Source organism: Mesorhizobium sp. M0410 (assembly GCF_040321435.1).
Taxonomy (GTDB): Bacteria; Pseudomonadota; Alphaproteobacteria; order Rhizobiales; family Rhizobiaceae; genus Mesorhizobium.
The window spans coordinates 1-53,791 of sequence record NZ_JAMYRN010000013.1 but is presented as its reverse complement, the minus strand read 5'-3'; the positions used below and the strand labels follow the sequence as shown (position 1 = coordinate 53,791).

Sequence of the window (53,791 nt, the reverse complement as noted above, 5' to 3'; positions counted from 1 at the left end):
AGCGCACGTCCCGTGGCAAAACGGCATCCGCGACCTCGCCGACTGGCTGCAGCGTCATCGCCTCGACCCGCATCCCGAACCGGCGAGGTACGTGGCATGAGGGTCGCTCTGGTCAATCCGTCCTGGACGTACCAGGACAGCATCTATTTCGGCTGCCGGCAGCCGCATCTGCCGCTCGAACTCGGCTATTCGAAAGCGCTGCTCGAAGCAGCCGGCCACGAGGTGCTGATGCTGGACGGGCAGATCCAGAAGCTCGACAACGCCGCGCTCGCCGATCGCGTCGCCGCCTTCGAGCCTGACATGACCGTCGTCAGCACCGCGCCGACCTACCTGTTCTGGCGCTGTGCACCGCCCGAGTTGCGCGTGCCGGCCGATTTCCTCAACCGGCTTGCCGGGCGCGGCGGTCGCACCGTCGCCGTCGGGCCGCATGGCTCGGCGACGCCGACGCCGACATTGCGCAAGCTTGGCGTCGACATTGTCGTGCGCGGCGAATGCGAGGAAGTGGTCGCGGAACTTTCCCGGCGCGACGACTGGACTGCGGTGCCGTCCACGGCCCATTTCGAGGATGGAGAACTGGTCTCGAACGGCGGCGTGCATGCGAGTTCGTTCATCGATCACCCACCGCTAGAGTGGCCGTCGGACTGGATTGCCGCGCATTCGCACCACCATCACCGCTTCGACGATGATCAGGTCGGTTTCGGTGCGGAGGTCGAAGCGTCGCGCGGCTGCCCGTACAATTGCAGCTTCTGCGCCAAGATCGATTTCCGCGATGCCTATCGCCGCCGGAACCACGAAGCAGTGATCGCCGAGATCGACCGGCTGATCGCACAGGGCGTCGGCTACATCTACTTCATCGACGAGATCTTCCTGCCGCAAAAGGCATTGCTGGAAGCGCTGGTCGATCGCGATGTGAAGTTCGGCGTGCAGACCCGTATCGACCTCTGGAAGCCGGAATTGCTGAAGCTGCTCGGTGCCGCCGGCTGCGTCTCGATCGAGGCGGGCCTCGAAAGCCTGACGGTGGAAGGCCGCGCCATGCTGGCAAAACGCTGCCGGCTGGGCACCGAGGAACTGGCTGCGTTGCTGGTCGACGCCAGGCGCCATGTGCCGTTCGTTCAGGCCAATCTCATCGGCGTGGTCGAAGACGATCCCGCGCTGGTCGACTATTGGCGAAAGCACCTGATCGACAACGGCGTTTGGGCCAACGAACCGGTGCCGCTCTATCCTTATCCGAGTTCGCCGAGCTACCGCGAACTTTGGGGCGAGCCGGACGATCTCGCCTGGGAGCGCGCGCATGAACATTATCTCGCATCCTTCCGAACGTTCAGCGACATCCAGGAGAAGCGGCCGCGTCCGCTGGCCGAATTGGAGGCCACATGTTGCGGACACTGAGCCCGCGGCCGCGGCGTATCTTGATGACTGTCGATGCGGTTGGCGGCGTCTGGCGCTATGCGCTCGATCTGGCCAGGCAACTGGTCGCCGGCGGCGACAGCGTCGTGCTTGCCGGGCTTGGTCCGGAACCGTCCAGGCAGCAGGCCGAGGAGGCCCAGTCGTTTGCGGCGCTGACATGGCTCAACACGCCGCCGGACTGGATGACCCGCAACGAGCACGACCTCGACACACTGCAGCAGGAGTTGCACCCGCTCATACGTGACTACGCCGTCGAAATCGTCCATCTCAACGCGCCGACGCAGGCCGCGGGGCTCGACGTGCCCTGCCCCGTCGTGGCGGTGTCGCATTCCTGCGTGGTGACATGGTTCCACGCCGTCAAAGGACAGGCGGCGGACGGCGAATGGGCCTGGCAGAAGGACCGCAACCGGCGCGGTTTCGACAAAGCAGGCATGGTCGTTGCACCCAGCCGCAGCCATGCCGACATGCTTGAAACCTGCTACGGGCCGATCGCCCGCCTAAGCGTCGTCGGCAACGGTGCACAGCCCGGGCCGAAGAGCGAAAGGCGGGAATCGGTCGTTTTCGCCGCCGCGCGCTGGTGGGACGAAGGAAAGAATGCGGCGATGCTGGACCGGGCCGCCTCCCTGACGCAATGGCCGATCTTCGTCGCCGGCTCGCTGCAAGGCCCGGACGGCCAGCATGTTGGCTTCAGCCACGCCGTTCCCGTCGGGCCGGTACCGCATGAGGAAGTGCGCTTGCTGATGGCGCGGGCCGGCATTTTCGTATCGCCGTCGCTCTACGAACCGTTCGGCCTGGCCACGCTGGAAGCCGCGATGTCGAAGACGCCTTTGGTGCTCGCCGATATTTCGACCTATCGCGAACTGTGGGACGGCGCGGCCATGTTTTACGACGCGCGCGATCCGGGCGATCTCGCCAGATGCATCAGCAGCCTTTGCAGCGACGCGCAGCGCCGGCGAGAACTCGGTGAGGCAGCGGCCCGCCGAAGCCGCAGATTTTCATTGGCAAGACAGGCGACCGCCATGCGCGGCGTCTACGACAAGGCGGCCCTGGCCACCATGGCGGATAGTTGATTATGCGGTTTTTGTTCTACACCCATTCGATCGTTTCCGACTGGAACCACGGCAACGCACATTTCCTGCGCGGCATCATGCGTGAGCTGGTCGTGCGCGGGCACCAGGCTATCGCGCTGGAGCCCGCCGACGGCTGGAGCCGGTCGAACCTGCTGGCCGAGAAAGGATCCTTCGCGATCGAACGATTCCGGAAGGACTTTCCCGAGTTGATGCCGGTCACCTATGACGCCGCCTTCGACCACGAAGCCTGGATCTCCGATGCCGATGTGGTGATCGTGCATGAGTGGACCGAGCCGGATCTTGTCGCGCGGCTGGGCAGGGCGAAAGCGAATGGCGGGCGTTTCACGCTGCTGTTCCACGACACGCACCATCGCGCCATATCGGCCACGCAAGCGATCTCCTCCTTGCGGCTTGAACATTATGACGGCGTGCTCGCCTTCGGCGAGGCGCTGCGGGAAAGCTATCTCCGCGCCGGATGGGGCAAGCGGGTCTTCACCTGGCACGAGGCTGCCGATGACCACCTGTTCCAGCCGCATCCTGAAATCGAGCGTAGTTCCGACCTTATCTGGATCGGCAATTGGGGCGACGACGAGCGCAGCGCTGAAATCAGGGAGTTCCTGGTCGGCCCGGTACGTGAGCTCGGCCTGAGCGGAACCGTCCACGGCGTTCGCTATCCGCGGGAGGCGCTCGCCGACCTTGCGGCCGCCGGCCTGCGCTACGAAGGCTGGATCGCCAATGCCGACGTGCCGAAGGCATTCGCGGCGAGCCGCATCACGGTTCACATCCCGCGGCGTCCATACCGCGAAAGCCTGCCCGGCATCCCGACCATCCGCATGTTCGAGGCGCTCGCCTGCGGCATTCCGCTCGTTTCGGCGCCTTGGTCCGATGTCGAACGCTTGTTCAGGCCCGGCACCGATTTCCTGTTTGCAAATGATGGCTTCGAGATGCGGCGTCATCTTCGCGCCGTGCTGCACGATGCGGATCTCGCCGCTTCTCTGGCGACGTCGGGCCTCGAGACCATCCGCCTGCGGCACACATGCCGGCACCGGGCGGATGAATTGTTCGGCGTGCTCGCCGAATGCGGGCACCGCCGAGCCGCCGACACGATCCTTGCAAAGGAGGCCGCCGAATGAAGATCGCATTCTACGGATCGAGCCTGCTGTCGTCCTATTGGAACGGCGCGGCAACCTATTACCGCGGATTGCTCAAGGCCCTGGCAAGGCTCGGCTATGACATCACCTTCTACGAGCCGGACGTCTACGATCGCCAGAAAAACCGCGACATGGAGGCGCCGGACTGGTGTGCCGTGGTCGTCTACGAGGCCACCCCGCATGCCATGATGCAGGTGGCCGCGCGGGCGGCGGAGGCGGATATCGTCGTCAAGGCGAGTGGCGTCGGTTTCGCCGACGACGCGCTGTTGCGGGCGGTGCTCGATCACGCCCGTGCCGATGCGCTGACCGTATTCTGGGATGTCGATGCGCCGGCGACGCTCGGCCAGTTGCGCGATGAACCCGACCATCCGCTGCATCGCGCGTTGCAGGAAATCGACCTCGTGCTGACCTATGGCGGCGGCGACCCGGTGGTCTGGGCCTATCGGGCCATGGGGGCGGCCGAATGCGTGCCGATCTACAATGCGCTCGATCCGGAAACGCATCATCCGGTCGGCAAGGATATGCGTTTTGCCTGCGATCTCGCCTTCCTCGGCAACCGGCTGCCGGACCGCGAGGCGCGCGTCGAGGCCTTCTTCCTCGACCCGGCCGGCCGCTCGGCCGATCAGCGCTTCCTGCTCGGCGGATCTGGCTGGGGCGACAAGCAGATGCCCGCCAATGTCCGATGGCTCGGCCATGTCGGCACGCGTGACCACAATGCACTGAACGTCACGGCCAAGGCGGTGCTCAACATCAGCCGCGACAGCATGGCGGCCAATGGCTTCTCACCGGCGACGCGCGTGTTCGAGGCAGCCGGCGCCGGCGCATGCCTCATCACCGACGCCTGGCTCGGTGTGGACCTGTTCCTGAAACCCGGCGAGGAAATCCTGGTCGCGCGCGATGGCGAGGATGTCGCCGAGATCATGCAAAGCCTTAGCGCCGAACGGGCCAAGGCGATCGGGGCATCCGCGCTTCGGCGGGTACTTGGCGAACATACCTATACGACACGGGCCGTTTTGGCCGACGCCATTTTCAGGCGCCATTTCGAGCGTCCGACCGTGGAGGCGGCCGAATGACGAAGCCGCTCGACATCGTCTTTCTTGGGCTGTCGCTCTCCTCGTCCTGGGGAAACGGCCACGCCACCACCTTTCGGGGGCTGCTTAAAGGTCTCCACGAACTCGGTCACCGCGTCACCTTTCTCGAACGCGACGTGCCGTGGTACGCAAGTCACCGGGATCTGCGCGACCCCGATTTCTGCGCCTTGCGCTACTATGAAACGACCGATGATCTTCGCCGCAATTTTGCGCGCTGCCTGCGCGATGCCGATATCGTGGTCGTCGGCTCATTCGTCCCCGAAGGTCCTGAAATCATCGACGTCGTGGCATCGCTGTGCACAGGTCAGTTCTGCTTCTACGACATCGACACGCCGGTCACGCTGGCAAAGCTTTCAACCGATGATTGCGAGTATATTGCCAGACGGCAGGTCCCGTATTTCGATGTCTACTTCTCCTTCACCGGCGGGCCGACGCTTGTCCGTCTGACGGCGGAGTTCGGCGCGAGGCGGGCCGAGCCGCTCTACTGTTCGGTCGACCCGGAACGGCATCACGGAACCGGTGACCCAATCCGCTGGGATCTCGGCTATCTCGGCACGTACAGCCCCGACCGCCAGGCGACGCTGGAGGCCCTGCTGTTCGAACCGGCGCGTCGCATGCCTGAGCGTCGCTTCGTCGTTGCCGGCTCGCAATATCCGCGCGAAATCGCCTGGCCGGACAATGTCGATCGCATCGAACACCTGCCGCCGGCAGACCATGCCGCCTTTTACAGCCGCCAACGCTACACGTTGAACGTCACGCGCAGTTCCATGATCGCGGCCGGATGGTCGCCCAGCGTGCGACTCTTCGAGGCAGCCGCCTGCGGCACGGCGATCATCAGCGATTGCTGGGCCGGACTGGACAGCTTGTTTCCAGGGCGGACGATCCACACGGCGCGCAGAACCGAGGACGTAATCGGTATCCTGTCTGGAGAATCCGACGGCGCCCGGCTTGCCATGGCCAAGCAGGCGCGCGTGCTCATCCTGGCAGCTCACACAAGCATCGCAAGAGCCCGCGAATTCGTTGCGCTGCTGGCGCAAGCCAAATCGCCACGTTCTGTTCTCGATCTGGACGTCGAGAGCGCAGCATGACCCGCAGACGGGAGAAGATAGAGATGCAGCTATCAAGAAAGGCGCAACGGACCAAGACCGTGCTTGTCGCCGGCGGCGCCGGCTTCCTCGGTTCGCATCTTTGCGAGACAATGCTCCAGGCCGGCTGGCGCGTGATCTGCGTCGACAATTTCCTTACCGGCCGCATGGAGAACATAGCATCGATCGCCGATCGTCCGGATTTTCGGCTGATCAAGCAAGACATTTGCCGGCCGTTGGAGCTTGGCGAACCGGTGGATCGCATCTTCAACATGGCATGCGCGGCCTCGCCGCCGCGTTACCAGGCCGACCCGGTCCACACGACGCGGACTTGTGTCATCGGGACGCTCAATCTGCTGGAGCTCGCCGCCCGTGATGGCGCCCGCTTCCTGCAGGCGTCCACCAGCGAAATTTATGGCGATCCCGAACAGCATCCGCAGAAGGAAGACTATGTCGGCCACGTGAACTGCATCGGCCCCCGCGCCTGCTATGACGAAGGCAAGCGCACCGCCGAAACCTTATGCTTCGATTATCTGAGAATGGGAAAAGCCGATATCCGTGTCGCGCGCATCTTCAACACCTACGGCCCCAGGATGGACCCTGCGGACGGACGGATCGTTTCCAATCTGATCATGCAGGCACTCGAGAGACGGCCGCTGACCATATTCGGCGACGGGCTGCAGACCAGGTCGTTCTGCTACGTTTCCGATCTGGTCGACGGCTTGATCCGGTTGATGGAGGTCGATCCCAATCCACGCCAGCCGGTCAATCTGGGCAATCCGGGGGAGTTCACCATCCTGCAACTGGCGAGCCTGGTGAGAAGCATGACCGCAACCAAATCGGGCCTGAAATTCCTGCCGCTGCCGCAAGACGATCCTCGTCGTCGGCAACCCGACATTTCCCGCGCAAAGAAGCTTCTCGGTTGGTCGCCAAAAGTGCCGCTCAGGCAAGGTTTGATGCGCACGATCGGCTATTTTGCCGAGCTTGAGACGGCGCAGATGATCGACAGAAGACGTCGAATTGCCGCCACCGTGCGTTCTGCCTCAGGCCGGCTGCAAAACCTGCCCGCCTGAGGCGGGGAGCGTCTGGCCGCTGCACGATCGCGCGGTCGTTTCGGATTTCGTCACTTTTTCTCGTCGCGGGAACAACCCGTCCAGCTTCTGGTTCTGCCAAGGTACCGGCATGGAGACGATTGTGCATCCGAAGCGATCCGCCAAAGACATCGAGCAAATGGCCGCAAAGGAGACGGCTGCCTTCCTGCGGCGCGCCTCCATCACCTATCTGGAATGTTGCGTGAGCCTGATGATGACGCATCTTCAGCGCGAGGAGGTAGTCGCCATCCTCGAAAAGGAAGCGGATATGCTTCGCCGGCTGGACTGATCCTGGTCGAAGGGCCGCAGTTCCCCTTGGTTCTCCAGGAAACGAAGCAACATCGAGGTATAACGTCTTGCCGCGGCCGCCAGCCGGATCTGTTCCCGATCATCGCCAGATCGTGCAGCCATGCTCCACAAGCCAAGCTGGAACGCAAGATAGCAGGGCTCATAGTATTGGACCAGATTGGCATCGACGGGACGTGAGGCTCTCACTTCCACAGCCTTGCAAAGCGCCCCAGTCGCCGGGTCGGAGAGGCTGTACTCGACACGGGCGCCGGCAATGTCCCAGGCGATGTCCTGGCAGCCGATCAGATCGTGCGATCGGCAATGATCGAGGGCGTCCGTCTTGACCAGCGTTCCACTGCGCGAAAGGATGAACTCCCACGGATGAAGCCGCCCGTCGATCTCGACCCGCTGCATGGTCTTGGGTGGAGCCTGTTTCGAGAACCAGGTCTGCAGCTCCGCCGCGCGGCGTTCGCCCAGCGCTTCACTTGTATTCCGCACGGCCATGTCGGCAAGCGCCTCCAGCGAGGCGCCTGGCTCCGAGGCGGGCAGATTGGCTGCGCGCCAGGCGAGATAGCGCGCCAGGTGAGCGACCAATTTTTCTTTCGAAAGCGTTGCCCGGTCCAGCGTTGTGCCGTCGATCCAGCGTTCGACCAGAAAGCCATGGCACAGCCCGGCGACTTCCGGGCCAAAGCCTGCGTCGTGCAGCCTCCTGGCGGTCTCGGCCTTGTGCATTCCGATTTCACCGAGGCCGACGAATTTGACCGACCATTTTTCCCGGCCGGCGGAAGCGAGGAACTTCCGCCGCTCGAGGCCGCGATGAACGGGCGGCCACTGATCCTGCGAGCCATAATGCAAGCGACGCCACTCTCCGGCGGATATTTCCATCAGGCTGACCGCTGTGCGGCCGATCATTCTAGCCACCCAATCCCGCAGCGCCGGCAGAGCGGATCCAGCGGGGAAAGTCCGTTCGAAATCCGCGGTGTGTTTTTGGCACACCGTCCATGCCTCACGGATGTCCGCCGACGTCTCGGGGCCCGGGCCACCCAAATGACTTGGGAACAGATGGATGCGCCTGGCATCGATGCCCAGCGCTTGTAGCCATGCGACGACGGCATGGAACGAGCTGCCGGACAGACCCGGGCCCTCATCGACGATGGCAAAGCGGGCCGACGGCTTCGCCATCCAGCCCCTGATCAGCTCCGGATCGGCGGCAAGCCGCCTGCGAAACGGGTGGCCGGTCGGACGGACGCTGACGGGTGCTGGCGCGCCGATGGCTGCAGCCACCATCGCTGCAAGCCCAAGGCCGATGCTGCGGATGCCGATTACGCATGTGTTCGCATCGAGACCCGACTGCCGCGCGGCGACGAAATAGCTCTCCGGATAAAGCGCGTAGTGAGCGTAGCCCTCAGCCGCGCCGGTCAGAATGTCGCCATCGCATTCGAGTTCGGCCAACATTCGCGGCACTTCGGCATCGACCGGGCCGTCGACGGCGAATCCGGCTCTCCACGATCTGCCCACGTCCCGGGCCAAGCCGACCAGGAGATTTGCGCCAGCGATCCGTTGTGGGGAATTCCTGTCCATGCCCTTGGCCGCGAATTCCGCATCGGCAAGGCCCTGGACCAATTCCGAAACCTTGATGAACAGGCCGACCAGCGCTGCGTGCCGTCCGATCCCGCTTGGCATGTCCGCGATGTGCCCGGCCGCGTCTCGAGCCGAGGCGCGAACATATCGCGCGCTCTCAGGTTGCTTGTGGTCGCCATAGACGATCATTGTCTCGTCCCGGTTGGCCTCACCCCCCGGCTGCACAACTCGGCGGGCGCTACTTTGATCCACCGTCGGTTGCACGATTTTTACAGCCGGCAAGGAACAATCCGGGAGGCAGGCGGTTTGGCACGAAGAACTTACCTTCAACAGCATAGGCAGCGGTTTCGTGGGATCGAAGAAAGTTCGGATCGGAATAGTCGGCGTCGGCAACTGCGCCTCCTCCCTTGTTCAGGGCATCACCTATTACCGCGACGCAAGGAGCAATGAGCCCATACCCGGGCTGATGCATGCCGATCTTGGCGGCTACCATGTCAAGGACATCGAGGTGGTCTGCGCTTTCGACGTCGCCAAGGGCAAGGTCGGACGTGATGTGGCAGACGCGATCTACAGCGCGCCCAACAATACTTTCCGCTTTGCCAATGTTGCGCCTACCGGCGTTCGCGTCGAACGCGGACCGACGCTGGACGGCATCGGCAAATATCTGCGCGACGAGATCGAGGAGGCCGACGAGCCGGTCGCCAATGTCGGCAACATCCTCGCCGAAAGCGGCGCCGAGATCCTGGTGTCCTATCTGCCTGTCGGTTCGGAGGAGGCAACACGCTTTTATGCCGAGTGCGCGCTCGAGGCGGGCTGCGCCTTCGTCAACTGCATACCAGTCTTCATCGCCTCGCGGCCGGAGTGGCGCCGGCGCTTCGAGCAGCACGGGCTGCCGCTGATCGGCGACGACATCAAGAGCCAGGTCGGTGCGACGATCGTCCACCGGCTGCTCGCCAACCTGTTCCGTGAGCGCGGCGTGCGCATCGATCGCACCTACCAGCTCAATTTCGGCGGCAACACCGACTTCCTCAACATGCTGGAACGCGAGCGGCTGGAATCAAAGAAGATCTCAAAGACGCAATCCGTCACCAGCCAGATCGACGTTCCCCTGGAGCCCGGCAACATTCACGTCGGGCCGAGCGACCATGTCCCGTGGCTGACCGACCGCAAGTGGGCCTATATCCGGGTTGAAGGCACGACCTTCGGCGGCGTGCCGCTGAATGCCGAGCTCAAGCTGGAAGTGTGGGATTCACCCAATTCGGCCGGCGTCGTCATCGATGCGGTGCGTTGCGCCAAGCTGGCGCTCGACCGCGGCATCGCGGGCGCGCTGACCGGCCCATGCAGCTATTTCATGAAATCGCCGCCCGAGCAGTTCACCGACGCGGAAGCCCGCCAGCGCACACTCTCTTTCATCGCTGGCAAGGACGAGCCGATGCTCGATGCGGCGGAATGACGACGACGTTTTTTCTGGTGCGCCACGCCGCGCATGACAATGTCGGCTGTTATCTTGCCGGGCGGATGGCCGGCGTTTGCCTCGGCGAGGCCGGCAGGGCACAGGCCTCGCATCTGGCTGACCGTATGGCACGCGAGCCGGTAGCGGCAATCTTCTGCAGCCCGCGCGAACGCACGCAGGAGACTGCGACTCCGATGGCGCTCGCCTGTAATGCCGGTGAAATCGTGATCCGCGAGGAACTCGATGAGATCGACTTCGGCACCTGGTCGGGAAAGACCTTCGAGGAGCTGAACAAGGATGCCGACTGGCGAGCGTGGAACGACCAGCGTCAGCAGGCGAGAACGCCGAGCGGCGAGACCATGCTAGACGTGCAGCAACGCGTCGTCTTGCTGATCGAACAGGTCCGCGGCACCTACCAGAACCAATGCGTTGCACTGGTCAGCCATGCCGACGTCATCAAGGCCGCGGTGTGCAAAGTGCTCGGCCTGTCGCTGGGGAACTGCTTTCGCTTCGATATCGACCCAGCGTCGATCACCACGGTTGTTTGGGGGGACTGGGGGTCGAAGCTGATCAGACTCAACGAAGCTGCCTGACGAGGAATTTGCCGGATGCGCATGGTCATTTTCGGTCTTACCGTGACATCGTCGTGGGGCAACGGCCACGCCACGCTGTGGCGCGGATTGATCCGGGCGATGGCCGGGCTGGGCTGGTCCATCACCTTCTTCGAACGCAACACCCCCTATTATGCCGGTACACGCGATCTCGACCAGTTGGATGGCGGCAACCTTGTCCTTTACCCGGATTGGGAGGACATCCAACGCGTTGCCGAGCAGGCGATGAAAGAGGCCGATGTCGTCATCGTCACCTCCTATTGTCCCGATGCCGTGAGCGCGTCCCGCCTTGCTCACCAGGCCTGTCGCGGGCTGAAGGTCTTCTACGATCTGGACACGCCGGTGACGCTGGCGCGGATCGAACAAGGCGAGCCTCCGGCCTATTTCGGGCCGGAAGGGCTTCGCGATTTCGATCTCGTGCTGAGCTACACGGGAGGAACCGCGATCGACGCATTGAGGTCGACGCTGGGTGCACGCCGCGTCATGCCGCTCTACGGCCATGTCGATCCAGAGCGACACCGGCCCGCCCCGCCCAGGCCGGAGTTTGCCGGTGACCTGTCCTATCTTGGAACCTATGCGGCAGACCGCCAGGCCGGGGTCGAAAGGTTGCTGGTCAGCCCGGCTGCGCGCCTGCCGGATCGCCGTTTCATTATTGGCGGCGCACAATATCCGCAGGAATTCCCGTGGAGCGACAATATTTTCTTCGTCCGGCATCTGCCGCCGGCCGACCACCCCGCCTTCTTTTCATCTTCACGACTGACCCTGAACGTGACCCGCGAGGCGATGGCCGAACGGGGCTGGTGTCCTTCCGGCCGGCTGTTCGAAGCCGCCGCTTGCGGGGCTGCGATGGTGAGCGACACATGGCCCGGACTGGAGGCCTTTTTCCGGCCCGGTGAAGAGATCGTCGTGGCCAACAGCACCGACGACGTGGTCGCGGCGCTCGACCTGTCCGACGCCGAGCTTGACGCGATTCGCCGCCGTGCGCGCGAGCGGGTGCTGGACGAACACACCTCGGCGCGGCGCGCGAAGGAATTCGACCGCATCCTGTCCGACGCACTGCACGGCTCCACGCATGGCGAGCCATTGAAGGAGGCAGTTTGATGTTGGGCATCGTGCCCGCAGCCGGACGGGGAAGCCGCATCCAGCCGCTCGGCTTTTCGAAGGAGCTTCTGCCGGTCGGCAGCCGCATCGACGGCAACACCGAGCGGCCTTGCGCGGTCAGCGAATACCTGGTGCGCCGCATGGTCCGCGCTGGGGCCGACAAGATCTGCTTCGTCATCGGCTCGGGTAAGTCGGATATCCTGGAATATTATTCTGCCGGCTATGCCGACGCGGCCGCTCTGTTTGTGGTGCAGCCCTCTCCGGTCGGCCTTTGCGACGCCATCTTCCGCGCCGCACCGCTCGTCGCAGCCGACGAGACCGTTCTGGTCGGGTTGCCCGACACGATCTGGTTTCCCGAAGACGGCTTCCTGGCCCTCCCGGACGACGGCCTGTCCTTCCTGCTGTTTCCGGTGGACCAGCCGGAGTTCTTCGATGCCGTCGTTGTCGACCCGGACGGCCGGGTGAAGCAAATCCAGGTCAAGCAACAGAATGCCGCATCGAACTGGATCTGGGGTGCGTTCAAGATGCCCGGCCGCACCCTTCATCAGCTCGCCACGCTGTGGCGGGAACGGGACCGGTGCGACGAATACATCGGCACACTGGTCAACGCCTATCTCGCCGCCGGGGGCGAAGCCTATGGCATCAAGGCTGGCACCGCCTATGTCGACGTCGGCACCTTCAACGGCTACCGCACCGCATTGCGGCTGCTTGAAAGCGCCGCCGGTACCAAGGACGACCAAGCCGCCATTACGCTGCCCGGCCACCAGCACGTCCCTATCCTCGCAGGCGAAGGAGGCTAGCCATGCTGCATTCCGATGCCGAGATCCGCCGCCGTATCAATGCGCTCGGCCCATGGTTCCACAATATGGAGCTGGCCGGCATCGAAACCGCTCCCGACCATTTCCTTGGCAACTATCCGCTGATCAAATGGCGCAAATTCGCCGGCGCGATTCCCGCCGATCTTTCCGGTAAGGCGGTGCTCGACATAGGCTGCAATGCGGGTTTCTACTCGATCGAGATGAAACGTCGCGGCGCCGGCCGCGTGCTAGGCATCGACTTCGATGAAGCTTACCTGGCGCAGGCGCGCTTTGCCGCCGAGGTCGCAGACTGCGACATCGAATTCCGGCAGCTCTCGGTCTACGACGTTGGCGCCCTGCATGAGCGGTTCGACATCGTGCTGTTCATGGGCGTGCTCTACCATTTGCGCCATCCTCTGCTCGCACTCGATCTGATCCGGGAGCACGTCGCCGACGACCTGATGATCTTCCAGTCGATGCAACGCGGCAGCACCAACGTGCCGGCGCTCGAGCAGAACTATCATTTCTGGACCCACGACCTTTTCGACCGGCCGGAATTCCCAAAGCTGCATTTCATCGAGCATCGTTACGCCGACGACCCGACCAACTGGTGGATTCCCAATCGCGCCTGCACCGAAGCCATGCTTCGCAGCGCCGGCTTCAAGATCGTGCTGCAACCGGAACAGGAGGTCTATTTCTGCCGCACCGCCGACGTGCCGGCCGGCGGCGGCGCCGTCTACCCGTCGAAAGGACAGATAAATGATTGAAGCCGCGATGATCTGGAACGAGCCCAACAACAAATCCCACTGGGATCCCGAGCTCGACCCCGACTGGAGCCGCTTCGCCGCTACGGCAATCCTGGCCGCCGACGCGATCGCGGCGGAGAATCCCGCCTTGACCAAGGTGCTGGGCGGCATCTCGCCGATCGATGCCGGCTTCATGACCCGGATGAAGGAATTCGGCGTGCTCGATCACGTCGACGCGGTCGCCGTACACGGCTTTCCGCTCGACTGGAACCTCTGGCAGATCCACGAATGGCCGCAGAAGGTCGGCGAGATCTCGGCTGTCACCGATCTTCCGGTATGGGTCAGCGAGGTCGGCGTGTCGACCTTCGGCGCCGAGGAGGTACAGGTCTGGGGCCTGCGCCGGACCGCGGAATTGCTGATCGGCAACGCACCGCGCATCCAATGGTACAGCCTCTACGACCTGCCGCGCGAGTGGGAAGCGACGACGCGCCATCGCGAGGCGGAAGGCTCGTCTTACTATCGCCATTTCTACATGGGCCTGCTTCGCCAGGACGGCACGCCAAAGCCCGCGCTCGAGGAGTTCCTGCACCACACGCCGGCATTAGGACTGGTGCAGTGGTTCCATTTCGAAGATCACCGGCTTGATGACGCCGTTGCCTGGATGAAACGCCTCGGCGTCACCAATCTGCGTACCGGACTTTCCTGGGCCGACAGCTTCAGGCCGAACGCGCTTGACTGGTTCGACCGGCAGATGGAGGCGTTGGCCGACTTCGACGTTACCGTTACTTTCTGCTTCACGCCGGAGCATCGCGGAATGATGCCGCACCACAGCAGTCCGCCGCTGGTGCCGGAGGAATTCGCCGAGTTCTGCGCGGCAATGACGCGCCGCTATGCCGGCAGCATCGCTGCCCCCTCCGTCGGCAGGCTACGCGCCTCCGCGGCGTGAGGAGCTTCGGCTCTCCCGCCATGACGCTCACCGTCCTCAACGTCGCCTATCCCCTCGCCCCGGTCGGGCCGGATGCGGTCGGTGGTGCCGAGCAGGTGCTGTCGATGCTCGACCAGGCGCTCGTACAGGCCGGACACCGCTCGATCGTGATCGGTTGCCAGGGCTCGAGCGCTGCGGGCACTCTCATCGAGACGCCGGCCGAACCGGGCGTGCTCGATGAAGCGGCGAAGCGCCGGGCGCAGCGTGCTCATCGCGCTGCAATCGCTACCGCACGCGCTCGCTGGCCAATCGACGTGGTTCATTTGCACGGCATCGATTTCGACGCCTATCTGCCGGGCGACGGGCCGACATTGGTGACCCTGCACTTGCCGCTCGACTGGTATCCGGCCGACGCTCTCAATCCGACACGGGAGGATCTGTGGCTGCATGCGGTATCAGCGGCTCAGCAAAGAACCGCGCCGCCGGGAGCCAGGCTCATCGAACCGATCCCGAACGGAGTGGACATCGACGCGCTCAGCGAGCGGCAGGCCAAGCGCGACTTTGCCCTCGTGCTCAGCCGCGTCTGCCCGGAAAAGGGCATCCATCTGGCGCTGGACGCAGCCAAGAAGGCCGGTGTGCCGTTGGTCATCGGCGGCAAAGTCTACCCTTACGAAACCCACACCGCGTATTTTGGCGACGAGGTCGAACCTCGGCTGGACGACCGGCGCCGCTTCCTTGGTCCGGTCGGCTTTGTCGCCAAGCGGCACCTGCTGAACACAGCCCGATGCCTGGTCATCCCGAGCCTCGCCGCGGAAACCAGTTCGCTCGTGGCCATGGAGGCGCTCGCCTGCGGCACACCCGTGGTGGCCTTCCCGAATGGCGCACTGCCGGATGTGGTTGAGCACGGCAAGACCGGGTATCTGGTCGGGGATGTCGACGAGATGGCGCAAGCCATCCTTGCCGCGGCCGGCCTGGATCCCGAGACCTGCCGGGCCGAGGCGCGGCGGCGCTTTTCACTCGACCGCATGGTTTCCTCCTACATGGACGCCTATCGGGCGCTGGCACGGCTCGGCACAGACAGCGGGCAGCTCGCGACGGCGAAGTGAGCGGGACATGCTCCGCGGTGAGATCATCGACGATCCGGCCGGCCTCGAAGCCCTTGAGCCACACTGGTGGGAACTCTGGTCGCGCAGTCCCTCGGCGACGCCGTTCCAGTCTCCCGCATGGTTACTGCCATGGTGGCGGACATTCGCTCCCGGCGAGCTAGCGACCGTCGCCGTTTGGAGTGGCGACGATCTGGTCGGCCTGGCGCCACTCTATCTGGAACGCCAGGACGCCGGCGCGCGGCTGCTTCCGCTCGGCATTTCGTTGAGCGACTATCTGGACGTCCTTTGTATTCCCGAAACCGCCGAACCGGTCGCCGTCGCCATCGCCGACACGGTTCTTTCCCTCGGCTGGTCGCAGTGGATCTTGCAGGACCTGCCTCCCGGCGGCGCCGGCCTTGCCATCAGGCATGCCGCGCTCGAATCGTGCCAAGCCGTCAGTCATGCCGCTTGCCCGGTGCTCGCTCTCGTCGGCGACCAGACGCTTCAAGGCTGTGTTCCGGCGCGGCGGAGGCGCCAATTGCGCCGCGCCCTCGGGGCCGCGTCGAGACGCGGCAGGGTCTCCATCGAACCCGCTTTGTCCGATCCGCAGACATTCCTCGATCACCTGATCCGCCTTCACCGCGCGCGCTGGGCCGGACACGGCGACGGGGTTCTGTCCGATTCCCGCGTGGAAGCATTCCACCGTCAGGCGCTGCCGAAACTGGTCGCACAAGTGCTTGCCCGATGCTGGCTCATCACCATCGGTGACGTGATCGTGGGCGCCTATTACGGGTTCCATCATCGGGGCCGCGCTTACGCTTATCTCGGTGGCTTCGATCCGGCCTATGCCGATGAAAGTCCCGGCGCGCTGCTCATCGGCCAGGCGATAAGGCAGGCGATCTGCGAAGGCGCGGAAGAGTTCGATTTTCTGCGCGGACAAGAGGCCTACAAATACAGCTGGGGCGCCGTCGACCGGTGGACGATGCGCAAGATCTGGACGCGGAGCAAAGGGCGATGAGCGCGACCCAGCCAGGACCTCGGCGGTCGACATCAGCAAGGCGGGTGCTGGAGGACTGCATGGCAGACGGTGCCGGCGTCGAAGCCGTCATCGCCAGGCTGGCTCTCCGTTTCGAGACAGGAATCGAACCCGCAGAACTGGCGAAGATTGCACAAAACACGCATTCGGCCGATCCGCGAAAGACGGCAAAATTACAACGGATCGCGGACCTGCTTCAGCGCAGGCCTGAGATCTTCGCCACGCTGCGCAAAATAGGTGCTGCCGTTCGGCACGAGCGTGGCGGTGGCGAGACCGATGATGCGGTCGTCAAGCGGCTGGCGGCCGGGTTTGACGCGGCGGCGGCGATCTCCCCGGCGGCGAGCGTCCAGCTGTCATCGCTGGGCAATGAGGAAAACCTCGCGGCCGCTACGGCTGAGATCGTTACATGGCTGGAGAGGCGAGGCTTTACCGGTACCGACCGCGACATACTAGATATCGGCTGTGGCATCGGTCGGTTCGAACAGGTGCTCTCTGCTCTATCGCACCGGATCGTCGGCAGCGATATATCCCCGGCGATGATCTCGATCGCCCGCCGGCGATGCGCCGGGCTCGGCAATGTAGAATTCCGCCCTACCCGCGGTTTCGACCTTGCCGATTTTCGCGATGCCAGCTTCGACCGCGTGCTGGCCGTCGACAGCTTTCCCTATCTGGTGCTGGCCGGCCTCGCGGAACGACATTTTGTGGAAATCGCACGCGTGCTGAAGAGGCCAGGCATGGCCGTGCTTTTGAATTATTCATATCGCGGATCGCCGGCGCTGGATCGCGCCGATGTCCATAAGTTCGCCAACGCAAATGGCATGCAAGTTGTCGTCGACGGCGAAAAGCCGTTCCGGCACTGGGATGGCGATGCCTTCCTGCTTACGATTTCCGGCGGAACATTGCGGCCCAACGCAGGTTCGGATGCCGAACGAGAAAAGCCGCTATTCGACAGCAGGAAGGAGGACGAGATGGCGTCCGGCAGCAAGAAGCACATCGGTCGCGGCAGTCACGGCAAAGGCGCCGGCGCTGGCGCGATGACCGATCTTCCCAAGGACAAGATCGGAGAGAACGCCGTTCTGTCCAACAGAGACAAGAAGCAGCACACCAAGGAGCGTGGGCTCGACGGCAATCGGGTTAAATCGGAGCAGTACCAGGATCATTCAGCGGATCGGCGGCCTGAAGACTGATCGTTGCGGCAGCATATGGCTTGCAGCCGGTGAGCAATTGAAACGCAGCGAGAGCCCAACCGCTGACGAAGCTGTGCAAGGACCGAAGCCGGTCGCATGGATGGCCTGCAAATTCTTGCAAACTCGCACTGTTGCCACCAGAGTGAGATGAAGGGACCAACATTTGCCAAGAGAACGCGATGTCTCGCGCAAGGAAGATTCCGTCGGCACGCGCGCCGATCTGACGATAGACCGGGAAATCGCTTCCTTGCTTGCGGCAATCGAGCAGGAAAGGGTTCCTGACCGGCTGACCAAACTTGCGATCGAATTGCAGCATGCGCTTGTCGAAAGACGCTTGCGCGGAACCAGTAACTAACGTGACATATATTAGCGGCGCCTCTCGGCGTCGAAGTCCAGTTGTCCTTCGGACAGATAGCTGCGCCTTTCCATCAGGGTTTGCGAGGAACTTTCGCCTAGGTATTCAAGCACGCCGGCGCGGGCCCTGTTGAGCCGGCTCTTCACGGTTCCCACCGCGCAACCGCATATTTCGGCGGTTTCCTCATAGCTGACGCCCAGCACGCCTATTAGCATCAGAACCTCGCGCTGATGCTCGGGAAGGCTCTGGATGGCCTGGTGGACTTCCTTGCCCTGTACGGACCATTCCTGCGTCGCTTCCGAGATCGGCCGCAGCGAAGCGCAGTCGAGCAGGCCGGGCGCTTCCCTCACGGCGGCCCTGACACGCGTGTAGTAGGTGTTGCGCATGATCGTGAAGAGCCATGACTTCATGCGCGTTCCAGCTTCGAACTTGTCAATGTTGGCCAGGCCCTTGGTCAGCGTCTCCTGGACCAGGTCGTCGGCATCATCGGGAGTGCGGCAGAAGGTGCGGGCGAAAGCCCTCAAAGCGGGTATGAGGTCGACGATGGAAACTTCTTCGGCTTCGCGGGTCGCCAAGGCGTAGGCTGTGGGTGGCAATGGTTCAGCTCCCGTCCAGAATGAGTTCGCGAGCGCAGACCAGTTAAATGCATTGGGCGAAAGATCGTTCCGGTTGCGAAAATCACCCCGCTCCAGAAAACCGGAGAGGGCTTGGCTGAGCAATCCCGGCCGACGGCGATATTTTTGACGGAACAACCATCGGGATCGCGGAGTTCAAAATCAAGGTCGTCCGACAATTCGGGCGCCGCCATTTGGCGCGTCGAAATGCGATTCGCAGCGAGCCTTGGCCGCGACCTCAAGGGCGGCCTGCCACCTCAAGAAACAGGAGGAGTCCATGACAGGAAACAAGCACGCCAAAGGCAAAACGCCGGCCGATAGCGATCTTGCCAACGATCCCGGCATCGGCAGTTCCAGGGGCACGATCAAGGAGGGCGACCGGCTCGATCAGGGCACCAATACGTTCGAAGGCGATGTCGAGAACGACACCACGCCGCAAGGCGGTATCAATCCTCGGCAAAAGATGCGGACCAACAAGTGACCGGCCGCGCACGATCGAACAAACCTGCTGCAACCCGTGCAGCAATCCCGCGTTAAAGAGCATGAGCCTCGGGTCCGCCCCGGGCGTTGATGCGACAGGCTCTTTCGCGGAGACACAGATGACAAAAAAATTGTTTGGCCGCCCGGTTCCAATTCTCGTCGGCCTTGGTTTCCCTCGCTATGTCGAAAATATCTGGCAGGCCTATGACGTCTTAAATGAATGGCCGAGCCGCGGTCCGGCGCACAAGGCGGCGTTCGACGCCTGTCGCGCCGGGCTGGCTGACGAGGTCGACGTCGAGACGGTGCGTGCGGCGTTCGATAAATTCGCCCGCAAGGCGGGCATTCTGGCCTACGATATCGCAGCCGAAACACCAGCACGCGCCAAAACAGCTGCGAAGGCCTACGACGTTTGGCTGAAACGCCCGTCGGACAGTCGTGTAGACCCTGAAGACACGCAGCTTGCTTGAAGCGACACCTTGCTTGAACCGGGAGGAATCCGGTGCAGAGAATAGAGTTCGATACACCTGTTTGCATCTATTTCGGCAAGCCTGGGCGATCGCGATTGGTCAGTTCCGTTTTCGAAGCAGTACATTGCCTGAAAAGCGAGAAATGGCCGGCGCGCAATGCCCCACTGGCGCTGGCGGCCGCTGATGTATTGAATCGCGCCCGAACCGGTGAAATTACGGCCGGCAAAGCGCGGCAAGCGTTTGTCGACGCCGCGTGGGAGGCAAACATTCTTGTCGAAGGCGAGTCGCATGACGGGCATGCCCCGACAGCACAGCGGGTAAACCTGTAGGTGTCTCCCGCAGTTCCGTCCAAAGCCCGGCTTTATCTCGAGTGATTGGCGTTCTCGGCCTTTTTCTCGCGCTGCTGCCTGAGGATTTCGTCGGTTCCGACGAGCTTCTTCGATCCGCCCGGGATCGCGGTGGAGACGACCGCCGGCGGGTCGCTTGCCGGGAAGGAATCTTCCAGGCCTGCCTGCAACTGGTCTTCCAGCGTTTGCGGCTCTTCAGAGCGGCCGGGGGTCCTTCGGGTATCTACGCTCTCCAGGGGCTGTGTCATGTCCGGTGAAGACCTGACTTCTCGAATCCAGCCATAGAGCTGTTCGATGGCAAATTCCTTCATCGTGTCGAAATCGGCCTTTTCGTCACGCAATGCCTCGATTTGGTCGACCATGGTCTTCTCGAAACGTTCGAGGCTATCGCTTCCGCAAGCCCGGCAGAGACGCACCAGCGCCTCGCGCAGTATGAGTGGCGCAAAGTGCGCCGTTGCCTCAAGCCTGAGCTGCTGCAAACGCTCCGGGGTAGCGGCTTGGAACTTCGACATGCTCGACCTCTTCGCCTTGTGGAGCAAGTCAACGAAAATTGTCGGCGGATGTTCCATCGGCGGCCGCTGCATCGCTCGATCCTCAGCGGTGCGCGCCACCACCGACCGCCATGCGGATACCGAGACCGACGACGAAACAGCCTGCCACCCGCTGCTGCCAGAGCCTTACCTTCGGTCGTTTCATAATCCAGGCCCCGAGCGTGCCGGATGCGAGTGCATATGTGCCCAGCACCAGCACACCGGTCATTTTCTGGGTGCCACCGAGCAGCAGCAATTGCAGCGTGACCGATCCGCGAGCAGGATCGACGAACTGCGGAAGGAATGCCACCATAAAGGTTATCGGCCAAGGATTTATCAGATTGGCGATCATTCCTTCGCGTGCGGCCACAAGCGGTCCGACATTGCGCGGCTCCTCGACGGCGGCGCTGGCTGACGGCAACAGCACCAGACGCGATCCAAGCCAAACGAGATAGGCTGCACCCGCCCAGCGAAGCATGGCAAAGGCAAACGGCGATGCCTGAAGCAGCGACGATATGCCGAGGGCAAGGAGCGGCAGCTGGACCATACCGGCGCCGAGGGTCATTCCGAGGACGGTGAACAGGGCAATATCACGGCCCTGCCCGATGCCGCGCGCAATCACCAGCAGACTGTCGGGCCCCGGCGGCATCTGCATCAGGATGACCGTTCCGACAAAAGCCGTCCACGAAGCGGAATCCACGCCGCTACTTCGCCCCGGTTTCGCAAGATGCCTTCGCGCTGTCCTTCAACCGGCCGGCATCTCGCATCGTCTTGAGTGCTTCGTCCCTCGTCAGGCCGCACCTGCGGGCAAAAAAATCGATCTCATAGGCCAACTCGGCCGACAGGTCGTGTTTGGCATGCATTCTTCGCTTGTGTTTGCGTGCGCCCATTCAGGCTCGGTCCCGGATACGCTAGTCCTCCCGAACTCACATCGGATCAGTCGGTTCCACTGCCGGACCAATCCGCTTTCCGCAGGTTTTCTCACGCGCTGTCTGGCCGGCCCACCCTATCCTTGAGTTCGTTCAGGAACGCGAGCAGCGCGTCCTCAGGATCGTCGGCCTCTTCGGTCAGCATATCGATGCCCCAGTGGCCAAGAACAGCCTCCTGGACGATGCTCGGCTGCGACATGAAGATGAAGGATTTCGGGCGGCTCTTCTCGTAGCCCGACCGCCGCCAGGTCTGCCAAAGCCTGTGCAACAGCAGACGGATGTTCATATCAGACATGCTGTAGCCGATGAACAGGATGGTGCGCCCCAGTGCGTCGGCGCGAAACTTCACGTCGAGCGGCGAATCGAACGAAAGCCGGTCGAAATAGTCGGTCTCCGCCAGGACCAGCGATTTGTCGTCGTCGAAATCGCCGTGGAATTTGATGATCTGCGTCACCTCGCCGGTCGTCTTGGGCAAGTCCTTTGCGTTGGCCACCTTCACAAAGGGCCGGCCATGAATCTCGAAGGCAACCTCGAGGTTGCGATCATAATTGGTGGTGTAGATGATCGGAAAATCGAGCGATACGATGAGCTTGTGGATTGCCGACCGCTGCACTTCTTCCCGCGAGACGCTCCATTCACGATCCATCCAACTGCGCAAAGGGCCGAGGCTCCCCTGCTTCAGCCGGTAATATTCGGCAAGCGCCTGATAGCTGGCCTCCGGTGCGCCGATCATGTCCTCGTCAAGGCCGAGCTCGTTTTGCATGTGCTCGATGAGCTTTTGCCAAGACGGCAAGCCGACGCTCATCGACACCCCGGCTCCAACGAACAAGATACCTCGTCGCTCTTTCACCGATTGAGCCAGTTGCTCGACTGCGGACACCATTCGACACAACTGCCAGAAGTGCTGCTCTGTTCCGACGGCGCCTGGACCATCGCAAGAATAACTCCGATTTCCGGTTGAGTGCCAACACCCAGATGGGCTGTCCCGAGTTCCGGTCCCCGAGTTTGTCCGACCGAATCCGATATTTATTTCGTTCCCTTTGGCACTTCTGCGCCTCCTACGCGTTGGAGAGTGTTCAACAAAGACGGCGCAGCTAATGGATCGCCATCGGATTGTCTCGGTAGCATTATGTCTGTTCCTGCTTACGATCGGCGCCGTCCAGCAAAAGGCTTGGGCTCAAGCACCTTGCCCGGCCGACCATGACAAGTTGCTGGCCGCCCTCAAGGCCAACGTCAAGTCCAGCGGCGGTCCCGGCAATGGCGGCTTCGACACTAATGAATGGGCGGCAGTCGTGGCTCGCGACGGAACTGTCTGCGCCGTCGCCTTCAGTGGGCCGACCGCCGACGCCCAGTGGCCTGGCAGCCGGCTGATCGCCGCTGAAAAAGCCAATACCGCCAACGGGCTCAGCCTCGCCCACATGGCGTTGTCCACCGCGAACCTCTATGCGCCGGTGCAGCCCGGCGGTCCTCTATTCGGTCTGCAGGCCACCAATCCGGTCAATCCAGCGGTGGCCTATGCCGGCGATCCTTCGACGTTTGGAAGCTCCAGCGATCCATTGCTGGGAAAGCCTATCGGCGGTGTCGTCGTGTTTGGCGGCGGCCTGGCTCTCTACGACGGCAAGGGGATCGTCGGGGCCCTGGGGATAAGCGGCGATTCCTCCTGTGCCGACCACAATGTCGCCTGGCGTGTGCGCGCCGCGCTCGGGCTGGACAAGGTACCGGCAGGCGTCAACCCAAACCGCAAGGACGCTATCATTTACGACCTCGATCCCGGCGGCAAGAGCGCCTCCGGCTGGGGCCATCCATTGTGTGCCGGAAACGAGGCGGACGTGGCGGCGGAGCTTGGCGCCGGGGTCGGCGGCTCGATGCGCAAATGAGGAAAGGGCGACAGGTGGCGGCGAAAACTCGTGTGTCAGCCAGAGGGGGAAACAGGCCAATGGCTGCGAGGTTGGGATGGACGCTGCTGGCGGGGTTTGCACTGATGACGGCGGCGGTTGCGCAGTCAATATCAAGCCCTGCGATAAATCCGCCGGCCGCAGCTGCTCCGCCCGACGACGGCCAGTGGGCGATGCCGGCAAAGAACTACGCCTCGACCCGCTACAGCGAACTTGCGGAGATCACCGAAGACAACGTCAAAAACCTGCAGGTGGCCTTCACCTTCTCGACCGGCGTCAACAAAGGTCAGGAGGCTGCGCCCCTGGTCGTCGGCAACGCGATGTACATCGTGACGCCGTTTCCCAACATCCTCTATGCGCTTGACCTTACCAAGCCCGGCGCGCCGATGAAGTGGAAATTCGAGCCCAACCCCGAGCCCGCCGCGCAGGGAGTTGCCTGTTGCGACGTGGTCAACCGCGGTGCGGCCTTCTTCGACGGGCGCATCTATTTCAACACGCTCGATGGTCATGCCATCGCCGTCGATGCGGCAACCGGCAAACCGGTCTGGAACACCCATATCGGCAACATCAATATCGGCGAGACCATCACGATGGCGCCGCTGGTGGTGAAGGGGAAGGTACTGGTCGGCAATTCCGGCGGCGAAATGGGCGTACGCGGCTGGATCAAGGCGCTCGACGCCGGCGACGGGCACGTCGTCTGGACGGCCTACAATACCGGCCCGGACGCCGAGGTGCTGATCGGCCCCGATTTCAAGCCGCATTACGACATGGACAAGGGCAAGGATCTCGGGGTGACATCGTGGCCGCCCGACGCCTGGAAGATCGGCGGCGGCAATGTGTGGGGCTGGATCTCCTATGACCCGGACCTCAACCTGATCTTCCACGGCACCGGAAATCCCGGTCCGTGGAATCCGGATCTGCGGCCCGGCGACAACAAATGGACCGCCGGCATCTTTGCCCGCGATCCCGACACCGGCGCAGCCAAATGGTTTTATCAATGGACCCCGCACGATTTGCACGACTACGACGGCATCAACGAACAGGTGCTGCTCGACATGACCTGGCAGGGCAAGCCCCGCAAGGTGCTGGTCCGACCGGAACGCAACGGCTACGTCTATCTGTTGGACCGCACTACGGGCGAAGTACTGTCGGCAGTGCCGTTCGGGCCTGTCAATTCCAGCAAGGGCGTCGACCTGAAGACCGGCCGGCTGATTGTAAATCCGGACAAGAAGACCGGCACCGGCAAGGTCGTCCGCGACATCTGTCCCACCGCATCGGGCCTCAAGGACTGGCAACCTTCGGCGTTCTCGCCCAAGACCGGCCTGCTCTACATCCCGCATAATAACATGTGCATGGACGAAGAAGGCGTCGAGGTGAATTACATCGCCGGCACGCCCTATGTCGGCATGAACGTGCGCATGATTCCCGGGCCGGGCGGCAATCGCGGTGCATTTACTGCCTGGGATGTCGCCGCCGCCAAGCCGGCGTGGAGCCTGAAGGAGAACTTTCCGGTGTGGAGCGGCGCCGTCGCCACTGCCGGCAACGTCGTGTTCTATGGCACAATGGAAGGCTGGTTCAAGGCGGTCAGCGCTAGGACCGGCGAACTGCTTTGGCAGTTCAAGACGTCGTCCGGCATCATCGGCCAGCCGATCACCTATCGCGGCCCGGACGGGCACCAATATGTTGCGGTTCTTTCGGGCGTCGGCGGCTGGGCCGGTGCGATCGTATCCGGCGATCTCGACCCGCGCGACGCCACCGCCGCGCTCGGCTTCGTCAACGTCATGAAGGATCTGAAGGATGTAACCACGCCGGGAGGTACGCTGTATGTGTTCCGGCTGCCTTGAGACGATCGGCCGCGTTATGTGCTCACGGAAAACGCGTTCGCGGCGGCTTGCCGCCGCGGTTGGCGCACTGGCGCTCTCGTTTGTCGCCGCCGTTGCCGATGCGCGCGAGTTGAGGATCTGCGCAGATCCCAACAACATGCCGTTCTCCAATGCCGCCAGGCAGGGCTTTGAAAACAAGATTGCCGAACTCGTCGCCCGGGAGCTTGGCGCGACTATTTCCTACACGTGGTGGGCACAGCGGCGCGGCTTCGTCCGCAACACGCTGAAAGCCGGCCTGTGCGATCTGGTGCCCGGCACGCCCACCAATCTCGAGATGCTGCGCACCACCGCGCCCTACTACCGGTCTTCCTACGTCTTCGTGACACGCAGGGATGCGCCGGAAATCGCGTCCTTCAACGATCCTCGCCTGCGCGATCTGCACATCGGCGTCCAGCTGATCGGCGACGACGGCGCCAACTCGCCACCCGTCCAGGCGCTCGGCAGTCGCGGCATCGTCGGCCATCTCGTCGGTTTCCCCGTCTATGGCGACTATTCGGCGCCAAACCCGCCAGCGCGCATCATTGAGGCGGTCGCGAATGGCGACATCGATATGGCCGTCGTCTGGGGGCCGTTGGCCGGCTACTTCGGTGCCAGGCAAAAAGTACCGTTGCGGATTACGCCGGTTACACCGCGAATCGACGGTCCGCTGCTGCCGATGATCTACGACATTTCGATGGGCGTGCGCCACGACGACGATGCGCTGCGCAGCGAGGTAGACGCAGCGCTCGCCAAACACCGCGCCGAGATCGATGCAATCCTGGCGGCATATGACGTGCCTCGCCTCGACGTCGCCGGGGCGGCAGCGCGATGAACCGCGGCCTTCCATGCGTGCTGTCGGCGATGCTCGTTCTTGCCGCTTGCCAGCGTGAGGAACGCGACACGCGTCCACAGTCGGCGCTCGGCTCGGGCGACCAACCGGCAGCCGTCACGGCCCTCGAGCCGGGCGGCCAGCGGCCAGCCTCGTCCAACAACAAGGCCGGAGTGTTCGAGGCCAACGCGTTCCACCTCAGCGAGGGCAAGCGTCTGTTCAACTGGTTCAACTGTTCCGGCTGCCATGCCAATGGCGGTGGCGGCATGGGCCCGGCGCTCATGGATCAGAAGTGGCTCTATGGCAGCTCGATCGAAAGCATCCACGCCACGATCAGGGACGGTCGGCCAAACGGCATGCCGAGCTTTCGGGACAAGATCCCGGACGACCAGATCTGGGAGCTTGCCGCCTTCGTCCGCGCGTTGAGCGGCAACGCGCCAAAATCGGCTGCGCCGAGCCGCGACGACGACATGATGCCCCATCCGTCCGAAAATCGCCTGCCGGATGCCGCGACTCTGGGGAAGTCGCCGTGAACCGCCTTGTTTGCAGCGTGTGCTGCGGCGCAGCCTGCATGCTGCTCCTTGCAGGATGCAGCGGCTGGCAATCCGCGCTTGACCCAAAAGGCCCGGCCGCGGGCGAGCTTGCATGGCTGATCTGGTTCTTCACAGCGCTGTGCACGGTGGTCTGGCTTTTGGTGATGGCCGTGCTGATCCTGCCATTGGCCCGACGCCCCGCGCCGGTCGGCGATCCGCTTGTCCTCGACGCTGCCGCCGAGCGCGGCAAGATGCGAATTGTCGTCGCCGCACTCGCCGCTACCGCCCTGATCCTGGTCGGCCTGACGCTGCTGAGCTACTTCGCTAACCGGACGCTTGCCGCCATCGGCTCGGATGCGGCGCTGACGATCCGGGTGACCGGGCATCAATGGTGGTGGGAGGTGCGCTACGAAAACGATCAGCCGAACCGCATCCTGACGACCGCCAATGAAATCCACATCCCGGCGGGCGAGCCGGTGCGGCTTGTAGTGACCTCGACCGACGTCATCCATTCCTTCTGGGTGCCGAACCTCTCGGGCAAGCTGGACCTCATTCCAGGCCACGAGAACGTTCTCGATCTGAAGGCTGACAAGCCCGGCGTCTATCGCGGCCAGTGCGCCGAGTTCTGCGGCGCGCAGCACGCCAATATGAGCACCTTCATCATCGCCGAACCTCGGCCCGTCTTCGACGCATGGCTGAACGATCAGCTGCGGCCGGCAGCTGCCCCCGTGTCGACCGAGGCCAAAACCGGCCACGACCTGTTCCTCAAACGGCCATGCGTGATGTGCCACAAGATCGGCGGCACCATTGCCGGCGGCACGGTCGCTCCCGACCTTACACATATCGCAAGCCGGCGGACGCTCGCTGCCGGAACGCTGGCGATGAGCCGCGGCAATCTCGCAGCCTGGATAGCCGATCCGCAAGGGATCAAGCCAGGTGCCCGCATGCCCGTGGTGGGACTGAACGGGGACGAGCTGAATGCGATAGTAGCCTATCTCGAGGGCTTGAAATGAGTAGCGCCGACCTAGCCCATGGGCGAGACCTCGCCCAGCAACGCGCCGCAGCACAAAAGGGTGACCTGGTTCCCGAGCGCGACGGCCCTCGCGATACCGGCCTCGACGACGCCAGCCTCGAGCGCAGGCTGGCGCGGACATGGCAGACCGTGCCGGGCATCATCGGTGCGCTCTCGAGCGTCGACCACAAAATTGTCGCGCGGCGGTACCTGATCACCGCTTTCGTCTTCCTGTGCCTCGGTGGCCTCAGCGCCGTTGCCATGCGCATCCAACTGTCGGGGCCGGAGCGCGGGCTGATCGGGCCGGACCGCTACAACCAGCTATTCACCATGCATGGCGTGACCATGATGTTCCTGTTTGCAGTGCCAATCGTTCAGGCGACCGGCATCTATCTCGTGCCGCTGATGGTCGGCACCCGCAACATCGCCTTTCCGCGCCTCAATGCATTCAGCTTCTGGATTTATCTCTCCGGTGGCCTCTTCGCCTGGGTGTCGTTTGCACTCGACATGGCGCCCGACGTCGGCTGGTTTTCCTACGTGCCGCTGTCCGGTCCTGAATTCGGGCCAGGCAAACGTTCCGATGTGTGGGCGCAGATGATCACCTATACCGAAGTATCGTCATTGGCGGTTGCGGTTGCCACCATCGTCACCGTGCTGAAGCAACGCGCGCCGGGCATGTCGCTGGACAAGATTCCGCTCTATGTCTGGGCGATGCTGGTCACCTCCTTCGTCATCGTGTTCGCCATGCCGGCAGTCATGATCACGTCGACCTTCCTGATCCTCGACCGACTGGTCGGCACCCATATCTTCAATCCCGCCGAGGGTGGCGACGTACTGCTGTTCCAGCACCTGTTCTGGTTCTTCGGCCACCCCGAAGTCTACATCATTTTCCTGCCGGCCACCGGCATGGTGTCCTCGATCATCGCCGCTTTCGCCCGGCGTCCGGTATTCGGCTATCTGGGCATGGTTCTGTCGCTGATTTCGGTCGGCTTCCTGTCGTTCGGCCTGTGGGTTCACCACATGTTCGCAACCGGCCTGCCCAAGCTCGGCGCGAGCTTCTTCACCGCCTCAAGCATGCTGATCGCCATCCCGAACGGGCTGCAGATCTTCTGCTGGCTGGCGACATTGTGGGACGAACGCCCGATAATCAGGACGCCGCTGCTGTTCGTGTTCGGCTTCTTCTTCACGTTCGTCGCGGGCGGCCTGACCGGCGTGATGCTGGCGTCGGTGCCATTGGACCTGCAAGTACACGACACCTATTTCGTTACCGCGCATTTCCACTACGTGCTGATCGGCGGGTCGGTGTTCCCGCTGCTCGGCGCGACCTATTTCTGGTTCCCCAAGATCACCGGCCGGATGATGAGCGAGCGTCTTGGACGCTGGCACTTCTGGCTTGCCTTCATAGGCTTCAATGCGGCGTTCTTTCCGATGCACATTGTCGGCCTGTGGGGCATGCCGCGCCGGGTCTACACCTATCCGGTGGAGCTCGGCTGGGGCAACATCAACCTGTTCATCACAGCCGGCGCGGTTGTCCTGTTCCTAAGCTTCGTTCTGTTCACCATAAACCTGGTGTACAGCGCCTCGAGGGGCGCCCCGGCCGGGGACAATCCCTGGAATGCGGGCACGCTTGAATGGGCGACAAGCTCTCCGCCGCCGAGCTATAATTTCGCTCGGATTCCGGTGGTTACCCACTCCGAGCCGCTCTGGGCCGAACGTGACACGCTGCCTGTCGCGACCGGGCTTCGCGTCGACGCACGCGAACTTGTCATTTCGACGGTGGCAGAGGCGCATCCAGATGTGCGCGAGAAGTCGGCGACGCCGTCGATCTGGCCATTGTTCGCCGCGCTCGCCGTCGGCGCCACCTTTCTTTATTCGATCTTCAGCCCGTGGGCGGTGGTCTGGGGAGCCGGGCCAATCGCCATCACTTTGATCGGTTGGTTCTGGCCGAAAGGCGATCCGGAGGATGAGGAATGAAACAGCGTCCTGCCGCCGATCTTTCCAAACTCCCGACCTTCGGGATCGGACCGCGCAGCCCGACCTGGTGGGGCACTCTCGCCTTCATGGCGCTGGAGGGCACCGGCTTCGCGCTCGCCGCAGGCGCCTATCTTTACCTCGCCTATCTGTCGCCCGAATGGCCATTGGGCGTGCCGCCGCCCAACCATTGGCCGGGCACCATCGTCACGCTGTTGCTGCTCGCCAGCGTGGTGCCCAATCACATACTGAATCGCTACGCCGAAGCCTGTGCCATGGTACCCGTGCGCATCGGCCTGATCGTCATGACGCTGCTCGGTATCGCACCGCTTGTCGTGCGGTGGTTCGAATTTCCGGCCCTCAACATCTATTGGGATACCAATGCGTACGGCTCAATGCTGTGGGTCCTGCTCGGCCTCCACACCACACACCTAATCACCGACGTCGGCGACACGCTGGTGCTGACGGTCCTGATGTTCACGCGCCATGGCTATAGCGGCCGGCGTTTCGGGGATGTTGGCGACAACGTCTTCTACTGGGATTTCGTGGTCGCGACCTGGATCCCGATCTATCTTTTGATCTATTGGATGCCGAGGCTTGACTGAGATGCGTGCGCTTCGCTTGGGCACATCATGGGGCGGGCTGTTGTCCGGGCCTTTGGCCTGGGCGGTGTCGACGCAGCTGAATTACGCGGTCGTGGAGTGGCAGTGCGCCCACGGTATTTCTGTCATACCGGTCGTTGCGCTGATGCTGACAGTGCTGGCCTTGCTCGGCGGGGCGCTGTCGTGGCGGGCGCGACAGCAAGGTGGCGCCGCCTTTAAACCGGACCGTGCGCGCGGCACTGAAGATTTCGTCGCCAATATCGGCATTCTCAGCGCGTTGCTGTTTGCGCTGGTAATCGTCATGCAAGGCGCCGCCTCGCTCATTCTCGACGGCTGTCTGCGATGAGCTTCGACGCGCTTTTCTCGACCTCGATCTGCTACGGTGCCGGTGCCCCGCAGGCCGGCTGGACGCTGGCGTTGCCGATCACGCTGCCGCTAACCATGGTCGCACTGCTTTACGCGGCAGGCGCCTTTCGGCTGTGGCGGCGGAGCGCCCGCAGCCGCCCGTTGCGGATGCGGCAAGCCCTGCTGTTTGCGACCGGCTGGGCCATTTTGGCGGCAGCACTGGTCAGTCCGCTCCACGCATTGGGCGAGCGCGTTTTCACCGCCCACATGATCGAGCACGAGCTGTTGATGGCGGTGGCGGCACCCCTGCTGGTCGCCTCCCGCCCGGCGGCGGCGATGATGTGGGCATTGCCGATCAAGCTGCGGCTGGCATTTGGCGCAGCCGGGCAGGCGAAGGTGCTTCGAACCGTTTGGGCCGCCATCAGCCGCCCCGTTGCCGCGACCTTCCTGCACGGCGTCGCGATATGGGCGTGGCACGTTCCGGCGCTGTTCGAGGCGGCGCTTGCACGGGGTGTCCTGCATTATGCGCAACATGCCTGCTTCTTCGGTACAGGGCTGCTGTTCTGGTGGGTGCTGCTGCCGCGTTCAGGCCGCGAACAAGCCTATGGCAGCGCGGTCATGCACCTCTTCTTCACCTCGCTGCATACCGGCCTGCTCGGGGTGCTGCTGCTGGTCTCGCCAAGGCTGTGGTATCCGGTAAACGCAGCCGGTGCGAAATTGTGGAACCTTAGTCCGCTCGAGGACCAGCAGCTCGCCGGGCTGGTTATGTGGGTTCCGGCCGGCCTGATCTATGGCGGCGCGGCTTTGCTGCTGGCCGGCCTGTGGATCCGCTCCAGTGGACAGAGAAGATGGGAGACGTCGCATGCGCTCCAAGCTGTCTAAGCTGGTCATTGGTGCCGGGACGGCAATTGTCGTGCTGGCCGCAGCTTGGACGGCGCTGACGTTGTGGCCGGAGCGCCTCATCAGGGTCGCGCATAAAACGGACAATGCCACCAGCAGCATCGGTGTGCGCGCCACATCGCGCTTTACTCCGTCCGGACCCATACTCGGCGCCGCAGCAATTGTCTTGCTCGTTGCAGTCCTGGCCGGGATCGCGTTGTACTTCGAGCAAAGCCGTCGAGTGGAGCAGAAGGCCGACAATGCAACCGGCGGTGTTGGCGCCCGCGCTATACCCATCATGATGGCCAATGGCTGTGCTGGATGCCACACGATCACCGGCGTTCCCGGCGCGCAGGGAATGGTCGGTCCACGCCTCGACGCCAGCTTGGCCACCCGGGTCTATATCGGCGGCGTATTGTCCAACAACCCGCGAAACATGGTCCGTTGGATACGGGCCGCAAGGGAGATCAATCCGCACGCGGCAATGCCTTCGACAAGGATTTCCGAGCAGGAGGCGCGGGACGTCGCTGCCTACCTCTATTCGCTGAAATGACATCGTTGCTCGCCTAGTCGAGATCAAACCCTGCCGGCAGTCTACCGATGCCGGTTTGCCGGGACCGGCAATCGTCACCGCCTTCGGCTCGATGCCTTAGTTGCCGACGAACCTTTCGGAACCGGCCCGCATCGGCGAGGCTGCCCGCGCTCAGTCGGACATCGCCGAGCGCCGCTATGCCCGGTAATCTGCTGTGCGGATTGTTTCGCGGGCATCTCGGATATGAGCTTCTTTGGCGAGTGGGCCGAGTGCAATCTCGACGTCGTCGTCCCAGTCGAATTGACGGGGTGGTTGTTTTTTTCAGAATTGGACAGTGCTGCTGAGAATTGCGTGCCACGCCGTGGGCAGACACGCCTCATGGAGCCGAAGAACCGAACGGATTTAGAGCGAAGAATCGGAACGGACCGGAGCGCCTCGGCTAATGACTTGAGCGCCGCGATCACATTTGTCAGCCGAAGGTTGCGGGCTCCTAGCCGACTTCGATGTTCCAACCGCGAGGCGACCGCGGTCGGAGTCGCCACGAACGACCGCAGCGAAATCACGTCGTTTCGGGAGACTCGTTCGATTTGGGAGCCTCGTCGGTCTCCGGCAAACGATCGCGAATGGCTTCCTCGGTTTTGCTTGCCGTCTTTTTCACGACTTTCTCGACGCGGTCGACCAACGTCTCGGCGTCGCCGCTGGAACCCTGTCGGTCAGCCTCTTCCTTTACAGTCTCATATGCTTCGGCGGCGACCTGCTTGGCTTGCTCGACGCCTTCTTCAAAGACTTCCTCGGCACTGTCACGAAGCTTGTCGCGGTAGGGGCCGAGTTGCGCGTCCTCAGCGGCGGTGTGAGGCAGCATCACGCCAATGGCGGTGCCCACGGCAAGGCCTACCGCGGCCATTGCCAGAGGTTCGCGCTGGAACAGGTCCTGAGCCGACTGCCGCACCCGCCCCGTCCTATCGGTGGCGGCCGAGCCGACCTGCCCGGCTGTGCTTCTCAATCTTTCTTTGGCGCCGCTCGCAACGTCTGCCACAGCCTCAACCGCACCGCCTGCCACGGACGCAACCGAACGGGCGGTATCGGAGAGCATGGAGCCGGCGGAACCTTCGCCCTCGGCACCGTACTCATCGCCGCGTGAGTCCTGCCAGGCCCCGCCCAAGCCCCTCTGGTCAGAGAAGTTTCGGGTGCCGTCAGGTTCCCTGCCGGTCGAATAGGCACCAAGTGCTGAACTGTCTACCGACGTGCCCTTGCCTAGCATCAGCCAGGCCAGGCCCGCGCCGACCAATGTAAGCGGCAACGGATTGTCCCTGACCTGAGTCTTAAGATTGCTGAGCATGGCGGATCCCTCGCCGCTGAACATCCCGGTGAATTCGTCGATCAGCTGACCTGGTGTCATCTTGCTCCGGATCGAGTCTGCCGTGTCCGTTATCTTGGCACGGGCAATGTCGGCATCGCGTTCGAGTTCGGCTGCGGATTTGTCGGTCATCTTATCTGGTCCTTGATCACGCGTGCGTCGCGTTTAAGTTGGTCTTGTGTCCGGTCGGGGGTCAACTCTGAGGGAGCCATGCTTGCCTTGCCGGAGCGCAGGAGTATGACGCCCAGTACTGCCACCACGACGCCGACGAGCAGCGAGGACCATCCGGCTCCCAGGCCGGCGCTCGCCAAGGCAATCACCAGCGCCTGCAAAAGCACCATCAGGGCGGCAAGCAGGCAAATGACGCCTCCCATTACCTCCACGGCGCCGGCGCCGGCCTTGCTTAACTTTTCTGACATTTCAGCCCGCAACAGCCTGCTTTCGGTTTGAAGCAGTGTTGTGACCTGCTGTGCCAGATCGCTGACAAGGGTTGTCAGGCTGCGAGTGTCCTGGTTGTCAGTCATGGGTTTCGCTCCAGGCTTGCATTGGCCCAGTCATCGCCGGACTGATCGGATCCTAACGGGGCTGGTTCAACTGGCTCTGCCGATCGCCATCCCGACTCATTCGAGCTAGGACCCGTCTCGGGCACCCGGCCTGTTCCCGACTGGCCCGGTGCTCCGGTTTGAGCAGAGGGTGGCGAGCTCTTGATGAACCGCCCCAAAGCCAGGCCTGCCAATACCGAGCCGGCGATCAGCGCCCCCGAGTTTTCGCGGCCGAACGACTGAATTTCGCCAAGCACCTCGTCGAACGGTTTATCCTTCAGGGACGAGGAAAGCCGCTCGAGCCCGCCTGCGGCGTCAAGGGCGAATTTCGAAGCGGTCCGTTGATCATTGTTGGCAAGATGCTCGCTTGCCGCGCGCAATGCGCCGCTGAAGGCCTTGAGACTGGCGCTCATGTCGCGCTGCGTTCCCTCCGCCTTGTTGAACAATGCTTGCTTTGCTTCCGATGCGTAATCTCCGGCTTTCCTGGTGATCTCGTCACGCGCATCGTGGAGCGCTTCCGTCGCGGTCTGCTTTTCCCGTTGTAGTCTTTCCGAAAGCTCGCTTCTGGCTGTCTCGAAATCGGCCGTCTGACGGCCTTGATCGTCTTTGTCCTGCATGGTGTCTCCTAGTGGAATCCGAGGAAGGAGAGGATCGCAAGCACGACGACGACAAGGCCGATGAGATAAATAACACTGTTCATGGCGCAATCTCCTCCACTGCGCACCGAACTTGCATGTGCTTCCCGTGTTCCCCTCAGGCGTCATCTTTTTGTAAGCGAAGCCTAACCAGCCTCAAGACGGGATCTTGTCCTGTGCCGATGGGGGTGAGCGCGCGGTTGGAAATGATACGAGACCGGACTCCGGTGCGACTTACAGGTCGAGACGCACGTCCGCTCCGGCAGATATTCGCGGTGCAGGGGCCGGAATTTTCCGCAGCGCTTTGACTGGGCATTATCGCAGTGGGACCTGCCTGCGACCTACCACTCGATCGCAGGCCGCGCGATCATCAGCCAGAAAATCCCGAGCACGGCAGCGAAGGCAGGGAAGCCGAAGGCGAACCACAACCAGAACAGCCGATGGTAGCGTGGCGGCAACGGCGCGCCTGCAGCGGCGGCTTGCGATGCCAGCTTGCGCATCTCCATTTGCATCCAGACGACCGGGAGCCAGAACATTCCGGTGAAGATATAGAGCGCGATCGAAAGTACGATCCAGCCCTCCGACAGCGAGTAGCCTGCCTGCCAGGCGAGCGCGGCTCCGGTCAAAGGTTGCGCGACCACGGCCGTCGCTGTGAAAAGGAAGTCGGCGACGACGACGATACGCGCCACCGCCGCAACCGTCGCGGCATTGCCGGTCCTGTGGGCGAACAGCATAAAGAAAGCGATGCCGGCGCCGGTGCCGAGCAGCACAGATGCGCTGATAACATGCAGAAATTTCAGCAGGAAATAGAGCATCAACGCTCCTCCAGCACTGCCAAGGCCACAAAGTGCAGCACCAGGATCGGCAGCACTTTAAGGAACGGCCCAAGCGGGTCGTTCCACAGATCGGGGCTCAGGAAGCTTCCGACGACCAGATAGAAAAGCGAGAGCGCGATGCCGCCATAGAGGCCTTTTCGCGCCGCCGGCCGCCAGGCTATGAGCACGCCGATGGCGATGTCGGCAAGAGCGCCGGCGATCACGATCGGTGCCGACAAGATGCCGGCGCCCGTGCCTTGCATCAGATCGACGCCGCTGCCGTAGCCGGTTGTCAGCGACACGATTCCGGTCATGATCCAGAAGACGGGCAGGACGACGAAGATCGCCGGCTTGATGAAATACAGCCGGGCAAACCATTTCTCCTGCACCGTTGCCGGATTGAGCGCGAGGAAGCCCGCCAGGGTTTGCGGGCGTATGCCAGTCGCGGCGGTCCAGTCCGAGGGATCTCCAACCGCTCCTCGGGCGATCTCCCTGGCCGCGTTGGTGCGCATCGGTGGACGCCAGCCGAACATCGCGGCAAGGTCGCCTAGGCGGTAGAGAAGCCTTGCAACAGCCGTCGGCAAGACAAACCTGGCTGCCAGACCCCAACCGAGCCACCGGCGATAACTGCCGACGACCTCGTCCATGCTCAGTTGTTCGGGACCGACAAGTTCCAGCACGACGCGAGACGGACTGGCGGGATCGAGAAGGAAAATGACCGTTGAGACCACATCGTCGAGTAGTACCACCTGGAGCCGGCCGGTGCCGGGCATGGACGGCAGCACTGGCAGCGAAGCGAGACCCCGAAACAATGCGCTGGCCCCAAACACCGGCCGGCCGAGCACCACGGACGGGCGCAGGACAACCCAATCCAGATCAAGCGTCATAAGCGCCTGGTCCCCGGCCAGTTTCGTCGCCGAGAACGCCGAAGGCTGCGCCCGATCGACGCCGATCGCCGAGAAGTGGATCACCCGGGCAACCCCTGCCCGCGCACAGGCGAGAAAGAGTGCGACCGCCGCATCGCGATGGACTTCGCGCGTCTTTTCACGGGGGCTGTCCTGGAGAACGCCGGCACAATTCACGACGGCGTCGACACCCCTGAGATGCGGTAGCCAGTCTTCGGGCTGCAGCGCCACCGCCATGTCCAGCACCAGCAATTGGTAATTGCCGGCCCGGTTTGCACCGGGGCTGCGGACCAATCCGATTACCTCATGCCCTTCGGAAAGAAGGCGTGCCACGACGGAGGCACCGATCAGGCCGGTGGCGCCGGTAACCAGGACTTTCACTGAACCCCATTCTCCGACGGCGGGAAAGTGTCGTTCATTCCGGTTTATCGCCCTCGATACTGCCCTTCATAGCGGAAAGTTCTTCCATCGCGCACAACAGTCGCGGCTGCGTCGGGTCGGAGATGTCGAGCTTGTCCCAGGGAATGCGGTACATGCTGTCGTGACTGCGCAGTCGAAAGACTTCGAGGACCGCCGTGCCGATGGCCGAAGCGGAAAGACGCTCGAACGCCGCGTGGATGCCGACGTGGTACTCGGTAACCACGAGGTCGTCGCCATCCGGTTCGGCGCGTATCTCCTCGATATGGCCGATGCTTTTGCCGCGCTGCGAAAGCACATTTCTGCCTGCCAATTGCTCAAGGTTGACGGTGGCCATCATCCGGCTCCCGGGATACGCCTTATGACATGGTCGCGCAGCCAATCCTGCCAGTCGAAAATCGCCGTTTCACGCACGTCGATGTCGAATTCGATGTCGACGCCGATGTCGCGCACCTTGTTCCAGGCGATGCGGTGCGGTTCGGCATGGCGCTTGCCGCCGAGCCTTGCCGCAAGGCGCGCCATCCAGCGCCCGGATCGCTCGCCAAGCCGACGCGCTAGCGTGATCGAGCCGAGCTCGACCGCAACGATTTTGGGTGGCTTGCCCGGCCTGACCTCGGCTACCAGCCCGTCCACCTTGCCGATCTTGACCTGCTCACGGTCAACCACTTGCTTGTCCAGGATGTCGCGCAGCAAATCCATCACGTGCCTCCGAATATCTGCAAAGGAATGGTCACGATCGCGAGCACGAAACCGAGCGCAATGATGAAGATGACCGCGGCATTCGCGATCATGCCATTGCGGTGCTCGCCGACATAACGCTCGTCATTCAGCAGGAAAAGGAACGGCACCACGGTCAGCGGCAGGCTGGCGGCCGTCAGCGCCATGGAAAAGATGGTTAGCTTCAGCGGATCGAGACCCAGGGCGATCGGAATGGCGGCGAGAAACAGCGAGACCGTGTAGACGGTGCTGAAGCCGGGATCGTCGCGCGGTTTCAGGTCCTCGCCCCAGGTCCAGCCGAAACCCTGCGCCACTAAGTACGCTTGCTGCAGCCCGATTTCGAGCGCAGCGCCGAAGCAGGCTATGCCTAGTGAAGCAACGAACAGGACGAATCCCCAGAAACCGAAGATCTGGATCAGCATCAGCGGCAATTGATGGTAGTCGTCGACCTGCTCTATGCCGTGCGCTGCCAGCACGAGCGCCGCCACGATCAGCACGCCGATCGAGATTGTGCCGCCAAAACTCATTCCCAATCCGGCAATGGCCCGATTGGTCCCGAGATAGCTCTTGTCCCACTGGTCCTCGATGGCTCCCGACGAATAGAACATGAACAGGTAGGGCGAGACCGACGCACCAAGAATACTGACCGCCATGAACCAGTAATTGGCCGCGTCGTGCTCGGGCAGAGTGGGGACGGCACCGGCCGCGACCTGCCCCCAATCGGGCTTCAGCATGACGGCGCCGACCACGAAGCACAACGTGACCAGGCCGAGGATCGAGACGCCCTTTTCAATGAAGCCGAACGTGCCTTTCCAGAGGAACAGCCATGCCAGAAAAGCGACCGGCAGGGCCCACCACTGAAAGCCGATGCCGGTGGCGAGCTCAAGCGCAATGGCGACACCGCCGATCTCGGCTGCCATGACCATGAAGTTGACCAGCAAAGTCGCAAGCAACGGCCACAGAAAGGCGGTGAAGCCAAACCGTTCCCGAATCCCGTCGGCGATGGTGTGATGGCTGACGGCGGCGAAGCGGCCGGCCATCTCGACCAGGAAGATGATGCAGATCGTGCCCAGGAGGACGGCCCAGATCAGCTGGAACCTGAACGCTGCACCCGCCTGTGCGGCGGTTGCCATCGATCCGACCTCTAGAAAGCCACCGACGCTGGTGACGATGCCCAGCGATATTTCGAGCAGCTTCTTCATGGTTTCGGCGCGAAATGTTTGGCGTAGGATGCATTCAGGGCGGCGGTGGCAGCCTGGATATCCTGCTGCGCCTGTTCCGCCTCCGATCGGTTGCCGTCCTGCACCGCCGTCGCGGCGCGTGTCACCGCCGCCGACAGCTGTCCGATTACCGCCGTCAGACCGGCTTGCTCGCTGGGCTCAGTCGACTTGGCGGACTGGATTTGCGCACCGGCATCGACGAGCGCCTTGCCGACCGATTGCAACGTGCGCGACGTATATGTCGAAGGGGCTGCCCCGGCGGCCCAGGCACCCAGGACCAGCGATGCGGTCTGTGCGGCCGAAGCCGCGGTTTTCGACTGCTGCTCGATCTGGTCGGAAGGCGAGCATGCCGTCAGCACAAACGTTGTCAGCAACAGGCACAGCCGGTCCGGTCGAAGACCAATAGCTGCAATGGCATCTACAATACGTGTTTGTAGCGTTGCTGCCACACGATTGTTCTCCCCGGCACCAGGCGACCTCGGCGTACAATTTCATCTAGGGCGCCTGGTGGTCACGTCAACTGAACCGTCGGGAACTGCCTGGCAACGCGGAACAAACCTTCGATCGCCGGATTAGGGATATCAGGAGGCAAAGGTCATGGACAAGGAAGAGCGTATCAGGCAGCGGGCCCATGAGATATGGGAGCGCGAAGGCCGTCCGCAAGGACGCGAGCGCGAGCATTGGGACCAGGCCGTGCAGGAGATCGAAGCTGAGGGCTCCGAAGCCGAACGCGGTCCGGTCGTGCCCGATCCAACGGTTGAGACCGGCTCCGATCCCGAGGTGCGCGGCAGCAAGCGGCGGGGGAAGTGAGCCCCAATGCCTCGTCTCGTCGCCTGGATCGTGGTCGTACTGGTCGTGCTCTTCGCCGCATGGCTGATGCTTGGGCGCGACAGGACCAGCACTGGTGGCGAAACTCAGCCCTCGCCACATGCAATAGACCAGAATGGATAGGAGCTGACATGACGGCTAGGGAAAGCCATCCCGAACAGGACCCTGCGGAAGGATCGCGATCGACGATAGAAAAGCAGCTCCGCAAGGAGCAAGGCGGCGAGGCGAAGAATCGCGAAGCCAAGCCAACTTCCGACAAATCCGGCAGCAAGGCCAAGTTGCCTCCGGAAGCGCCGAAGAAAGGCTCAGGCCTGGACTGAGCGGCTGGTTTCACGTTTCCACGTCGTCATTCCTCCTCGCTCCGTCGCGCGAATGGTTGTCATTCGGGCAGATCGCCGGCAGCCGCTTCTGTCCTCTTTCCAGCCGAGCCGGTGCCTTGAAATAATGAGGATAGCGTTCCCGGACGATTGCGAGCACCTCGAAGATGCGGCGAAGATGCGTTCGCATCGCCTCTTCCGCCGCAAATGCGTCGGCCTGCTCGAGCGCATCGACGATCCGCCGATGTTGGCCGAGAACCACCGACATGCTGTCGAGGCGCGGGAAAGACAGGAAGCGGAAACGGTCCATGTGCAGCTTCGCCGCGCTGATGTCGGCCCAGATTCCGGGGAAGCCGGCATGGCTGGCAATGTGCTGGTGGAACAGCTCGTCCGACTTGAAGAAGCGCCTGTCGTCCGAGATGGAGGCGAACGTCTCCTGGACCGCCAGTTCGCCTTTGAGCATGGCGAGCAGTTCGGCGCGGCGCGGGCTCTCGACCGCACGCTTGACCAGGCCGACTTCAAGCGCTTCGCGCAGGAACTGCGATTTCTCGAGATCGGCGATCCGCAGCGGCGCCACCATGCTGCCGCGCTGCGGATAGATGTCGATCAGGCCAAGTCCGGCCAGCCGGGCGAGCGCCTCTCTGACCGGCGTGCGGCTCACGCCGAGGGCTTCCGACATCGCCTTTTCGGAAATCAGCTCGTGCGGCTTCAGGCGGAAGGTCAGGATCTGGTCGAGCAGGACCTCGAACGTCCTCGCCGCGACTGAAGCGCCGGGGCCGGTTTCGCCAAGCCGCCCCTCGGTGATGGTCCGCATTCCCAAAAGCCTTGCCATCGGCAATTCCCTTAAAGGCTCGGCAGCTTCAAGCCGTTCATGAAATGGCTGCGCAAGCAGCAGCGCCGATGTTATTCCTTGCGCGGAGAACCGCCGATGCGCGCCAGCAGGCCGCCATCGACGCGCACGACTTCGCCGGTGACGAAGGAGGCATCGTCGGACAGCAGGAAGGCAACGACGGCCGCAATCTCTTGCGGCTGGGCGGTGCGGCCGAGCGGATGCATGTTGTCAAGGATGCGCATGATCTCGTCGGGCTTATCGTTCAGCTTGACCGCATCCCGCAGCATCGGCGTGTCGACCGCGCCCGGAGCCACGGCATTGACGCGCACACCGAGCGGCGCATAGTCGACGGCCATGGATTTGACCAGCCCGATCAAGCCGTGCTTGGCCGTGCTGTAGGCCAGAACCCCTTCCTGGCTGGCCAGGCCTTGCACCGAGCTCATATGGACGATGGCGCCGCGGCTTTGCCGCAGCAGCGGCATCGCCGCGCGGGAGAGCAGATAGGCAGCCTTGAGGTTGACATTCATCACCTCGTCCCAAAGCGCCTCGTCCGTGGTCTCCACCGTTCCGTAACGCTGGATGCCGGCATTGTGGGAAAGCATGTCGAGCCCGCCGAACGCGGACCGGGCAAGCTCGACGGCGCGGCCGCAGGCTTCGGTGTCGGCGGTCGAGCCGAGCACGGTGTGCACGGTCACGCCGCGCGCCGCAAGCTGCGCCGCGACCTCGTCCAGCTGATCGCCCACACGGTCGAAGAGGATCAGGTCGACACCTTGCTGGGCCAGCCTTTCGGCGACAGCACGGCCGATGCCCATGGCCGCCCCGGTGACCAGTGCGCGTTTCTTGAACTCAGCCATTTCTCCTCCCACGAACAGTTGCAGCGGCTGCCATGGTAGTCGATCAGCGACGTATGACGTACCCTTTTCGCTGAGCCGGCCCGAGCGTATTCGGCGTCATGTCGATCCTTGCATGAAGGCCAGTGTTTCCGCGCGCGTCGGCGCGCCGAGCCGTCCGCCAAAACGCAGGCACTTCAGCGCAGCGGCGGCGCTTGCCACTGCTATGGCCTGCTCCTCATCCCAACCTTCAGCCAGCCCCAGAGCGAAGGTGCCGTGAAACACGTCGCCCGCCGCCAGCGTGTCGACGGCTTCGACTCGCGGCGACGGCAGATGACGGACATCATTGCTGCTCGGGTGCTGGAACGCGGTGCCGTTCGCCCCATCGGTGATCGCGACGAAGGCGCCGGTCCGTTCGCCCAGAATAGCGACGGCGGAACCGGCGGAAACCTCTGGACCGCAAAGGATACGCGCCGCGGGCAGCGAAGCAATGACATGCGAGGCGAGCGGCAGCAATCGGTCGAGCACCGGTCGCGACGCAATATCGGCGTCGAGGATCGCCGGAATGCAGCATTCGCGGGCCTTCGCCAGCGCCATCGCGGCGGCTCCGGGCCAACGAACGTCGACCAGGACGGCGTCGAAGCGGGAAAAATCCACGGGCGGAAGACGGTCCGGATCGGCTTGCGTGACGGAATCGTAGAAGGGCACAATCATGCGCTCGCCGGCGGCATCGACCAGGATCGTGGCAATGGCCGAGCGGCCATCTTCAACCCTGCGCACCAACGAACAGTCGACCCGCTCCGCCGCCATCTGGGCGATGACATCGCGGCCGACGGCATCGTTGCCGACGCTTGCCCATAGCCAGACCTGCCCGCCCTGGCGGCTTGCCGACGCGGCGGCACTTGCCGCCATGCCGGCGGCGATCTGCACGGCCTCGCTCGGCAGGAACTTGCCGGCGCCGGACGGCAGGACATCGAGGCGCAAGATCGTGTCGTAGGTGAGCGCGCCGACGCAGAGCAGGCGGGGCGCCCTCATTGCAGCCTATAACCGCGCTGATGGGCAATCGCCGTCATTACGCCTCTCAGTTCGGCAAGGCCGCGAAGACGGCCGATCACGGGGTAGCCGGGATGGGTGTGCCGCGTGGCGTCATCGATCAGCTCGTGGCCGTGATCCGGGCGAAACGGCAGCAGCGCCGGTTGCCCGGCGTCGCGGCGGCGTTGCTGCTCGTCGAGCAAGATCGAGACCACCGAAACCATGTCGACATCCCCGTTCAGATGCTCGGACTCCATGAACGACCCGTCCGGATCCTTGCTGACGTTGCGCAGGTGCACGAAGTTGATCTTGTGCGCAAAGCGCCTGGCGATGGCGGGCACGTCATTGGCCGGATTGGCGCCCAGCGACCCCGTGCACAAGGTAAGGCCGCTATGGGCCGATGGCACCGCATCCAGGATAAAGGCGATGTCGTCGGCGTTCTTGACGATCCGGCACAGGCCGACGAGATCGCGCGGCGGATCGTCCGGGTGGATCGCCAACGTGACGCCCGCCTCTTCGGCCGCCGGCAGCACGTGTTCGAGAAAACGGACGAGATTCTCGCGCAGCCGGTCGTGAGACAGGCTAGACTGCTCGGCCACCACTTCGCGCAATTCCGCTATGTCATAGCGCTTGAAGGCGCCCGGCAGGCCGGCCATGATGTTGGCAAGCAGACGCTCTTTTGACGCATCCGGCGTCGCCTCGAACCATTCGCTTGCCCGCTGGAGAACATCGGACGCATAGTCGCGCTCAGATCCCTTGCGCTGCAGCATGTAACAATCGAACGCGGCAAGCTCGTGCATGTTCATGCGGAGCGCCCGTCCGCCGCCCGGCAGCGGCGCAGCCAGGTCGGTCCGGGTCCAGTCGAGGATCAGCATGAAGTTGTAGCAGACGGTGCGCACACCGCAGGCGCCGAGATTGCGTAAGGTCTGCCTGAAATTGTCGTAGAGCCGGTCGAGATCGCCGCGGCCGAGCTTGATGTCCTCGTGCACGGGCACGCTCTCGACGACGCTCCATTTGAGGCCCATCGCCTGATCCGCCTCGATAAGCGCCTGGCGCTGCCTGATGGCGTGGATCGGCCAGACTTCGCCGTAAGGAATGTCGTGCAATGCCGTCACGATGCCGGTCGCGCCGGCCTGCCTGGCATGGGCAAGCGTTGCCGCGTCGCTCGGGCCAAACCATCGCCACGTCTGCTCCATTCGACCTCCAGCTACGGCTCCCCGACGAGACTGCTGTCTATTGGATGCCACCATGGCAGTCAATTGCTTGCCGCAGCCCAGTGCTGTGTCCGCGTTCGGGCGGCCGCCCTTAGAGATTACAACGATACGTGGCGTTCAGATTGAACGGCTACGCAAGATCCGGGTTTCGGCTGGCCCAAAGCATGCCGCGCTCGAACATCGTACGCATTTGCGGCACTGCGAACTCGTCGGCGGTGTGGCCGAGTGCGCTGTAGAAGACGCGGCCCTTGCCGTAGCGGCGCTTCCAGACAACCGGCATGACGACGCCGGCGATGAAATCGAGATGCTCGCCGGTGAAAGTAGTCGTCGCCAGCACCTCGTTGGTCGGATCGACATGCATGTAATACTGCTCTGAACGGTAGGCGAAGCCGTCGATGCCCTGCATGACCGGATCGTCTGGCATGGTGATATCGACGTGATAGTCGATGATGCTGCCTGGATGGGCGACCCACTGGCCGCCGGTCATGAACTGGTATTCCGGCTCGTTGCGGAAGCTGTCGCACATCGTGCCGTGAAAGCCCGCAAGGCCGGTGCCGGCCCCGACGGCGTTGGTCAGGTTTTGCAGTTCCGGCCTTTCGATCGTCGACATGGTGATCACCGGGACAATGAGATCGAGCTTGCCCAGTTGCGGATCGGCAAGCGCCGAAGTCCCCTGCTCCAGCTGCACGTCGAAGCCGTTGCCGGCCAGCATCTCCTTGACGATGTGGGCGCTACGGGCCGGCGTGTGGCCTTCCCAGCCGCCCCAGAAAATCAGTGCCGTCTTGCTCATCGTGTCATCCCCTATTCCAGAATTCCGAAAGGTAGATCGGCGTGCATTGGCGCCGGCCGCGCGCAGCCATATCTCAGGTCGATACGCCGCCCTGTCTCTGCTGAAGAGATGATCGATTCCATGATTTCCAGGACATGGAGGGAAAGATCGAGGCTGGCGCGGTGTTGCCTGCCCGAGACGATCGCCTGCGCCATGTCGGCGAGGCCGAGGCCCCGGTAATTGCCGTCGCCATAGGAATGGATCTGATCGGCCACCGTCCAGTCGCCCTTGCGCTGGCTGGTCCTGATGTCGCCCTGGAACTGATTGGGATCGGAGACGATCATCGAGCCGGTGGTCCCGTAAAGTTCGATGTGATTGTGTTCATGCTTCCAGACGTCGAAGCTGGTGGTGATCGAAACCGCCGCGCCGTTCTCGAATGCGAGCAGGCCGGAAATATGGGTCGGCACCTCGACCCGGATGGTTTCGCCCTGGCGCGGTCCGGAACCGATGATGCGGGTGGGATAGGATGACTTCGCCTGTCCGGTCACGGATTTTACCGGACCCAGGAGATTGACTAGGCAGGTCAGATAGTACGGTCCCATGTCGAGCATCGGCCCACCGCCGGGCTGATAGTAGAAATTCGGATTGGGATGCCAGAGCTCGTGGCCGGGCACCTGCATGAAGGCAGAGCCGGCGACGATGGTTCCAACCGCATCCTCATCGACCAGGCGCCGCGCCGTCTGGTGGGAGCCGCCAAGAAAAGTGTCGGGTGCGCAGCCGACGCGCACGCCCTGTTCGCGCGCGGCCGCGACCAGCCGCTCGGCGTCGCTGAGCGTCGTTGCCAGCGGCTTCTCGGAATAGACGTGCTTGCCTTGCCCGACAGCCTGCAGGCCGACCGGCACATGATGCTGCGGCGTCGTCAGATTGAGCACGATCTCGACGCGCGGATCGGCCAACAGCGCGTCGACCGGCATCGCAGCCAGGCCGTAGGCCGCTGCCTTGGCCTCGGCTGCCGCCCGGTTGATGTCGGCGACGCCGATAATGTCGAGCACCGGGAATTGCGGCGATGCCTTCAGATAGGCATCCGAAATGTTGCCGCAGCCGATAATGCCGACACCGATCCTCCGCATGGGCTTCTCCTCAAAAGGCGGCATTGATGAAACAGCAGAACTCGTTTGTCACCCCCCTTTCGGCCGGACGCGGTTGTCCCGTGACAAGTGCTTACCTCGAGAGCCTCAGAACCGCCGCCCGATCACAATCGCGCGCTTATGCGCGAGCCGCTTGCTTTCGAGGTCGAACGGCCGGTACTCAGCAACACTGCTTCCTGTAGCTTGCTCGACATTTTGATGCCGGCTTTGAGCACAGCACAGATTTTCACCCGTAGAAGGACGCACATGATCCGCCCACAAGGAACCATCGCACCGATCCTGACGCCGTTCGAAAACGACGGCTGCATTGCCCGCGACCTCTGGATATCACACGCCAAGTGGGTGCTGGATCAGGGAGCGCATTTCCTGTCGCCGTTCGGCACCACGGGCGAGGCGTTGTCCGTCTCGTTGCGCGAGCGCATGCAGGCGCTGGAGTGGCTGGTCGAGGCCGGCATTTCGCCAAGCCGGCTTATGCCCGGCACCGGTGTCACAGCACTTGCCGAGACTGTCGAGCTGACCGCGCATGCCGTCGGGCTCGGCTGTGCCGGGGTGATGGTGCTGCCGTCGTTCTTCTATACGGCCGCCGGCGACACCGGTCAGGCCCGTTATTATGGCGAGCTGATCGAACGGGTGGCGAACCCGGCGATGAGGATGATCCTCTACCACATCCCGCAAAATTCCGGCGTAGCGGTGAGCCCGGCGCTGACCGCCCGATTGAGCGAAGCGTTTCCCGATGTCGTGGTGGCTTACAAGGACAGCGCCGGCGACTGGAACAACACCGCGGCGGTCATTGCGGCAGCCCCAAGGGTCGCGGTGTTCCCGAGTTCGGAAGCACAGCTGACGAAAGGCCTCGCCAACGGTGCTGCCGGCTGCATCTCGGCGACAGTCAATCTGAATGCCGCAGCGATCCGGGCCCTCTACGACGCAGTGCTGGCGGGAGAGGACACTACGGACGCGGATGCCGCCATCAGGGCGTTCCGCAAAATCATCCAGGACGCCGGCCTCATCACTGCGATGAAGGCAGTGCTGGCGGTACGGTCCGGCGACAGACGCTGGCTGAATCTGCGCGCGCCGCATGAGAACGCGACGCAAGCCACCGGCGAAGCCGTGCTCGCCGCTCTCGGCCCGCTAGCCGACCATATCGGCCGGAGCTGACTATCGGGCCGTGTTCAGGGCGGCAGCAGCGCGTATCAGCGCCTTGAACGCATTCTCATCTATGTCTTCGCCCTCACGGATATCGATGGCGCGCCTGGTGTTGCCTTCGAGGCTGGAGTTGAACAGGCCGGAAGGGTCCTGCAGCGAGGCGCCCTTTGCGAAGGTCACTTTCACGACGTTCTTGTAGGTCTCGCCAGTGCAGATTATTCCGGCGTGCGACCACACCGGAACGCCTCGCCACTTCCACTCCTCGACCACTTCCGGGTCGGCCTGCTTGATGAGGGCGCGGACATGGGAAAGCGTCTTGCCTCGCCAATCGCCCAGCTCGCTGATCCTCGCATCGATCAGCTGAGAGGGAGAGTTGTCTGCACTTCTTTCCATTGAGTCACTCTTCATCATCATTGTCGCTTTCCCTTGGTTGTTGCCGCTCGCCCGTCACATGAATACCGCTAGTCGGCACCGGATTTGCCGGGATGACTGGCATTCCACTCACATTCGCTCGCCTGGCAATTGGCTGGCTTGCTTTATCCAGTCGGCGAGTTGAGCTTCGTCGAGCAGGTCGTCCTCGTAGATATCGAGGTAGCGCACGTCCTTGTGCTTGGACTCACCGGGTGGGACGGGACGCAGCGACGCGCCGCGGAAGAAAGCCAGCTTGATGTACTTTGTGAAGCAATGGAAGTTGAGGAACCACCCCTGACCCTCTACGCCGTAGAAGGGCGAGTTCCATTTGACGGCCTTGCGCACGTCAGGGACGTTGCGCACGATGAGCGCGTCGAGGCGACGCCCGACGTCGCGTTTCCAGCCCGGCATGGCCGCGATGTAGGCCTGCACAGGAGCGTCACCATCACCCTTCGGGATCTGCGGGTTGCCGCCTGCGAGGAGGACCGGCTTGGCGGCTGCAGGCTTGGCGGCGGACTTCTTCGCGACCGCCGATGACTTGATGGACGTCTTGTTGGCCATGCATTCACTCCAATGCGCCGGTGCCCCCCGCGCTGCGCCGCTTGGGCGCGTAAGGCAGCACGAACATGTACAGTCCGGTAAGCAGGAGCAAGCCGAGTGGAAACAGCGGCATGAGGTATACCCAGTAGGAGGGTTCCTTGCCTACTCCCAGGCTGATGAAGATGGCGGCGACGACCGCCGCAAAGATGATCGACAGCCAGCGGTGGATCTGCCGAACCCATTTGTTCCAATCCATTGAGACCTCCTCTGAAGACGAACCGAGCGGATCGGGCGGCCCGTTTGGCGGCTCCCGCCGGGCAGCCACGCCACTGAATGCGTGCCTTACCAGCGCGCCAGCTGTGTGATTTGAATGAGATTGCCGCAGTTGTCGTTCAGCTGGGCTATGATCGAGCCGGTTACTTCGGTCGGCGGCATGGTGAACTTGGCGCCGCGCGCTTTGATGCGCTCGTAGTCCTCCTTGACGTTATCGGTGAAGAACATGACCGCGGGCTGGCCCTGCTGGAAAATAGCTTGCTGGTAGGTCTTTGCAGCGGGGTTGTCATTGAGCGCGAGTTGCAGCTCGGCACCGTCCGGCTCGTCGGGTGATGCGACGGTCAGCCAGCGAAACGGCCCATTGCTGAAATCGGCCTTCTTGGTAAAGCCGAGCGTTTCGGTGTAGAAACCCAGAGCCTTTTCCTGGTCATCCACGTATACTTTGGTCAACTTGATCTTCATTGGCTTGCCTCCATTATCGCTCCGCCATCTGCCGCCCTGTAACAGAGCCCTTGCTTGAATAGCGCAGGCGGATCTCAGTCCGTTCGCGCAAGAACCTGCTCCAGATCGTCAAAGAACCTCGGCCAGCCGACTTTGGCACCCCGGAAGTAAGGCTGCTGATCCGGCCGGAAGCCCGACTGTTCCATACGCAAGCGGGCGCCGATGCTCGTGGGGGTGATCGTCCAGGAGACGACACTCTTGAGATCCTTGGTATCCCACGTGTAAGTCAGCGTTCTGTTAGGCTCGACCGTCTGGACCTGACATTCGACAGAGCCCCAGGCCGCGTGAAGGTTGAAACGGTGGTCCGCGACAGGTTTGAAGTCGTTTTTCATGAGCCACTCCTCGATCAAGTGTGGTTGCGTGAGCGCGCGCCAGATCTTCTCGGGCGGATAAGCGATTTCCCGTTCGACAATGACGGAGAGCGTTTCGGTCGCTATTTCGTTCACTGGTCCATCCTTTTGAGCAGGTCCTCGAGGTCGTCGAACCGGCTCTGCTAGAACCCGGTCATCTGACTTGTCCAGTCGATCAAGGGGGCAAGCGCCGCAAGCTGCGCGCTATAATGGGTCTGCCGTCCCGCATGGCGGTCGCGCACCAGCCCCGCCCGCCGCAAAACCCCGAGATGTTTCGACACGGCCGGTTGCGAGATCCCGGCCTGAGCCGTCAGCGCGCCGACTGTCTGCTCTCCCTCGCGACACAGTCGCTCAAAAATAGCGCGCCGAGTCGGATCGGCAAGCGTTCTGAAGAGCACATCGTGAGCGTTTGGCATTGGGATAGATAACCCTTCGGCTATTGATCGATGCATAACCACCGGGATATGTGTGAGTCAAGCGGGAAGCGGCATAATTCTCGTTGCAGGAGCGGTCACTTGCTTCGCTCACGCAGCCAGTTGCTCATTCGCCGTGCACTGGAATTGTCACACGTAATGCGCTATATGACCATCTACATGGTCAGGAGCTGACATGGGCGCGGTCAATCTGGCGGACGCCAAGGCACATCTGAGTGAGCTCATCGACCGGGTCGAGGCTGGAGACTCGATCGACATAACCCGGCGTGGCAAGCCGGTCGCCAGGCTCACGGCCGTGGCCCGCCCTCGCAAACGGATCGACGCCGTCCTGCTCCAATCCCTGACCGCAACCATGCCTCTGCAGGCTCAGGCTGCCGCCGATCTGGTGCGATCGATGCGAGATGGCGATCGCTATTGATGTCCTATCTCGATACTTCGCTGATCGTCGCGGCGCTATCCAACGAAGCCATGACCGCGCGCGTTCAGGGCTGGCTGGCGGAGCAGGACCCAGCGCAACTTGTGATCAGCGACTGGACCATCACCGAGATGTCCTCCGCCATGGCGATCAAGCTTCGGACCGGACAGATCGACTTGGAGCAGCGCGCGGCTGCGCTCGCGATGTTCAATAAGCTGGTCGCTGAGAGCTTCACCGTGCTGCCGGTGACGGGCGGGCATTTTCAGGTCGCCGCGAAATTCGCCGATCAGCATATGCTCGGGCTTCGTGCTGGCGACGCCCTGCACCTCGCGACGGCATCGGAGCATGGCGCCACAGTGTGGACCCTCGACCAGCGGCTCGCCGAGGCAGGACCGATTCTCGGCGTACCGACGCAGTTGCTGGCATGATCAGGGCCTCTCCTCCAAAATGAATATACCCAAGCTGCGTTGCGAGTTGATCACGCTCATTGAAGGGAGCTGGCCGGGAGCGAACTGGCGGCTTTCGATGTTGCCCTAGCGGCGCGTCGGGCACGCAGAGCGATGCTGTCAACCACAAGCGTCTGCACGGGCGAGGAGAAAGGCCGCTTCGCGCGCGTTGCGGGTGAGCTTGGCCGCAGCCTCGAACTCGGCGCGGGCCTCGGCCAGCCGGCCGGCCCGAAACAGAAAATCGCCCCTCGCCGCCGGCAATGGCGCATAATTGCGCAAGGCGGCGGCGTCGGCAATCTCGTCCACCAGCCGCAGGCCCGCTTCAGGCCCGAAGGCCATGCTGTGGGCGACCGCTCGATTGAGATCGACCACCGGCGAGGGCATCACTGCTCGTAGCCGGTCGTAGAGCGCTGCGATGCGGGGCCAGTCGGTATCGGCCGGACTGCGCGCCCGCGCGTGACAGGCTGCAAGCGCGGCCTGCAACACATAGGGGCCATCGCCCCCGAGAGCTTCGGCACGGGCCAGCGCGTCAAGGCCCCGGCGGATCAGCAGTTGGTCCCAGCGTGCGCGGTTTTGCTCGGTCAGGGTCGAGAGGGCGCCGTCCGGCCCGATGCGTGCGGGCAGGCGCGATGCCTGGATTTCCATCAGAGCCAGCAGACCGAACACCTCGGCATCCTCGGCCATCAGACCCGCCAGCATGCGGCCCAGCCGTTGTGCCTCCAGGCACAGGCCCGGCCGGACAAGGTCGTCGCCGGCCGTGGCAGCATAGCCTTCATTGAAGATGAGGTAGATGACCTCCAGCACCGAGGAAAGACGCACTGCACGCTCGGCACCGCGCGGCACCTCGAAGCTAAGCCCCGCCTTTCCGATCGTCCTCTTCGCGCGGACGATGCGCTGGGCGATCGTCACCTCGCTCGACAGGAAAGCACGGGCGATCTCGTCCGTCGTCAGGCCGCCGATGACACGCAGCGTGAGCGCTGCGCGAGCGTCGGCCGAAAGTATCGGGTGGCAGGCTGTGAAGATGAGGCCCAGCAGCTCGTCGCCAAGATCGTCGTTCATGGCCATTTCGTTTCCCTCGGCCGTACGGTCGCACTCGCCGTCCAGCTCCCGGGCGATCTCCTCATGCTTGCGCTCGCGCATCTTGTCGCGACGGATCGCGTCGATGGCGCGGCGTTTGGCGACCGTCATCAGCCAAGCGCCGGGATTGGCCGGAACGCCGGTCCTGGACCATTCGGAGAGGGCTATGACCAGGGCGTCCTGCACCAGTTCCTCTGCAAGGTCGACATTGCGCACGAGGCGGGCCAGGCCCGCAATGAGCCGGGCCCGTTCAATGCGAAAAATCGCCTCGATCGCCTGGTGCGTCTCGCCTGCGGTCATGCCGCCTTGTCGGCCAAAGCCACAATGGAGGCAAGCAGGTTGCGGCCGACAGGTTCAGTTGCCGCTGCGCTTCTCGCGCGTCCGGTCACGGATTTCCGTGACCTCCGGCGTCAGATTCCCATTGCCAATCAGCCATCTCGTACAGCGGCCGGATTTCGATCTCGCTCGGTCCCGGCATGGGATTGGGGCAGCGCTTCACCCAGGCGACCGCCTCGTCCATGTCCTTGACTTCCCAGAGCCAAAAACCGGCGACCAGTTCGCGGGTCTCGGCGAAAGGCCCGTCGATGACCGTCCGGCGGGGACCATCGAACGCAACGCGCTTGCCCTGCGAGGAGGGCTTGAGGCCGTCGGCGTCGAGCAAGATGCCGGCATTGCGCAGCTCGTCGTTAAATCTGCCCATCGCCTCCATCGCCTCTTTCGCCTCGGGCGTCGGGAGAAAGCCCTTTTCGCTGTCCTCGGTAGCCTTCACGAGCACCATCACACGCATCGTCTGTCTCCTTGTTTGAGCCGGCCTCACCGACCGGCAGCGAAACGACGAACGGAGTTTAGGAAATCGACATTGTCCTGCAGATTTTTTTTCGAGCTTGAAGAGAAAGATGCCGATGGCTGCTCCCCTGGTCAGGGGTCGCGATGGCGCGATATCGAGATTGGGCGCTACGCTGGTCGCGGATTGTAAGTAATTCTACGCTAAAGTCCTCCGCGTCCAGCCGCGTTGGTTCCGCTCTTGGACCCGACACGCATGAGTGGCCTGCCTAAACCATTTCGGGACGTTTAGAAGCCTCGCGGATCGCCTTGTGCACGCGGCGCTGCAAATCCATGAAGGCCGGAGTTTCCATGACCTCTTCCCGGCGCGGGCGCTCGATATCGACATTGAAGGTCTGCATGATGCGTCCCGGCCCGATCCCCATCACGACGATGCGGTCCGACAGGTAGACGGCTTCTTCCACATCATGGGTGACGAAGAGCACGGTGAGCCTGTGCTCCTCCCAGATCTGCGTCAGGAGTTCCTGCATCTGATGCCTGGTCAAGGCATCGAGCGCGCCAAAGGGCTCGTCCATCAGAAGCATTTTGGGTCGATAGGAAAGGGCACGCGCTATGGCCACGCGCTGCTTCATGCCGCCAGAAAGCTCAGATGGATAGCAATTGGCGCTATGAGGGAGCTTGACCAGATCGAGATGCTCGCGCGCTATCCTGCGGCAGGTCGCGCGGTCATGACCCGCGGCCTTGAGCGCGAACTCGATGTTCTGCTGCGCCGTCAGCCAGGGAAGCAGGGTGTAGGACTGAAAGACGACGCCGCGGTCGAGGCCCGGCCGCAGGATGGGCGCACCATCGATAGCAAGATCTCCCGCGTCGAAATCCTGCAGTCCGGCAACGATCGACAGCAGCGTGCTCTTGCCGCAACCCGACGTGCCCACCAGCGAGACGAACTCGTTGTCGGCAAGATCGAGATTGATATCGCGCAGCACTTCCGTGCGCCGTGCGCCCGTGCCGAAGCTTTTGTGGAGGCCTTCGATCCGCAGTTTGGGCAAACTCATCGGCCCGGCCTCATTGCACGTGGCCCTCCTGCCGGAACAGCACTTTTCCCAGTGCCTTCATGACCTGGTCGGTAATGAGGCCAAGCACGCCCAGCAGCAGGATGTAGCCGATGATGGTGTTTGTCTGGAAATAGCGCTGGGACACGGTGATGCGGTAGCCGAGGCCTGATGTCGCCGCGACAAGTTCCGCCAACACCAGCCAGGTCCATGCCCAGCCGAGACTTATGCGCAACGTATCCCAGATGCCTGGCAAGGCGCTGGGAACGACGATGCGCGTCAGGATCTTGCGATCCGGCAGGCCGAGCGTCCTGCCAAGGCCGATGAAATCAGCGGGAACCCGCTTCACATTGTCCATGATCATCAGCACCTGCTGGAAAAAGGTGCCTATGAAGATGATCAGGAATTTCTGGGCATCGCCCGTCCCCGACCACAGGATGGAGAGAGGCACGAAAGCGACCACCGGCATGTAGCGGATGAAATCCACAAGTGGCTCGATCGCCGCTTCCCAGGTTCTGAAGCTGCCGATCAGCACGCCGATCGGAATCGCCAATGCGGAGGCGATGAGAAAGCCAACAGAAATACGGTATATCGAGGTCCTGAGATCCAGCCCATAGCGTGCCGTCACCCGAGAGCTTGCCGAGCTGGGTCACCACGCTTCCCGGCGACGGCAGGAAAATTGGCTTTACCAGTCCCAGCCCCGTTGCCGCCCACCAGGCGAGGCCGAGGCCGGCAAAGACGGCCACTGCTATCATCAGGAAGCGTGAGCGTGCGATGGGCGCGGCGGAGCCGGGGGGTGGGCGGCGGGGCCTGGGGGGGTTGTTTACACGCCCCCGGCGGGGGGGGGTGGGGGGGGGGGTGGGGGGCCGCGGGGAGGCGCGTTTGGGGACCCCCCCCCGCCGGG

64 protein-coding genes and 2 pseudogenes (1 of these 66 cut by a window edge) are annotated in these 53,791 nt (G+C 63.0%); 35 read left to right on the top strand and 31 right to left on the bottom strand.

Features of this window, described 5'->3' with window-relative positions:
• The 7 genes in view from NKI63_RS19915 to NKI63_RS19885 are tightly spaced (at most 23 nt apart) and all read left to right on the top strand, a layout consistent with a single transcriptional unit that may run on beyond the window.
• A protein-coding gene (locus tag NKI63_RS19915) for an NAD-dependent epimerase/dehydratase family protein (protein ID WP_352505417.1) crosses the window boundary here: on the top strand, window positions 1–100 show its final stretch. It extends 980 nt beyond the left edge of the window; 100 of the gene's 1,080 nt are visible here — the last part of the coding sequence; the start codon falls outside the window, past its left edge; the stop codon is at window positions 98–100.
• Window positions 97–1,389, top strand: coding sequence for a TIGR04295 family B12-binding domain-containing radical SAM protein (locus tag NKI63_RS19910; RefSeq protein WP_352505418.1), 1,293 nt, complete (start codon window positions 97–99; stop codon window positions 1,387–1,389). The genes NKI63_RS19915 and NKI63_RS19910 overlap by 4 nt, the downstream gene beginning before the upstream one ends.
• Entirely contained in the window at window positions 1,374–2,477 is a 1,104-nt protein-coding gene (locus NKI63_RS19905; protein ID WP_352505419.1) for a glycosyltransferase family 4 protein, read from the top strand. Before NKI63_RS19910 ends, NKI63_RS19905 begins: the two co-directional genes overlap by 16 nt.
• A 2-nt stretch (window positions 2,478–2,479) precedes the next feature.
• Window positions 2,480–3,610, top strand: a complete 1,131-nt coding sequence (locus tag NKI63_RS19900) for a CgeB family protein (protein WP_352505420.1) — start codon at window positions 2,480–2,482, stop codon at window positions 3,608–3,610.
• Window positions 3,607–4,701, top strand: a complete 1,095-nt coding sequence (locus NKI63_RS19895) for a CgeB family protein (RefSeq protein WP_352688586.1) — start codon at window positions 3,607–3,609, stop codon at window positions 4,699–4,701. The genes NKI63_RS19900 and NKI63_RS19895 overlap by 4 nt, the downstream gene beginning before the upstream one ends.
• Window positions 4,698–5,807 (top strand): CgeB family protein, encoded by a 1,110-nt coding sequence (locus tag NKI63_RS19890; RefSeq protein WP_352505422.1) that lies wholly within the window; start codon window positions 4,698–4,700, stop codon window positions 5,805–5,807. Before NKI63_RS19895 ends, NKI63_RS19890 begins: the two co-directional genes overlap by 4 nt.
• Before the next feature lie 23 nt (window positions 5,808–5,830).
• Window positions 5,831–6,877 (top strand): UDP-glucuronic acid decarboxylase family protein, encoded by a 1,047-nt coding sequence (locus NKI63_RS19885; RefSeq protein ID WP_352505423.1) that lies wholly within the window; start codon window positions 5,831–5,833, stop codon window positions 6,875–6,877.
• Window positions 6,878–7,120: 243 nt separating this feature from the next.
• Here the strand turns inward: NKI63_RS19885 and NKI63_RS19880 are convergent, their stop codons facing one another.
• Window positions 7,121–8,953, bottom strand: coding sequence for a hypothetical protein (locus NKI63_RS19880; protein WP_352505424.1), 1,833 nt, complete (start codon window positions 8,951–8,953; stop codon window positions 7,121–7,123).
• A 160-nt stretch (window positions 8,954–9,113) separates the two neighbouring features.
• Between NKI63_RS19880 and NKI63_RS19875 the strand changes: the two genes are divergently transcribed.
• The 10 genes and pseudogenes from NKI63_RS19875 (at window position 9,114) to NKI63_RS19830 (ending at window position 17,705) form a co-directional block, all read left to right on the top strand.
• Window positions 9,114–10,217, top strand: coding sequence for an inositol-3-phosphate synthase (locus NKI63_RS19875; RefSeq protein WP_352505425.1), 1,104 nt, complete (start codon window positions 9,114–9,116; stop codon window positions 10,215–10,217).
• Window positions 10,214–10,810 (top strand): histidine phosphatase family protein, encoded by a 597-nt coding sequence (locus NKI63_RS19870; RefSeq protein ID WP_352505426.1) that lies wholly within the window; start codon window positions 10,214–10,216, stop codon window positions 10,808–10,810. The genes NKI63_RS19875 and NKI63_RS19870 overlap by 4 nt, the downstream gene beginning before the upstream one ends.
• A 15-nt stretch (window positions 10,811–10,825) precedes the next feature.
• Window positions 10,826–11,929 (top strand): CgeB family protein, encoded by a 1,104-nt coding sequence (locus tag NKI63_RS19865; protein ID WP_352688582.1) that lies wholly within the window; start codon window positions 10,826–10,828, stop codon window positions 11,927–11,929.
• A complete protein-coding gene (locus NKI63_RS19860) occupies window positions 11,929–12,729 on the top strand; it encodes a nucleotidyltransferase family protein (RefSeq protein WP_352822987.1) in 801 nt (266 codons plus the stop codon). The genes NKI63_RS19865 and NKI63_RS19860 overlap by 1 nt, the downstream gene beginning before the upstream one ends.
• Window positions 12,730–12,731: 2 nt before the next feature.
• Entirely contained in the window at window positions 12,732–13,493 is a 762-nt protein-coding gene (locus tag NKI63_RS19855) for a TIGR04290 family methyltransferase (protein ID WP_352505430.1), read from the top strand.
• Window positions 13,486–14,418, top strand: a complete 933-nt coding sequence (locus NKI63_RS19850) for a glycoside hydrolase 5 family protein (RefSeq protein ID WP_352505431.1) — start codon at window positions 13,486–13,488, stop codon at window positions 14,416–14,418. The genes NKI63_RS19855 and NKI63_RS19850 overlap by 8 nt, the downstream gene beginning before the upstream one ends.
• Window positions 14,419–14,438: 20 nt before the next feature.
• A complete protein-coding gene (locus NKI63_RS19845) occupies window positions 14,439–15,503 on the top strand; it encodes a glycosyltransferase family 4 protein (protein WP_352688578.1) in 1,065 nt (354 codons plus the stop codon).
• Between the two features lie 7 nt (window positions 15,504–15,510).
• Window positions 15,511–16,500, top strand: coding sequence for a GNAT family N-acetyltransferase (locus NKI63_RS19840; RefSeq protein WP_352505433.1), 990 nt, complete (start codon window positions 15,511–15,513; stop codon window positions 16,498–16,500).
• Window positions 16,497–17,264: pseudogene (locus NKI63_RS19835) on the top strand (class I SAM-dependent methyltransferase); the annotation flags it as partial. The gene NKI63_RS19840 and the pseudogene NKI63_RS19835, both read left to right, overlap by 4 nt.
• A gap of 222 nt (window positions 17,265–17,486) precedes the next feature.
• Complete coding sequence (locus NKI63_RS19830; RefSeq protein ID WP_023676213.1) at window positions 17,487–17,705, top strand: hypothetical protein; 219 nt, start codon at window positions 17,487–17,489, stop codon at window positions 17,703–17,705.
• On the opposite strand, the gene NKI63_RS19825 is transcribed toward NKI63_RS19830, so the two are convergent.
• Both NKI63_RS19825 and NKI63_RS19820 read right to left on the bottom strand, forming a co-directional pair.
• Window positions 17,653–18,021, bottom strand: coding sequence for a hypothetical protein (locus tag NKI63_RS19825; protein WP_352822984.1), 369 nt, complete (start codon window positions 18,019–18,021; stop codon window positions 17,653–17,655). The two genes, NKI63_RS19830 and NKI63_RS19825, sit on opposite strands and share 53 nt — an antisense overlap.
• A gap of 50 nt (window positions 18,022–18,071) precedes the next feature.
• Complete coding sequence (locus NKI63_RS19820; RefSeq protein ID WP_502899790.1) at window positions 18,072–18,656, bottom strand: sigma-70 family RNA polymerase sigma factor; 585 nt, start codon at window positions 18,654–18,656, stop codon at window positions 18,072–18,074.
• A gap of 295 nt (window positions 18,657–18,951) precedes the next feature.
• On the opposite strand from NKI63_RS19820, the gene NKI63_RS19815 reads away from it, so the two are divergent.
• The 3 genes from NKI63_RS19815 (at window position 18,952) to NKI63_RS19805 (ending at window position 19,950) form a co-directional block, all read left to right on the top strand.
• Window positions 18,952–19,155, top strand: a complete 204-nt coding sequence (locus NKI63_RS19815; RefSeq protein ID WP_254818814.1) for a hypothetical protein — start codon at window positions 18,952–18,954, stop codon at window positions 19,153–19,155.
• A 118-nt stretch (window positions 19,156–19,273) separates the two neighbouring features.
• Entirely contained in the window at window positions 19,274–19,621 is a 348-nt protein-coding gene (locus tag NKI63_RS19810; RefSeq protein ID WP_254818815.1) for a DUF982 domain-containing protein, read from the top strand.
• Between the two features lie 32 nt (window positions 19,622–19,653).
• Complete coding sequence (locus NKI63_RS19805; protein WP_352701937.1) at window positions 19,654–19,950, top strand: DUF982 domain-containing protein; 297 nt, start codon at window positions 19,654–19,656, stop codon at window positions 19,948–19,950.
• Between the two features lie 32 nt (window positions 19,951–19,982).
• Here NKI63_RS19805 and NKI63_RS19800 read toward each other — a convergent pair whose 3' ends face one another.
• The 3 genes from NKI63_RS19800 to NKI63_RS19790 all read right to left on the bottom strand — a co-directional run bounded on the left by NKI63_RS19800 (window position 19,983) and on the right by NKI63_RS19790 (window position 22,310).
• Window positions 19,983–20,552 carry a hypothetical protein gene (locus NKI63_RS19800; RefSeq protein ID WP_352701939.1) on the bottom strand — a complete coding sequence of 190 codons (570 nt, stop codon included), beginning with the start codon at window positions 20,550–20,552 and terminating at the stop codon, window positions 19,983–19,985.
• Between the two features lie 10 nt (window positions 20,553–20,562).
• Window positions 20,563–21,198 carry a LysE family translocator gene (locus tag NKI63_RS19795; RefSeq protein ID WP_352505437.1) on the bottom strand — a complete coding sequence of 212 codons (636 nt, stop codon included), beginning with the start codon at window positions 21,196–21,198 and terminating at the stop codon, window positions 20,563–20,565.
• Window positions 21,199–21,479: 281 nt separating this feature from the next.
• Window positions 21,480–22,310, bottom strand: coding sequence for an SIR2 family NAD-dependent protein deacylase (locus tag NKI63_RS19790; RefSeq protein ID WP_502900489.1), 831 nt, complete (start codon window positions 22,308–22,310; stop codon window positions 21,480–21,482).
• A gap of 214 nt (window positions 22,311–22,524) precedes the next feature.
• Between NKI63_RS19790 and NKI63_RS19785 the strand changes: the two genes are divergently transcribed.
• The 10 genes from NKI63_RS19785 (at window position 22,525) to NKI63_RS19740 (ending at window position 31,908) form a co-directional block, all read left to right on the top strand.
• Window positions 22,525–23,304, top strand: coding sequence for a heme-binding protein (locus tag NKI63_RS19785; protein ID WP_352505438.1), 780 nt, complete (start codon window positions 22,525–22,527; stop codon window positions 23,302–23,304).
• Window positions 23,305–23,408: 104 nt separating this feature from the next.
• Complete coding sequence (locus tag NKI63_RS19780; protein WP_352702085.1) at window positions 23,409–25,166, top strand: methanol/ethanol family PQQ-dependent dehydrogenase; 1,758 nt, start codon at window positions 23,409–23,411, stop codon at window positions 25,164–25,166.
• A 16-nt stretch (window positions 25,167–25,182) separates the two neighbouring features.
• A complete protein-coding gene (locus tag NKI63_RS19775; protein ID WP_352701941.1) occupies window positions 25,183–26,016 on the top strand; it encodes a substrate-binding domain-containing protein in 834 nt (277 codons plus the stop codon).
• Window positions 26,013–26,546: a c-type cytochrome gene (locus tag NKI63_RS19770; protein WP_254818823.1), complete on the top strand. Its 534-nt coding sequence runs from the start codon at window positions 26,013–26,015 to the stop codon at window positions 26,544–26,546. Before NKI63_RS19775 ends, NKI63_RS19770 begins: the two co-directional genes overlap by 4 nt.
• Before the next feature lie 38 nt (window positions 26,547–26,584).
• The gene (coxB, locus tag NKI63_RS19765) at window positions 26,585–27,559 is read left to right on the top strand and encodes a cytochrome c oxidase subunit II (RefSeq protein WP_352505441.1); all 975 of its coding nucleotides are present in this window, start codon (window positions 26,585–26,587) and stop codon (window positions 27,557–27,559) included.
• Complete coding sequence (gene ctaD / locus NKI63_RS19760; protein WP_352701944.1) at window positions 27,556–29,532, top strand: cytochrome c oxidase subunit I; 1,977 nt, start codon at window positions 27,556–27,558, stop codon at window positions 29,530–29,532. Before coxB ends, ctaD begins: the two co-directional genes overlap by 4 nt.
• Complete coding sequence (locus NKI63_RS19755) at window positions 29,529–30,134, top strand: cytochrome c oxidase subunit 3 (protein WP_254818826.1); 606 nt, start codon at window positions 29,529–29,531, stop codon at window positions 30,132–30,134. Before ctaD ends, NKI63_RS19755 begins: the two co-directional genes overlap by 4 nt.
• Before the next feature lies 1 nt (window position 30,135).
• Window positions 30,136–30,477 carry a hypothetical protein gene (locus NKI63_RS19750; RefSeq protein ID WP_352505443.1) on the top strand — a complete coding sequence of 114 codons (342 nt, stop codon included), beginning with the start codon at window positions 30,136–30,138 and terminating at the stop codon, window positions 30,475–30,477.
• A complete protein-coding gene (locus NKI63_RS19745; RefSeq protein WP_352505444.1) occupies window positions 30,474–31,358 on the top strand; it encodes a cytochrome c oxidase assembly protein in 885 nt (294 codons plus the stop codon). Before NKI63_RS19750 ends, NKI63_RS19745 begins: the two co-directional genes overlap by 4 nt.
• Window positions 31,339–31,908, top strand: a complete 570-nt coding sequence (locus NKI63_RS19740) for a c-type cytochrome (protein WP_352476444.1) — start codon at window positions 31,339–31,341, stop codon at window positions 31,906–31,908. The genes NKI63_RS19745 and NKI63_RS19740 overlap by 20 nt, the downstream gene beginning before the upstream one ends.
• Before the next feature lie 538 nt (window positions 31,909–32,446).
• Here the strand turns inward: NKI63_RS19740 and NKI63_RS19735 are convergent.
• The 9 genes from NKI63_RS19735 to NKI63_RS19695 form a co-directional block, all read right to left on the bottom strand.
• On the bottom strand, window positions 32,447–33,376 hold the full coding sequence (locus NKI63_RS19735; protein ID WP_352701945.1) for a hypothetical protein: 930 nt from the start codon (window positions 33,374–33,376) through the stop codon (window positions 32,447–32,449).
• Complete coding sequence (locus NKI63_RS19730; protein ID WP_254818831.1) at window positions 33,373–33,768, bottom strand: phage holin family protein; 396 nt, start codon at window positions 33,766–33,768, stop codon at window positions 33,373–33,375. The genes NKI63_RS19735 and NKI63_RS19730 overlap by 4 nt, the downstream gene beginning before the upstream one ends.
• On the bottom strand, window positions 33,765–34,493 hold the full coding sequence (locus NKI63_RS19725) for a WXG100 family type VII secretion target (protein ID WP_352701947.1): 729 nt from the start codon (window positions 34,491–34,493) through the stop codon (window positions 33,765–33,767). Before NKI63_RS19725 ends, NKI63_RS19730 begins: the two co-directional genes overlap by 4 nt.
• A gap of 269 nt (window positions 34,494–34,762) precedes the next feature.
• The gene (locus tag NKI63_RS19720) at window positions 34,763–35,236 is read right to left on the bottom strand and encodes a DUF2269 family protein (RefSeq protein ID WP_352688547.1); all 474 of its coding nucleotides are present in this window, start codon (window positions 35,234–35,236) and stop codon (window positions 34,763–34,765) included.
• Complete coding sequence (locus NKI63_RS19715; RefSeq protein WP_352506813.1) at window positions 35,236–36,522, bottom strand: SDR family oxidoreductase; 1,287 nt, start codon at window positions 36,520–36,522, stop codon at window positions 35,236–35,238. The genes NKI63_RS19720 and NKI63_RS19715 overlap by 1 nt, the downstream gene beginning before the upstream one ends.
• Window positions 36,523–36,556: 34 nt before the next feature.
• Window positions 36,557–36,895 (bottom strand): hypothetical protein, encoded by a 339-nt coding sequence (locus NKI63_RS19710; protein WP_352506814.1) that lies wholly within the window; start codon window positions 36,893–36,895, stop codon window positions 36,557–36,559.
• Window positions 36,895–37,257: a hypothetical protein gene (locus NKI63_RS19705; RefSeq protein ID WP_352475750.1), complete on the bottom strand. Its 363-nt coding sequence runs from the start codon at window positions 37,255–37,257 to the stop codon at window positions 36,895–36,897. Before NKI63_RS19705 ends, NKI63_RS19710 begins: the two co-directional genes overlap by 1 nt.
• Window positions 37,257–38,477, bottom strand: coding sequence for an NRAMP family divalent metal transporter (locus NKI63_RS19700; RefSeq protein ID WP_352506815.1), 1,221 nt, complete (start codon window positions 38,475–38,477; stop codon window positions 37,257–37,259). The genes NKI63_RS19705 and NKI63_RS19700 overlap by 1 nt, the downstream gene beginning before the upstream one ends.
• Entirely contained in the window at window positions 38,474–38,869 is a 396-nt protein-coding gene (locus NKI63_RS19695; protein WP_352506816.1) for a hypothetical protein, read from the bottom strand. Before NKI63_RS19695 ends, NKI63_RS19700 begins: the two co-directional genes overlap by 4 nt.
• A gap of 223 nt (window positions 38,870–39,092) precedes the next feature.
• Between NKI63_RS19695 and NKI63_RS19690 the strand changes: the two genes are divergently transcribed.
• Window positions 39,093–39,305, top strand: a complete 213-nt coding sequence (locus tag NKI63_RS19690) for a DUF2934 domain-containing protein (protein ID WP_254818839.1) — start codon at window positions 39,093–39,095, stop codon at window positions 39,303–39,305.
• Between the two features lie 149 nt (window positions 39,306–39,454).
• Window positions 39,455–39,643 carry a hypothetical protein gene (locus NKI63_RS19685; protein WP_352688542.1) on the top strand — a complete coding sequence of 63 codons (189 nt, stop codon included), beginning with the start codon at window positions 39,455–39,457 and terminating at the stop codon, window positions 39,641–39,643.
• Window positions 39,644–39,653: 10 nt separating this feature from the next.
• Here the strand turns inward: NKI63_RS19685 and NKI63_RS19680 are convergent, their stop codons facing one another.
• From NKI63_RS19680 to NKI63_RS19655, 6 genes are all read right to left on the bottom strand, one after another.
• Window positions 39,654–40,472, bottom strand: a complete 819-nt coding sequence (locus NKI63_RS19680; protein WP_352506818.1) for a GntR family transcriptional regulator — start codon at window positions 40,470–40,472, stop codon at window positions 39,654–39,656.
• Window positions 40,473–40,543: 71 nt separating this feature from the next.
• Window positions 40,544–41,326: an SDR family NAD(P)-dependent oxidoreductase gene (locus NKI63_RS19675; RefSeq protein ID WP_352506819.1), complete on the bottom strand. Its 783-nt coding sequence runs from the start codon at window positions 41,324–41,326 to the stop codon at window positions 40,544–40,546.
• Window positions 41,327–41,422: 96 nt separating this feature from the next.
• On the bottom strand, window positions 41,423–42,337 hold the full coding sequence (locus tag NKI63_RS19670) for a PfkB family carbohydrate kinase (RefSeq protein WP_352688538.1): 915 nt from the start codon (window positions 42,335–42,337) through the stop codon (window positions 41,423–41,425).
• On the bottom strand, window positions 42,334–43,530 hold the full coding sequence (gene uxuA, locus NKI63_RS19665; protein ID WP_352506821.1) for a mannonate dehydratase: 1,197 nt from the start codon (window positions 43,528–43,530) through the stop codon (window positions 42,334–42,336). Before uxuA ends, NKI63_RS19670 begins: the two co-directional genes overlap by 4 nt.
• A 148-nt stretch (window positions 43,531–43,678) precedes the next feature.
• Window positions 43,679–44,338, bottom strand: coding sequence for a ThuA domain-containing protein (locus NKI63_RS19660; RefSeq protein WP_352506822.1), 660 nt, complete (start codon window positions 44,336–44,338; stop codon window positions 43,679–43,681).
• An 11-nt stretch (window positions 44,339–44,349) separates the two neighbouring features.
• Window positions 44,350–45,447, bottom strand: coding sequence for a Gfo/Idh/MocA family protein (locus tag NKI63_RS19655; protein ID WP_352506823.1), 1,098 nt, complete (start codon window positions 45,445–45,447; stop codon window positions 44,350–44,352).
• Window positions 45,448–45,711: 264 nt separating this feature from the next.
• On the opposite strand from NKI63_RS19655, the gene NKI63_RS19650 reads away from it, so the two are divergent.
• Window positions 45,712–46,620 carry a dihydrodipicolinate synthase family protein gene (locus NKI63_RS19650; protein ID WP_352688536.1) on the top strand — a complete coding sequence of 303 codons (909 nt, stop codon included), beginning with the start codon at window positions 45,712–45,714 and terminating at the stop codon, window positions 46,618–46,620.
• Here the strand turns inward: NKI63_RS19650 and NKI63_RS19645 are convergent, their stop codons facing one another.
• The 6 genes from NKI63_RS19645 to NKI63_RS19620 form a co-directional block, all read right to left on the bottom strand.
• A complete protein-coding gene (locus tag NKI63_RS19645) occupies window positions 46,621–47,019 on the bottom strand; it encodes a DUF1801 domain-containing protein (protein ID WP_352506910.1) in 399 nt (132 codons plus the stop codon).
• Between the two features lie 90 nt (window positions 47,020–47,109).
• Window positions 47,110–47,580: a DUF1801 domain-containing protein gene (locus tag NKI63_RS19640; RefSeq protein WP_352506825.1), complete on the bottom strand. Its 471-nt coding sequence runs from the start codon at window positions 47,578–47,580 to the stop codon at window positions 47,110–47,112.
• 4 nt (window positions 47,581–47,584) lie between these two features.
• Window positions 47,585–47,815: a hypothetical protein gene (locus NKI63_RS19635; protein WP_352506826.1), complete on the bottom strand. Its 231-nt coding sequence runs from the start codon at window positions 47,813–47,815 to the stop codon at window positions 47,585–47,587.
• 86 nt (window positions 47,816–47,901) lie between these two features.
• Window positions 47,902–48,294, bottom strand: coding sequence for a VOC family protein (locus NKI63_RS19630; protein WP_352506827.1), 393 nt, complete (start codon window positions 48,292–48,294; stop codon window positions 47,902–47,904).
• Between the two features lie 74 nt (window positions 48,295–48,368).
• The gene (locus NKI63_RS19625) at window positions 48,369–48,779 is read right to left on the bottom strand and encodes an SRPBCC family protein (protein ID WP_352506828.1); all 411 of its coding nucleotides are present in this window, start codon (window positions 48,777–48,779) and stop codon (window positions 48,369–48,371) included.
• Window positions 48,780–48,826: 47 nt separating this feature from the next.
• On the bottom strand, window positions 48,827–49,099 hold the full coding sequence (locus NKI63_RS19620) for an ArsR/SmtB family transcription factor (RefSeq protein WP_352506829.1): 273 nt from the start codon (window positions 49,097–49,099) through the stop codon (window positions 48,827–48,829).
• Window positions 49,100–49,292: 193 nt separating this feature from the next.
• Between NKI63_RS19620 and NKI63_RS19615 the strand changes: the two genes are divergently transcribed.
• Both NKI63_RS19615 and NKI63_RS19610 read left to right on the top strand, forming a co-directional pair.
• On the top strand, window positions 49,293–49,535 hold the full coding sequence (locus tag NKI63_RS19615; protein ID WP_352475764.1) for a type II toxin-antitoxin system Phd/YefM family antitoxin: 243 nt from the start codon (window positions 49,293–49,295) through the stop codon (window positions 49,533–49,535).
• Window positions 49,535–49,960, top strand: coding sequence for a type II toxin-antitoxin system VapC family toxin (locus tag NKI63_RS19610; protein WP_352506830.1), 426 nt, complete (start codon window positions 49,535–49,537; stop codon window positions 49,958–49,960). Before NKI63_RS19615 ends, NKI63_RS19610 begins: the two co-directional genes overlap by 1 nt.
• 138 nt (window positions 49,961–50,098) lie before the next feature.
• Here the strand turns inward: NKI63_RS19610 and NKI63_RS19605 are convergent, their stop codons facing one another.
• The 4 genes and pseudogenes from NKI63_RS19605 to NKI63_RS19590 all read right to left on the bottom strand — a co-directional run bounded on the left by NKI63_RS19605 (window position 50,099) and on the right by NKI63_RS19590 (window position 53,642).
• Window positions 50,099–51,355 (bottom strand): RNA polymerase sigma factor, encoded by a 1,257-nt coding sequence (locus NKI63_RS19605; protein ID WP_352822967.1) that lies wholly within the window; start codon window positions 51,353–51,355, stop codon window positions 50,099–50,101.
• An 85-nt stretch (window positions 51,356–51,440) separates the two neighbouring features.
• The gene (locus NKI63_RS19600; RefSeq protein WP_352475767.1) at window positions 51,441–51,842 is read right to left on the bottom strand and encodes a YciI family protein; all 402 of its coding nucleotides are present in this window, start codon (window positions 51,840–51,842) and stop codon (window positions 51,441–51,443) included.
• 265 nt (window positions 51,843–52,107) lie between these two features.
• Complete coding sequence (locus tag NKI63_RS19595; protein WP_352822964.1) at window positions 52,108–52,890, bottom strand: ABC transporter ATP-binding protein; 783 nt, start codon at window positions 52,888–52,890, stop codon at window positions 52,108–52,110.
• 10 nt (window positions 52,891–52,900) lie between these two features.
• Window positions 52,901–53,642 (bottom strand): annotated as a pseudogene (locus NKI63_RS19590) (ABC transporter permease).
• Window positions 53,643–53,791 lie beyond the last annotated feature (149 nt).

Excerpts from the sequence above, each read along its gene's own strand:
- NKI63_RS19680 (WP_352506818.1), bottom strand. The coding sequence starts at position 40,472 with ATGGCAAGGCTTTTGGGAATGCGGACCATCACCGAGGGGCGGCTTGGC.
- NKI63_RS19700 (WP_352506815.1), bottom strand. The coding sequence starts at position 38,477 with ATGAAGAAGCTGCTCGAAATATCGCTGGGCATCGTCACCAGCGTCGGT.
- NKI63_RS19650 (WP_352688536.1), top strand. The coding sequence starts at position 45,712 with ATGATCCGCCCACAAGGAACCATCGCACCGATCCTGACGCCGTTCGAA.
- NKI63_RS19635 (WP_352506826.1), bottom strand. The coding sequence starts at position 47,815 with ATGGATTGGAACAAATGGGTTCGGCAGATCCACCGCTGGCTGTCGATC.
- NKI63_RS19645 (WP_352506910.1), bottom strand. The coding sequence starts at position 47,019 with ATGATGAAGAGTGACTCAATGGAAAGAAGTGCAGACAACTCTCCCTCT.
- NKI63_RS19810 (WP_254818815.1), top strand. The coding sequence starts at position 19,274 with ATGACAAAAAAATTGTTTGGCCGCCCGGTTCCAATTCTCGTCGGCCTT.
- coxB (WP_352505441.1), top strand. The coding sequence starts at position 26,585 with ATGCTGCTCCTTGCAGGATGCAGCGGCTGGCAATCCGCGCTTGACCCA.
- NKI63_RS19880 (WP_352505424.1), bottom strand. The coding sequence starts at position 8,953 with ATGATCGTCTATGGCGACCACAAGCAACCTGAGAGCGCGCGATATGTT.
- NKI63_RS19830 (WP_023676213.1), top strand. The coding sequence starts at position 17,487 with ATGGCGTCCGGCAGCAAGAAGCACATCGGTCGCGGCAGTCACGGCAAA.
- NKI63_RS19855 (WP_352505430.1), top strand. The coding sequence starts at position 12,732 with ATGCTGCATTCCGATGCCGAGATCCGCCGCCGTATCAATGCGCTCGGC.
- NKI63_RS19895 (WP_352688586.1), top strand. The coding sequence starts at position 3,607 with ATGAAGATCGCATTCTACGGATCGAGCCTGCTGTCGTCCTATTGGAAC.
- NKI63_RS19850 (WP_352505431.1), top strand. The coding sequence starts at position 13,486 with ATGATTGAAGCCGCGATGATCTGGAACGAGCCCAACAACAAATCCCAC.
- NKI63_RS19775 (WP_352701941.1), top strand. The coding sequence starts at position 25,183 with ATGTGCTCACGGAAAACGCGTTCGCGGCGGCTTGCCGCCGCGGTTGGC.
- NKI63_RS19745 (WP_352505444.1), top strand. The coding sequence starts at position 30,474 with ATGAGCTTCGACGCGCTTTTCTCGACCTCGATCTGCTACGGTGCCGGT.
- uxuA (WP_352506821.1), bottom strand. The coding sequence starts at position 43,530 with ATGGAGCAGACGTGGCGATGGTTTGGCCCGAGCGACGCGGCAACGCTT.
- NKI63_RS19905 (WP_352505419.1), top strand. The coding sequence starts at position 1,374 with ATGTTGCGGACACTGAGCCCGCGGCCGCGGCGTATCTTGATGACTGTC.
- NKI63_RS19840 (WP_352505433.1), top strand. The coding sequence starts at position 15,511 with ATGCTCCGCGGTGAGATCATCGACGATCCGGCCGGCCTCGAAGCCCTT.
- NKI63_RS19655 (WP_352506823.1), bottom strand. The coding sequence starts at position 45,447 with ATGCGGAGGATCGGTGTCGGCATTATCGGCTGCGGCAACATTTCGGAT.
- NKI63_RS19755 (WP_254818826.1), top strand. The coding sequence starts at position 29,529 with ATGAAACAGCGTCCTGCCGCCGATCTTTCCAAACTCCCGACCTTCGGG.
- NKI63_RS19675 (WP_352506819.1), bottom strand. The coding sequence starts at position 41,326 with ATGGCTGAGTTCAAGAAACGCGCACTGGTCACCGGGGCGGCCATGGGC.
- NKI63_RS19710 (WP_352506814.1), bottom strand. The coding sequence starts at position 36,895 with ATGGCCACCGTCAACCTTGAGCAATTGGCAGGCAGAAATGTGCTTTCG.
- NKI63_RS19750 (WP_352505443.1), top strand. The coding sequence starts at position 30,136 with ATGCGTGCGCTTCGCTTGGGCACATCATGGGGCGGGCTGTTGTCCGGG.
- NKI63_RS19670 (WP_352688538.1), bottom strand. The coding sequence starts at position 42,337 with ATGAGGGCGCCCCGCCTGCTCTGCGTCGGCGCGCTCACCTACGACACG.
- NKI63_RS19890 (WP_352505422.1), top strand. The coding sequence starts at position 4,698 with ATGACGAAGCCGCTCGACATCGTCTTTCTTGGGCTGTCGCTCTCCTCG.
- NKI63_RS19790 (WP_502900489.1), bottom strand. The coding sequence starts at position 22,310 with ATGGTGTCCGCAGTCGAGCAACTGGCTCAATCGGTGAAAGAGCGACGA.
- NKI63_RS19600 (WP_352475767.1), bottom strand. The coding sequence starts at position 51,842 with ATGCGTGTGATGGTGCTCGTGAAGGCTACCGAGGACAGCGAAAAGGGC.
- NKI63_RS19735 (WP_352701945.1), bottom strand. The coding sequence starts at position 33,376 with ATGACCGACAAATCCGCAGCCGAACTCGAACGCGATGCCGACATTGCC.
- NKI63_RS19610 (WP_352506830.1), top strand. The coding sequence starts at position 49,535 with ATGTCCTATCTCGATACTTCGCTGATCGTCGCGGCGCTATCCAACGAA.
- NKI63_RS19885 (WP_352505423.1), top strand. The coding sequence starts at position 5,831 with ATGCAGCTATCAAGAAAGGCGCAACGGACCAAGACCGTGCTTGTCGCC.
- NKI63_RS19860 (WP_352822987.1), top strand. The coding sequence starts at position 11,929 with ATGTTGGGCATCGTGCCCGCAGCCGGACGGGGAAGCCGCATCCAGCCG.
- NKI63_RS19740 (WP_352476444.1), top strand. The coding sequence starts at position 31,339 with ATGCGCTCCAAGCTGTCTAAGCTGGTCATTGGTGCCGGGACGGCAATT.
- NKI63_RS19595 (WP_352822964.1), bottom strand. The coding sequence starts at position 52,890 with ATGAGTTTGCCCAAACTGCGGATCGAAGGCCTCCACAAAAGCTTCGGC.
- NKI63_RS19865 (WP_352688582.1), top strand. The coding sequence starts at position 10,826 with ATGCGCATGGTCATTTTCGGTCTTACCGTGACATCGTCGTGGGGCAAC.
- NKI63_RS19730 (WP_254818831.1), bottom strand. The coding sequence starts at position 33,768 with ATGACTGACAACCAGGACACTCGCAGCCTGACAACCCTTGTCAGCGAT.
- NKI63_RS19690 (WP_254818839.1), top strand. The coding sequence starts at position 39,093 with ATGGACAAGGAAGAGCGTATCAGGCAGCGGGCCCATGAGATATGGGAG.
- ctaD (WP_352701944.1), top strand. The coding sequence starts at position 27,556 with ATGAGTAGCGCCGACCTAGCCCATGGGCGAGACCTCGCCCAGCAACGC.
- NKI63_RS19815 (WP_254818814.1), top strand. The coding sequence starts at position 18,952 with ATGACAGGAAACAAGCACGCCAAAGGCAAAACGCCGGCCGATAGCGAT.
- NKI63_RS19720 (WP_352688547.1), bottom strand. The coding sequence starts at position 35,236 with ATGCTCTATTTCCTGCTGAAATTTCTGCATGTTATCAGCGCATCTGTG.
- NKI63_RS19660 (WP_352506822.1), bottom strand. The coding sequence starts at position 44,338 with ATGAGCAAGACGGCACTGATTTTCTGGGGCGGCTGGGAAGGCCACACG.
- NKI63_RS19900 (WP_352505420.1), top strand. The coding sequence starts at position 2,480 with ATGCGGTTTTTGTTCTACACCCATTCGATCGTTTCCGACTGGAACCAC.
- NKI63_RS19640 (WP_352506825.1), bottom strand. The coding sequence starts at position 47,580 with ATGGCCAACAAGACGTCCATCAAGTCATCGGCGGTCGCGAAGAAGTCC.
- NKI63_RS19630 (WP_352506827.1), bottom strand. The coding sequence starts at position 48,294 with ATGAAGATCAAGTTGACCAAAGTATACGTGGATGACCAGGAAAAGGCT.
- NKI63_RS19615 (WP_352475764.1), top strand. The coding sequence starts at position 49,293 with ATGGGCGCGGTCAATCTGGCGGACGCCAAGGCACATCTGAGTGAGCTC.
- NKI63_RS19705 (WP_352475750.1), bottom strand. The coding sequence starts at position 37,257 with ATGGATTTGCTGCGCGACATCCTGGACAAGCAAGTGGTTGACCGTGAG.
- NKI63_RS19605 (WP_352822967.1), bottom strand. The coding sequence starts at position 51,355 with ATGACCGCAGGCGAGACGCACCAGGCGATCGAGGCGATTTTTCGCATT.
- NKI63_RS19870 (WP_352505426.1), top strand. The coding sequence starts at position 10,214 with ATGACGACGACGTTTTTTCTGGTGCGCCACGCCGCGCATGACAATGTC.
- NKI63_RS19770 (WP_254818823.1), top strand. The coding sequence starts at position 26,013 with ATGAACCGCGGCCTTCCATGCGTGCTGTCGGCGATGCTCGTTCTTGCC.
- NKI63_RS19825 (WP_352822984.1), bottom strand. The coding sequence starts at position 18,021 with ATGCTGCAATTCGATCGCAAGTTTGGTCAGCCGGTCAGGAACCCTTTC.
- NKI63_RS19620 (WP_352506829.1), bottom strand. The coding sequence starts at position 49,099 with ATGCCAAACGCTCACGATGTGCTCTTCAGAACGCTTGCCGATCCGACT.
- NKI63_RS19845 (WP_352688578.1), top strand. The coding sequence starts at position 14,439 with ATGACGCTCACCGTCCTCAACGTCGCCTATCCCCTCGCCCCGGTCGGG.
- NKI63_RS19800 (WP_352701939.1), bottom strand. The coding sequence starts at position 20,552 with ATGCAGCGGCCGCCGATGGAACATCCGCCGACAATTTTCGTTGACTTG.
- NKI63_RS19910 (WP_352505418.1), top strand. The coding sequence starts at position 97 with ATGAGGGTCGCTCTGGTCAATCCGTCCTGGACGTACCAGGACAGCATC.
- NKI63_RS19785 (WP_352505438.1), top strand. The coding sequence starts at position 22,525 with ATGGATCGCCATCGGATTGTCTCGGTAGCATTATGTCTGTTCCTGCTT.
- NKI63_RS19685 (WP_352688542.1), top strand. The coding sequence starts at position 39,455 with ATGACGGCTAGGGAAAGCCATCCCGAACAGGACCCTGCGGAAGGATCG.
- NKI63_RS19780 (WP_352702085.1), top strand. The coding sequence starts at position 23,409 with ATGACGGCGGCGGTTGCGCAGTCAATATCAAGCCCTGCGATAAATCCG.